At 39.1% G+C, this 57,671-nt stretch carries 48 protein-coding genes, 10 tRNA genes, 3 rRNA genes and 3 pseudogenes (1 of these 64 cut by a window edge); 56 read left to right on the forward strand and 8 right to left on the reverse strand.

The window, feature by feature from the left end:
* From BkAM31D_RS00915 to BkAM31D_RS00975, 13 genes are all read left to right on the forward strand, one after another.
* Window positions 1–782: ribosomal RNA gene (locus BkAM31D_RS00915) — 16S ribosomal RNA — on the forward strand; it begins 775 nt to the left of the window's first position.
* 377 nt (window positions 783–1,159) lie between these two features.
* Window positions 1,160–4,095, forward strand: a 23S ribosomal RNA gene (locus BkAM31D_RS00920).
* A gap of 61 nt (window positions 4,096–4,156) precedes the next feature.
* Window positions 4,157–4,272: ribosomal RNA gene (gene rrf / locus BkAM31D_RS00925) — 5S ribosomal RNA — on the forward strand.
* The 16S, 23S and 5S rRNA genes sit together here with 10 tRNA genes alongside, the layout of an rRNA operon.
* A gap of 6 nt (window positions 4,273–4,278) precedes the next feature.
* Window positions 4,279–4,353 (forward strand) — tRNA-Asn (locus tag BkAM31D_RS00930).
* A gap of 7 nt (window positions 4,354–4,360) precedes the next feature.
* Window positions 4,361–4,436 (forward strand) — tRNA-Thr (locus BkAM31D_RS00935).
* Window positions 4,437–4,590: 154 nt separating this feature from the next.
* Window positions 4,591–4,665: transfer RNA gene (locus BkAM31D_RS00940), tRNA-Glu, on the forward strand.
* Between the two features lie 17 nt (window positions 4,666–4,682).
* Window positions 4,683–4,758: transfer RNA gene (locus BkAM31D_RS00945), tRNA-Val, on the forward strand.
* A gap of 5 nt (window positions 4,759–4,763) precedes the next feature.
* Window positions 4,764–4,836 (forward strand) — tRNA-Thr (locus tag BkAM31D_RS00950).
* Between the two features lie 11 nt (window positions 4,837–4,847).
* Window positions 4,848–4,931, forward strand: a tRNA-Tyr gene (locus tag BkAM31D_RS00955).
* 4 nt (window positions 4,932–4,935) lie between these two features.
* Window positions 4,936–5,010 (forward strand) — tRNA-Gln (locus BkAM31D_RS00960).
* Between the two features lie 5 nt (window positions 5,011–5,015).
* Window positions 5,016–5,088 (forward strand) — tRNA-Lys (locus tag BkAM31D_RS00965).
* Window positions 5,089–5,108: 20 nt separating this feature from the next.
* A tRNA-Gly gene (locus BkAM31D_RS00970) sits at window positions 5,109–5,183 on the forward strand.
* A 6-nt stretch (window positions 5,184–5,189) separates the two neighbouring features.
* A tRNA-Ala gene (locus tag BkAM31D_RS00975) sits at window positions 5,190–5,265 on the forward strand.
* Between the two features lie 42 nt (window positions 5,266–5,307).
* On the opposite strand, the gene BkAM31D_RS00980 is transcribed toward BkAM31D_RS00975, so the two are convergent.
* A complete protein-coding gene (locus BkAM31D_RS00980) occupies window positions 5,308–5,496 on the reverse strand; it encodes an aspartyl-phosphate phosphatase Spo0E family protein (RefSeq protein WP_066159279.1) in 189 nt (62 codons plus the stop codon).
* 264 nt (window positions 5,497–5,760) lie between these two features.
* On the opposite strand from BkAM31D_RS00980, the gene sigW reads away from it, so the two are divergent.
* The 6 genes from sigW (at window position 5,761) to glmS (ending at window position 12,693) form a co-directional block, all read left to right on the forward strand.
* A complete protein-coding gene (sigW, locus tag BkAM31D_RS00985) occupies window positions 5,761–6,324 on the forward strand; it encodes an RNA polymerase sigma factor SigW (protein WP_066159283.1) in 564 nt (187 codons plus the stop codon).
* A 14-nt stretch (window positions 6,325–6,338) separates the two neighbouring features.
* Complete coding sequence (locus BkAM31D_RS00990) at window positions 6,339–6,977, forward strand: anti-sigma factor family protein (RefSeq protein WP_066159286.1); 639 nt, start codon at window positions 6,339–6,341, stop codon at window positions 6,975–6,977.
* Window positions 6,978–7,070: 93 nt separating this feature from the next.
* Entirely contained in the window at window positions 7,071–7,895 is an 825-nt protein-coding gene (cdaA, locus tag BkAM31D_RS00995) for a diadenylate cyclase CdaA (protein ID WP_066159289.1), read from the forward strand.
* The gene (locus tag BkAM31D_RS01000; RefSeq protein ID WP_066159293.1) at window positions 7,888–9,126 is read left to right on the forward strand and encodes a CdaR family protein; all 1,239 of its coding nucleotides are present in this window, start codon (window positions 7,888–7,890) and stop codon (window positions 9,124–9,126) included. The genes cdaA and BkAM31D_RS01000 overlap by 8 nt, the downstream gene beginning before the upstream one ends.
* A 27-nt stretch (window positions 9,127–9,153) precedes the next feature.
* The gene (gene glmM, locus BkAM31D_RS01005) at window positions 9,154–10,497 is read left to right on the forward strand and encodes a phosphoglucosamine mutase (protein WP_066159296.1); all 1,344 of its coding nucleotides are present in this window, start codon (window positions 9,154–9,156) and stop codon (window positions 10,495–10,497) included.
* 393 nt (window positions 10,498–10,890) lie between these two features.
* On the forward strand, window positions 10,891–12,693 hold the full coding sequence (glmS, locus tag BkAM31D_RS01010; RefSeq protein WP_066159300.1) for a glutamine--fructose-6-phosphate transaminase (isomerizing): 1,803 nt from the start codon (window positions 10,891–10,893) through the stop codon (window positions 12,691–12,693).
* A gap of 77 nt (window positions 12,694–12,770) precedes the next feature.
* On the opposite strand, the gene BkAM31D_RS01015 is transcribed toward glmS, so the two are convergent.
* Both BkAM31D_RS01015 and BkAM31D_RS01020 read right to left on the reverse strand, forming a co-directional pair.
* The gene (locus tag BkAM31D_RS01015; protein WP_066159303.1) at window positions 12,771–13,691 is read right to left on the reverse strand and encodes a cation diffusion facilitator family transporter; all 921 of its coding nucleotides are present in this window, start codon (window positions 13,689–13,691) and stop codon (window positions 12,771–12,773) included.
* 21 nt (window positions 13,692–13,712) lie between these two features.
* Window positions 13,713–14,306: a TetR/AcrR family transcriptional regulator gene (locus tag BkAM31D_RS01020; RefSeq protein ID WP_066159306.1), complete on the reverse strand. Its 594-nt coding sequence runs from the start codon at window positions 14,304–14,306 to the stop codon at window positions 13,713–13,715.
* Between the two features lie 290 nt (window positions 14,307–14,596).
* On the opposite strand from BkAM31D_RS01020, the gene wrbA reads away from it, so the two are divergent.
* From wrbA to nasC, 11 genes and pseudogenes are all read left to right on the forward strand, one after another.
* Window positions 14,597–15,256 (forward strand): NAD(P)H:quinone oxidoreductase, encoded by a 660-nt coding sequence (wrbA, locus tag BkAM31D_RS01025; RefSeq protein ID WP_066159309.1) that lies wholly within the window; start codon window positions 14,597–14,599, stop codon window positions 15,254–15,256.
* Between the two features lie 191 nt (window positions 15,257–15,447).
* Window positions 15,448–16,140 (forward strand): DUF1538 domain-containing protein, encoded by a 693-nt coding sequence (locus BkAM31D_RS01030; RefSeq protein WP_066159311.1) that lies wholly within the window; start codon window positions 15,448–15,450, stop codon window positions 16,138–16,140.
* Window positions 16,137–16,886 (forward strand): annotated as a pseudogene (locus BkAM31D_RS01035) (DUF1538 domain-containing protein). Before BkAM31D_RS01030 ends, BkAM31D_RS01035 begins: the two are co-directional and overlap by 4 nt.
* Complete coding sequence (locus tag BkAM31D_RS01040) at window positions 16,858–17,583, forward strand: P-II family nitrogen regulator (RefSeq protein WP_085449711.1); 726 nt, start codon at window positions 16,858–16,860, stop codon at window positions 17,581–17,583. Before BkAM31D_RS01035 ends, BkAM31D_RS01040 begins: the two are co-directional and overlap by 29 nt.
* Before the next feature lie 59 nt (window positions 17,584–17,642).
* Window positions 17,643–18,479, forward strand: a complete 837-nt coding sequence (locus tag BkAM31D_RS01045) for a YitT family protein (protein ID WP_066159319.1) — start codon at window positions 17,643–17,645, stop codon at window positions 18,477–18,479.
* A 320-nt stretch (window positions 18,480–18,799) separates the two neighbouring features.
* Window positions 18,800–19,987, forward strand: coding sequence for an MFS transporter (locus tag BkAM31D_RS01050; RefSeq protein ID WP_066159322.1), 1,188 nt, complete (start codon window positions 18,800–18,802; stop codon window positions 19,985–19,987).
* Window positions 19,988–20,247: 260 nt separating this feature from the next.
* On the forward strand, window positions 20,248–21,891 hold the full coding sequence (locus BkAM31D_RS01055; RefSeq protein WP_066159325.1) for a PTS transporter subunit IIBC: 1,644 nt from the start codon (window positions 20,248–20,250) through the stop codon (window positions 21,889–21,891).
* Window positions 21,892–21,894: 3 nt separating this feature from the next.
* Entirely contained in the window at window positions 21,895–22,686 is a 792-nt protein-coding gene (locus BkAM31D_RS01060) for an endonuclease/exonuclease/phosphatase family protein (RefSeq protein ID WP_066159330.1), read from the forward strand.
* A gap of 125 nt (window positions 22,687–22,811) precedes the next feature.
* Window positions 22,812–23,663: an alpha/beta fold hydrolase gene (locus BkAM31D_RS01065; protein WP_066159333.1), complete on the forward strand. Its 852-nt coding sequence runs from the start codon at window positions 22,812–22,814 to the stop codon at window positions 23,661–23,663.
* Between the two features lie 225 nt (window positions 23,664–23,888).
* Window positions 23,889–26,234 carry a nitrite reductase large subunit NirB gene (nirB, locus tag BkAM31D_RS01070; protein ID WP_066159336.1) on the forward strand — a complete coding sequence of 782 codons (2,346 nt, stop codon included), beginning with the start codon at window positions 23,889–23,891 and terminating at the stop codon, window positions 26,232–26,234.
* Window positions 26,235–26,261: 27 nt separating this feature from the next.
* A complete protein-coding gene (nasC, locus tag BkAM31D_RS01075) occupies window positions 26,262–28,400 on the forward strand; it encodes an assimilatory nitrate reductase catalytic subunit NasC (protein ID WP_066159339.1) in 2,139 nt (712 codons plus the stop codon).
* A gap of 258 nt (window positions 28,401–28,658) precedes the next feature.
* On the opposite strand, the gene BkAM31D_RS01080 is transcribed toward nasC, so the two are convergent.
* Window positions 28,659–29,723, reverse strand: a complete 1,065-nt coding sequence (locus BkAM31D_RS01080; protein WP_257391619.1) for an MFS transporter — start codon at window positions 29,721–29,723, stop codon at window positions 28,659–28,661.
* Complete coding sequence (locus BkAM31D_RS24105) at window positions 29,699–30,190, reverse strand: MFS transporter (RefSeq protein WP_257391620.1); 492 nt, start codon at window positions 30,188–30,190, stop codon at window positions 29,699–29,701. Before BkAM31D_RS24105 ends, BkAM31D_RS01080 begins: the two co-directional genes overlap by 25 nt.
* Before the next feature lie 437 nt (window positions 30,191–30,627).
* On the opposite strand from BkAM31D_RS24105, the gene cobA reads away from it, so the two are divergent.
* The 17 genes from cobA to BkAM31D_RS01155 all read left to right on the forward strand — a co-directional run bounded on the left by cobA (window position 30,628) and on the right by BkAM31D_RS01155 (window position 46,886).
* Entirely contained in the window at window positions 30,628–32,109 is a 1,482-nt protein-coding gene (cobA, locus tag BkAM31D_RS01085) for a uroporphyrinogen-III C-methyltransferase (RefSeq protein ID WP_066159344.1), read from the forward strand.
* Complete coding sequence (gene nirB / locus BkAM31D_RS01090) at window positions 32,084–34,555, forward strand: nitrite reductase large subunit NirB (protein ID WP_066159348.1); 2,472 nt, start codon at window positions 32,084–32,086, stop codon at window positions 34,553–34,555. The genes cobA and nirB (BkAM31D_RS01090) overlap by 26 nt, the downstream gene beginning before the upstream one ends.
* A 16-nt stretch (window positions 34,556–34,571) precedes the next feature.
* Complete coding sequence (gene nirD / locus BkAM31D_RS01095) at window positions 34,572–34,898, forward strand: nitrite reductase small subunit NirD (protein ID WP_066159350.1); 327 nt, start codon at window positions 34,572–34,574, stop codon at window positions 34,896–34,898.
* 276 nt (window positions 34,899–35,174) lie between these two features.
* Window positions 35,175–36,623 carry a PTS mannitol transporter subunit IIBC gene (locus BkAM31D_RS01100; protein ID WP_066159353.1) on the forward strand — a complete coding sequence of 483 codons (1,449 nt, stop codon included), beginning with the start codon at window positions 35,175–35,177 and terminating at the stop codon, window positions 36,621–36,623.
* Between the two features lie 202 nt (window positions 36,624–36,825).
* Window positions 36,826–38,619 (forward strand): BglG family transcription antiterminator, encoded by a 1,794-nt coding sequence (locus BkAM31D_RS01105; RefSeq protein WP_257391621.1) that lies wholly within the window; start codon window positions 36,826–36,828, stop codon window positions 38,617–38,619.
* 2 nt (window positions 38,620–38,621) lie between these two features.
* Window positions 38,622–38,951: a PTS sugar transporter subunit IIA gene (locus BkAM31D_RS24110; protein ID WP_257391661.1), complete on the forward strand. Its 330-nt coding sequence runs from the start codon at window positions 38,622–38,624 to the stop codon at window positions 38,949–38,951.
* Between the two features lie 2 nt (window positions 38,952–38,953).
* Window positions 38,954–39,391: a PTS mannitol transporter subunit IIA gene (locus BkAM31D_RS01110; protein ID WP_066159362.1), complete on the forward strand. Its 438-nt coding sequence runs from the start codon at window positions 38,954–38,956 to the stop codon at window positions 39,389–39,391.
* A gap of 1 nt (window position 39,392) precedes the next feature.
* Window positions 39,393–40,541 (forward strand): mannitol-1-phosphate 5-dehydrogenase, encoded by a 1,149-nt coding sequence (locus BkAM31D_RS01115; protein ID WP_066159365.1) that lies wholly within the window; start codon window positions 39,393–39,395, stop codon window positions 40,539–40,541.
* Window positions 40,542–40,663: 122 nt separating this feature from the next.
* Complete coding sequence (locus BkAM31D_RS01120; RefSeq protein ID WP_066159369.1) at window positions 40,664–41,470, forward strand: uroporphyrinogen-III synthase; 807 nt, start codon at window positions 40,664–40,666, stop codon at window positions 41,468–41,470.
* 112 nt (window positions 41,471–41,582) lie between these two features.
* Window positions 41,583–42,278, forward strand: coding sequence for a 5-oxoprolinase subunit PxpB (gene pxpB / locus BkAM31D_RS01125; RefSeq protein WP_066159372.1), 696 nt, complete (start codon window positions 41,583–41,585; stop codon window positions 42,276–42,278).
* Entirely contained in the window at window positions 42,275–43,279 is a 1,005-nt protein-coding gene (locus BkAM31D_RS01130; protein ID WP_066159376.1) for a 5-oxoprolinase subunit C family protein, read from the forward strand. The genes pxpB and BkAM31D_RS01130 overlap by 4 nt, the downstream gene beginning before the upstream one ends.
* A gap of 23 nt (window positions 43,280–43,302) precedes the next feature.
* Window positions 43,303–44,061 (forward strand): LamB/YcsF family protein, encoded by a 759-nt coding sequence (locus BkAM31D_RS01135; RefSeq protein ID WP_066159378.1) that lies wholly within the window; start codon window positions 43,303–43,305, stop codon window positions 44,059–44,061.
* A gap of 218 nt (window positions 44,062–44,279) precedes the next feature.
* Window positions 44,280–44,915, forward strand: a complete 636-nt coding sequence (locus tag BkAM31D_RS01140) for a hypothetical protein (RefSeq protein ID WP_066159381.1) — start codon at window positions 44,280–44,282, stop codon at window positions 44,913–44,915.
* A 14-nt stretch (window positions 44,916–44,929) separates the two neighbouring features.
* Entirely contained in the window at window positions 44,930–45,583 is a 654-nt protein-coding gene (locus BkAM31D_RS01145) for an OmpA family protein (RefSeq protein ID WP_066159385.1), read from the forward strand.
* Window positions 45,584–45,798: 215 nt separating this feature from the next.
* On the forward strand, window positions 45,799–45,942 hold the full coding sequence (locus BkAM31D_RS23370; RefSeq protein WP_157108270.1) for a hypothetical protein: 144 nt from the start codon (window positions 45,799–45,801) through the stop codon (window positions 45,940–45,942).
* 44 nt (window positions 45,943–45,986) lie between these two features.
* Window positions 45,987–46,328, forward strand: a complete 342-nt coding sequence (locus BkAM31D_RS01150) for a GNAT family N-acetyltransferase (RefSeq protein ID WP_180319890.1) — start codon at window positions 45,987–45,989, stop codon at window positions 46,326–46,328.
* Window positions 46,329–46,382: 54 nt separating this feature from the next.
* The gene (locus BkAM31D_RS01155) at window positions 46,383–46,886 is read left to right on the forward strand and encodes an RDD family protein (protein WP_066159397.1); all 504 of its coding nucleotides are present in this window, start codon (window positions 46,383–46,385) and stop codon (window positions 46,884–46,886) included.
* Window positions 46,887–46,960: 74 nt separating this feature from the next.
* Here BkAM31D_RS01155 and BkAM31D_RS01160 read toward each other — a convergent pair whose 3' ends face one another.
* Window positions 46,961–47,269: a winged helix-turn-helix transcriptional regulator gene (locus tag BkAM31D_RS01160; protein ID WP_066159400.1), complete on the reverse strand. Its 309-nt coding sequence runs from the start codon at window positions 47,267–47,269 to the stop codon at window positions 46,961–46,963.
* Window positions 47,270–47,430: 161 nt separating this feature from the next.
* On the opposite strand from BkAM31D_RS01160, the gene BkAM31D_RS01165 reads away from it, so the two are divergent.
* On the forward strand, window positions 47,431–47,847 hold the full coding sequence (locus BkAM31D_RS01165) for a universal stress protein (RefSeq protein WP_066159403.1): 417 nt from the start codon (window positions 47,431–47,433) through the stop codon (window positions 47,845–47,847).
* Between the two features lie 170 nt (window positions 47,848–48,017).
* Window positions 48,018–48,158 carry a BH0509 family protein gene (locus BkAM31D_RS01170; RefSeq protein ID WP_066159406.1) on the forward strand — a complete coding sequence of 47 codons (141 nt, stop codon included), beginning with the start codon at window positions 48,018–48,020 and terminating at the stop codon, window positions 48,156–48,158.
* A 327-nt stretch (window positions 48,159–48,485) separates the two neighbouring features.
* On the opposite strand, the gene mgtE is transcribed toward BkAM31D_RS01170, so the two are convergent.
* Window positions 48,486–49,850, reverse strand: a complete 1,365-nt coding sequence (gene mgtE / locus BkAM31D_RS01175; RefSeq protein WP_066159409.1) for a magnesium transporter — start codon at window positions 49,848–49,850, stop codon at window positions 48,486–48,488.
* Window positions 49,851–50,143: 293 nt separating this feature from the next.
* Here mgtE and BkAM31D_RS01180 point away from each other — a divergent pair.
* From BkAM31D_RS01180 to BkAM31D_RS01205, 6 genes and pseudogenes are all read left to right on the forward strand, one after another.
* Window positions 50,144–51,201, forward strand: a pseudogene (locus BkAM31D_RS01180) (ABC transporter ATP-binding protein).
* Between the two features lie 155 nt (window positions 51,202–51,356).
* Window positions 51,357–52,460, forward strand: a complete 1,104-nt coding sequence (locus BkAM31D_RS01185; protein ID WP_066159415.1) for an extracellular solute-binding protein — start codon at window positions 51,357–51,359, stop codon at window positions 52,458–52,460.
* Window positions 52,461–52,487: 27 nt separating this feature from the next.
* A pseudogene (locus tag BkAM31D_RS01190) lies at window positions 52,488–54,172 on the forward strand (ABC transporter permease).
* A 146-nt stretch (window positions 54,173–54,318) separates the two neighbouring features.
* Window positions 54,319–54,645 (forward strand): DUF2325 domain-containing protein, encoded by a 327-nt coding sequence (locus BkAM31D_RS01195; protein WP_066159422.1) that lies wholly within the window; start codon window positions 54,319–54,321, stop codon window positions 54,643–54,645.
* Window position 54,646: 1 nt separating this feature from the next.
* A complete protein-coding gene (locus tag BkAM31D_RS01200; RefSeq protein ID WP_066159428.1) occupies window positions 54,647–55,180 on the forward strand; it encodes a hypothetical protein in 534 nt (177 codons plus the stop codon).
* 240 nt (window positions 55,181–55,420) lie between these two features.
* A complete protein-coding gene (locus tag BkAM31D_RS01205; RefSeq protein ID WP_066159433.1) occupies window positions 55,421–56,326 on the forward strand; it encodes a metal ABC transporter substrate-binding protein in 906 nt (301 codons plus the stop codon).
* A gap of 69 nt (window positions 56,327–56,395) precedes the next feature.
* Here the strand turns inward: BkAM31D_RS01205 and BkAM31D_RS01210 are convergent, their stop codons facing one another.
* On the reverse strand, window positions 56,396–57,139 hold the full coding sequence (locus tag BkAM31D_RS01210) for a rhomboid family intramembrane serine protease (protein ID WP_066159437.1): 744 nt from the start codon (window positions 57,137–57,139) through the stop codon (window positions 56,396–56,398).
* Window positions 57,140–57,265: 126 nt separating this feature from the next.
* On the opposite strand from BkAM31D_RS01210, the gene acpS reads away from it, so the two are divergent.
* Window positions 57,266–57,628 (forward strand): holo-ACP synthase, encoded by a 363-nt coding sequence (gene acpS / locus BkAM31D_RS01215; protein ID WP_066159440.1) that lies wholly within the window; start codon window positions 57,266–57,268, stop codon window positions 57,626–57,628.
* The last annotated feature ends 43 nt before the right edge of the window (window positions 57,629–57,671 follow it).

Here is a 57,671-nt window from a genome sequence, read left to right on the forward strand (position 1 = left end):
GAAAGCGTGGGGAGCAAACAGGATTAGATACCCTGGTAGTCCACGCCGTAAACGATGAGTGCTAGGTGTTAGGGGTTTCGATGCCCTTAGTGCCGAAGTTAACACATTAAGCACTCCGCCTGGGGAGTACGACCGCAAGGTTGAAACTCAAAGGAATTGACGGGGGCCCGCACAAGCAGTGGAGCATGTGGTTTAATTCGAAGCAACGCGAAGAACCTTACCAGGTCTTGACATCCTTATGCCCTCCCTAGAGATAGGGATTTCCCTTCGGGGACATAAGTGACAGGTGGTGCATGGTTGTCGTCAGCTCGTGTCGTGAGATGTTGGGTTAAGTCCCGCAACGAGCGCAACCCTTGATCTTAGTTGCCAGCATTTAGTTGGGCACTCTAAGGTGACTGCCGGTGACAAACCGGAGGAAGGTGGGGATGACGTCAAATCATCATGCCCCTTATGACCTGGGCTACACACGTGCTACAATGGATGGTACAAAGAGCAGCAAAACCGCGAGGTCGAGCCAATCTCATAAAGCCATTCTCAGTTCGGATTGTAGGCTGCAACTCGCCTACATGAAGCCGGAATTGCTAGTAATCGCGGATCAGCATGCCGCGGTGAATACGTTCCCGGGCCTTGTACACACCGCCCGTCACACCACGAGAGTTTGTAACACCCGAAGTCGGTGGAGTAACCCTTTTGGGAGCTAGCCGCCTAAGGTGGGACAGATGATTGGGGTGAAGTCGTAACAAGGTAGCCGTATCGGAAGGTGCGGCTGGATCACCTCCTTTCTATGGAGTAATACTCTAGTCGATGTATGGTTTTAGAACCATATAACGCTTTGGTCTTTTGTTCAGTTTTGAAGGAACTCCCTTCAATTAATAGAAACTAACTTTGTAAGAAAAAAGTTAGTGACTTTGGTTCTTTGAAAACTAGATAATGCAATAGAAACAATGTTAGTTTTATCGGTATCTTATTTATAAGAGAAGATCAAACGAGCATGTCAAGAATTCAAAAACGACTTTTTCAAAATAGATCGTTTTTGGCAAAGAGCTTCGAGTAGTTCGAGGAAGCGAGTGGTCGAAAGAATGGAACGTACACCCGTACGTGACATGACTGAGATCCACGAAGCTGACGAAGAAATGCGAAGAAGATCTGCAGCCAAAATGGTTAAGTTAGAAAGGGCGCACGGTGGATGCCTTGGCACTAGGAGCCTAAGAAGGACGCGACGAACGGCGAAACGCCTCGGGGAGCTGTAAGTAAGCTTTGATCCGAGGATATCCGAATGGGGGAACCCACCATCCGTAATGGGATGGTACCCATACCTGAATACATAGGGTGTGAGGAGGCAGACCTGGGGAACTGAAACATCTAAGTACCCAGAGGAAGAGAAAGCAAATGCGATTTCCCAAGTAGCGGCGAGCGAAACGGAAACAGCCCAAACCAAGAGGCTTGCCTCTTGGGGTTGTAGGACGTCTCATACGGAGTTACAAAAGACGAGCATAGGTGAAGCGATCTGGAAAGATCCGCAGTATAAGGTAACAGCCCTGTAGCCGAAATGCCCGTCTCTCCGAGACGTATCCTGAGTACGGCGGGACACGTGAAACCCCGTCGGAATCCGGGAGGACCATCTCCCAAGGCTAAATACTCCCTAGTGACCGATAGTGAACCAGTACCGTGAGGGAAAGGTGAAAAGCACCCCGGAAGGGGAGTGAAAGAGATCCTGAAACCGTGTGCCTACAACTAGTTGGAGCCCATTTACGGGTGACAGCGTGCCTTTTGTAGAATGAACCGGCGAGTTACGATCCCGTGCAAGGTTAAGCTGAATAGGCGGAGCCGCAGCGAAAGCGAGTCTGAATAGGGCGCATTAGTACGTGGTCGTAGACCCGAAACCGTGTGATCTACCCATGTCCAGGGTGAAGTTCAGGTAACACTGAATGGAGGCCCGAACCCACGCACGTTGAAAAGTGCGGGGATGAGGTGTGGGTAGGGGTGAAATGCCAATCGAACTCGGAAATAGCTGGTTCTCCCCGAAATAGCTTTAGGGCTAGCCTCGAGGGAAGAGTATTGGAGGTAGAGCACTGATTGGACTAGGGGTCCCCACAGGATTACCGAATTCAGTCAAACTCCGAATGCCAAATACTTATCCTCGGGAGTCAGACTGCGAGTGCTAAGATCCGTAGTCAAGAGGGAAACAGCCCAGACCATCAGCTAAGGTCCCAAAGTATACGTTAAGTGGAAAAGGATGTGGAGTTGCCCAGACAACCAGGATGTTGGCTTAGAAGCAGCCACCATTTAAAGAGTGCGTAATAGCTCACTGGTCGAGTGACTCTGCGCCGAAAATGTACCGGGGCTAAACGTATCACCGAAGCTATGGATTGACACCTTCTGGTGTCAGTGGTAGGGGAGCGTTCTAAGTGCAGCGAAGTCAGACCGAGAGGACTGGTGGAGCGCTTAGAAGTGAGAATGCCGGTATGAGTAGCGAGTGAGGGGTGAGAATCCCCTCCGTCGAAAGCCCAAGGTTTCCTGAGGAAGGCTCGTCCGCTCAGGGTCAGTCGGGACCTAAGCCGAGGCCGAAAGGCGTAGGCGATGGACAACAGGTTGAAATTCCTGTACCACCTCCTCACCGTTTGAGCAATGGGGGACGCAGAAAGGTAGGGTAAGCGCGCTGATGGATATGCGCGTCCAAGCAGTTAGGCTGGAAAGTAGGCAAATCCGCTTTCCATAAAGGCTGAGCTGTGATGGCGAGGGAAATATTAGTACCGAAGTTCCTGATCCTACACTGCCTAGAAAAGCCTCTAGCGAGGTGAGAGGTGCCCGTACCGCAAACCGACACAGGTAGGCGAGAAGAGAATTCTAAGACGCTCGGGAGAACTCTCGTTAAGGAACTCGGCAAAATGACCCCGTAACTTCGGGAGAAGGGGTGCTCTATTAGGGTGCAAGCCCGAGAGAGCCGCAGTGAAAAGATCCAAGCGACTGTTTAGCAAAAACACAGGTCTCTGCGAAGCCGCAAGGCGAAGTATAGGGGCTGACACCTGCCCGGTGCTGGAAGGTTAAGAGGAGGGGTTATCCTTTGGGAGAAGCTCTGAATTGAAGCCCCAGTAAACGGCGGCCGTAACTATAACGGTCCTAAGGTAGCGAAATTCCTTGTCGGGTAAGTTCCGACCCGCACGAATGGTGTAACGATTTGGATACTGTCTCAACGAGAGACCCGGTGAAATTATAGTACCTGTGAAGATGCAGGTTACCCGCGACAGGACGGAAAGACCCCATGGAGCTTTACTGTAGCTTGATATTGGATGTTGGTACAGTTTGTACAGGATAGGTAGGAGCCTTGGAAGCGTGAGCGCCAGCTTACGTGGAGGCGTCGGTGGGATACTACCCTGACTGTGCTGACATTCTAACCTCGAGCCGTGATCCGGTTCAGGGACAGTGTCAGGTGGGCAGTTTGACTGGGGCGGTCGCCTCCTAAACAGTAACGGAGGCGCCCAAAGGTTCCCTCAGAATGGTTGGAAATCATTCGTAGAGTGCAAAGGCAAAAGGGAGCTTGACTGCGAGACCTACAAGTCGAGCAGGGACGAAAGTCGGGCTTAGTGATCCGGTGGTTCCGCATGGAAGGGCCATCGCTCAACGGATAAAAGCTACCCTGGGGATAACAGGCTTATCTCCCCCAAGAGTCCACATCGACGGGGAGGTTTGGCACCTCGATGTCGGCTCATCGCATCCTGGGGCTGAAGTAGGTCCCAAGGGTTGGGCTGTTCGCCCATTAAAGCGGTACGCGAGCTGGGTTCAGAACGTCGTGAGACAGTTCGGTCCCTATCCGTCGCGGGCGTAGGAAATTTGAGAGGAGCTGTCCTTAGTACGAGAGGACCGGGATGGACACACCGCTGGTGTACCAGTTGTTCCGCCAGGAGCATAGCTGGGTAGCTACGTGTGGACGGGATAAGTGCTGAAAGCATCTAAGCATGAAGCCCCCTCAAGATGAGATTTCCCATGGAGTTAATCCAGTAAGACCCCTTAGAGATGATGAGGTTGATAGGTCTGGTGTGGAAGCGTGGCGACACGTGGAGCTGACAGATACTAATCGGTCGAGGACTTATCCAATATATTCTTGAGTTTCTATTACGCATTATCTAGTTTTGAGAGAACCATTCTCTTACATAAGTCTGGTGGCGATAGCGAAGAGGTCACACCCGTTCCCATGCCGAACACGGTCGTTAAGCTCTTCTGCGCCGATGGTAGTTGGGGGCTTCCCCCTGTGAGAGTAGGACGTTGCCAGGCCATTATTCCACAGTAGCTCAGTGGTAGAGCAATCGGCTGTTAACCGATCGGTCGTAGGTTCGAGTCCTACCTGTGGAGCCATATTTATGCTTCCATAGCTCAGTCGGTAGAGCACTACCATGGTAAGGTAGGGGTCAGCGGTTCAAGTCCGCTTGGAAGCTCCAGAAGGACCGTCTATACGCCTTCAGTATAAACCTGTAAAGGCGTTTTTTTAATGCTGAAATAGGTTTAAAAACAAACAATTTCCCTTTAAAAAAAGCTTGTTTTTTTCTTTAACTTTAGATATAATATTTTTTGTCAGTTAGTGACATACAAAATGGCCCGTTGGTCAAGCGGTTAAGACACCGCCCTTTCACGGCGGTAACACGGGTTCGAATCCCGTACGGGTCACCATATAACTTTGATTTAATGGAGGATTAGCTCAGCTGGGAGAGCACCTGCCTTACAAGCAGGGGGTCGGCGGTTCGATCCCGTCATCCTCCACCATATATGCCGGCCTAGCTCAATTGGTAGAGCAACTGACTTGTAATCAGTAGGTTGGGGGTTCAAGTCCTCTGGCCGGCATCCTTTATCATGGAGGGGTAGCGAAGTGGCTAAACGCGGCGGACTGTAAATCCGCTCCCTCCGGGTTCGGCGGTTCGAATCCGTCCCCTCCACCATGATTGGGCTATCGCCAAGCGGTAAGGCAACGGATTTTGATTCCGTCATGCGTTGGTTCGAATCCAGCTAGCCCAGCCATTTTAGAGCCATTAGCTCAGTTGGTAGAGCATCTGACTTTTAATCAGAGGGTCGAAGGTTCGAGTCCTTCATGGCTCATTTTTGCTATTTAAAAAGACGCGGAAGTAGTTCAGTGGTAGAACACCACCTTGCCAAGGTGGGGGTCGCGGGTTCGAATCCCGTCTTCCGCTCCATAGTTTGGGGCCTTAGCTCAGCTGGGAGAGCGCCTGCCTTGCACGCAGGAGGTCAGCGGTTCGATCCCGCTAGGCTCCACCAATACATAATAATTCAAACCATAGATAAAACATCTATGGTTTTTTATATGTTTGTTTTTTCTTTATGCCATTTGTTTCTACTCACTAAGTAATCATATTCATTTAAAAGCTGATCTAATTTGTGACTGTATTCCAGCATCTCCTTTGAAATTAAAGAGGTTGTTTTTGATTTTTCATTTAAAAGGTTTCTGTATCGTTCTATATCTTGTATAAGCTGCCTTTTTTGATCCATATTATCCACATCCTTCTAAAGTAGTTACTGTCTAACAAATTTGAGTGAAATATATGCAGTTCAAAGAAGAGTGCTGATCCGTTTTGAATGATGTTATAACAAATTGGTATTAATTTTTTGTTTTTAATTAAGTATTATTTAAATACCCTAATATTTTAAAGTTGAAACAGAAATCATGTTATTATATGTAATAAATGGAAAATGAAACTTTATCGTTTAGTTTTACGTATAAAAGTCAGAACGAGTGTAGGCAGGGATTACTTTATGGATATAATTGTAAAGAGATTGATTAGGGAAGTGAGAAAAGGGAATCAACAAGCTTTCTCAGAAATTGTTGAACTATATAAAGACAAAGTTTTTCAAGTTGCTTATAGAATGGTGGGAAACATGCATGAAGCTCAAGATGTTGCCCAAGAAGCATTTCTTCGAGCGTATACAAACATTGATCGTTTTGATATCAATCGTAAGTTTTCAACTTGGTTATTTAGAATTGCAACGAATGTAGCGATTGATCGACTACGCAAAAAGAAACCAGATTTTTATTTACAGGAAGAAGTAAAAGGGTCCGAAGGTTTAACGTATGAGTCACAATTAGCCGCAAGTGATGATTTGCCAGATGATCAAGTTGTGGCTTTAGAGCGTCAACAGTGGGTTCAGGCTGAGATTAATCAACTCCCGCCTAAATATCGAACAGCTATTATATTAAAATATATTGAAGATCTCTCAATTAATGAGATAAGCGAAATTTTAGATATTCCACCTTCTACTGTTAAGACAAGAATTCACCGTGGAAGAGAAGCACTTAGAAAAAGAATGCGCCATGTATAAGGAGGGATATGAAGATGAAATGTAATGAGTATTATGAAGAGCTTATTCAGAAGGTTGTGGATGAAGAAGCGACTATAGAAGAAAAAAAGTTACTTGATCAACATCTAAAAGGATGCGAGTGTTGTAAACAACACATGCATGAACTAAAAAAAGTAATTGCATTTGTTCAAAGCTCATCTCATATAGAAGCTCCAATTGGTTTTACAGATTCAGTAATGGGAAGATTACCAGAAAGAAAGCAAGTGTCAAAGTGGAAACAATGGACAAGGAAGCATCCTATTTTGGTCTCGGCGGCGGTTTTCTTCATATTAATGGTCACAAGTATTTCATCACTCTGGAACAGTGGTGAAGAACAAGTTGTTGTATCTGGGTCTGGTCATGTACAAATTGACCAGGAAAGTGGTCGAGTTATTGTTCCTGAGGGAGAAGTTATTAAAGGAGATATTGTAGTTAGAAATGGACAGTTGCAAGTAGATGGAGAAATACAAGGCAATGTATTGTTAGTAAATAGTGAAGCGTATTATGCGTCTATTGGTCATGTCTCTGGAGAAATTCATGAGATTGATCAAGCATTAGAATGGACTTGGTATCATATTAAGCAATTTTTAAAGCAAGTCATTCCAGTTGCAGAACAAAGAGACTCTAATGAGTAGGACTTCAATATCTACTATGATATAATGGAGAGTAATGAGAATAGCATTATGAAAATGTCTCTTGACGTATGTTAGTGGTTTGGAGGAAGAGCCATGTTTTCTTTAGAAGAGTTTGGTTGGCTCAACTATGTTGGGCAAGTTGTTGATATATTGGTAGTTACATTTGTTGTTTATAAGGCAATAATGATCATACGAGGTACAAGAGCGGTACAGTTAGTAAAAGGAATAACCGTTATCTTAGCGATTTGGTTTCTGAGTCGTTTCTTAGGACTTCGAACCCTTGAATTCTTAATGAATCAAACAATTACGTATGGATTACTTGCCATCATTATTATCTTTCAACCGGAACTTAGAAGAGGGTTGGAGCAACTAGGGAGAGGAAGACTCTTTTCGAGTCGAACAGTTCCCCAAGATGACCATGTGAAAAATTCAATAGATGCTATTATAAAGGCATCCTCTTATATGGCAAAAAGAAGAATCGGAGCACTTATGTCACTTGAACGTGAAACTGGCATGAGTGATTATGTTGAAACCGGTATTCAGATGAATGCGAATTTAACCTCGGAATTGTTAATTAATACGTTTATACCAAATACTCCATTACATGATGGAGCCGTTATTTTAAAAAATAATACGATATTAGCTGCTGCTTGTTATCTTCCTTTATCAGAGAATCCTTTTATTTCTAAAGAATTAGGAACAAGACACCGCGCAGCTTTAGGAGTTAGTGAAGTAACAGATTCTCTTACCATTGTTGTCTCCGAAGAAACGGGCGGTATATCGCTAACGAAAAACGGAGAGCTTCACCGTGATCTTGATGAAGAAAGACTGCGGAGCTTATTAGAGCGTGAGTTGCTAGTAGAAAGCAAGAGCACAACAACGTCTCGCTGGCATTGGGGAGGAAAGAAGAATGGATAAGTTATTTAATAGCCATTGGTTTGTTAAGATTATTTCTTTCTTCATTGCTCTTATGCTGTTTACAATGGTAAATATGGACAATCTAGCGAGTCAACCAGGTGGTGTCCTTCCAACAATTAACCCAACGTATACGCTAGAAGATGTTGAGTTAACAGTGCTTTACGATGAAGAAAATTATGCGATTACAGATAAAACTGAACATGTCCAAGTTAATTTACGTGGTCCTCAAGCTCAGTTAACCTTATTTCAGCTAACCAGGCCTTCCTACGAAGTGTTTGTTGATGTAACTGATCGAGGAGAAGGGGTACATACTTTAAGTGTTCAACATAGGAATTTCCCAAGTGAATTATCTGTATCGATTGTTCCGCAATATGTTCGTGTTGAATTACAGGAAAAGCAGACAGTATCATTTCCTGTTCAAGTTGATATAATCAATTCAAATGAAGTAGAAGAAGGGTACACAGTTGGTACTCCAATTGTTAGTCCGATTAATGTGGATGTTACTGCAGCGAGAAATCTTGTAGGTGAGGTTAGTGTAGCCAAAGCATTTGTTGATGTTGCAGGTGCAGATCGAACAATTGAGGAAACAACGCCAGTAAAACTTTATGACAAAGATGGAAAAGAGTTATTTTTGACGGTTGAACCTCAGGTAGTTGATGTAAAGGTTCCTATTACAAGTCCTAACCGATTGGTTCCAGCAAAAGTAACACGAATTGGAGAATTACCTGAAGGGCTTAGCATTAATAATATTAAAATTGAACCAGAAGAAGTAACGATTTATGGTCCTAATGACATTATAGAACGTACAAATGTTGTTGATGTTGGTGAACTAGATCTGAATGAACTGACAGAATCAGAAACACTTGAAATGACAGTTCCAGTTCCTCCAGGGATTGAGAGAGTATCACCGGAAAAGGTAAATGTCGTTGTTACCATTGATGAAGAAGATTCAGTTGATTTTGAAGATGTGCCTGTGGAAACGATTGGAAGCCAGGATGATGAAGATGTCACATTTAATGGCACAAGTAATCCAACAATATCGATTAGAGCAAAAGGATCAGCTGAGTTATTGGAAAGACTTAGTTTAGCAGACATTCAAGTTTTCGTTGATGTGAGTGATCTAGCAGCGGGAGAGCATGAAGTTGAAGTTCAGGTGAATGGGCCTCCTAATATTCGATTTGAAGTAGAAGATCTAATGATTCCAGTTGAAATTATTGAGCGTACTGATTGACGATTAGTTTGAAGGAGAGAATGAATAATGGGAAAATATTTTGGTACAGATGGTGTGCGTGGGGTTGCAAATACCGAACTTACACCAGAGCTTGCCTTTAAGTTAGGTAGAATGGGTGGATATGTATTAACAAAGCATACTGAAAAGCCTCGAGTCATTATTGGTCGAGATACACGAATCTCTGGAGAAATGCTAGAGAGTGCTCTTGTTGCAGGCTTGCTCTCTATAGGAGCAGAAGTTATGAGACTTGGTGTGATTTCTACACCTGGTGTCGCTTTTTTAACGAAAGCTTTAAGCGCGGATGCCGGAGTTATGATCTCCGCTTCTCATAATCCAGTACCCGATAATGGAATTAAATTCTTTGGCCCGGACGGATTTAAATTATTAGATCAGCAAGAGGAAGAGATCGAGCGCCTTTTAGATGGGGAGGATGAATTACCAAGACCCGTTGGAGGCGAACTAGGTCAGTTAAACGATTATTTTGAAGGTAGCCAAAAGTATTTGCAATTTTTAAAGCAAACGGTGCAGGAAGATTTCTCTGGTCTTCATATTGCGCTAGATTGTGCTCATGGTGCAGCCTCCTCATTAGCTCCGCACTTATTTGCTGACTTAGAGGCTGATATTTCAACGATGGGAACATCACCAAACGGAGTTAATATTAATGAAAATTGTGGGTCGACTCATCCAGAAGCTTTGGCTGAGCTCGTACGTGAAAAGGGAGCTCAAATTGGACTAGCATTTGATGGGGATGCTGACCGTTTAATTGCCATTGATGAAAATGGTGAAATCGTTGATGGCGATAAAATTATGTTCATCTGTGCTAAGTTTATGAAAGAACAAGGATGGTTAAAGCACGGAACAGTTGTCTCTACAGTAATGAGCAATTTAGGCTTCTACAAAGGGTTGGAAGAAATCGGTGTTGAATTTAAACAAACAGCTGTTGGTGATCGTTACGTAATGGAAGAAATGAGAAAGGGTGGATTTAACCTTGGTGGAGAACAATCCGGCCATATCATTTTCCTTGATCATGTGACAACAGGTGACGGTTTACTATCTGCTTTACAGTTAGTTAATATTATGAAAATTACAGGAAAACCGTTATCGAAACTTGCAGCTGAAATGGAGACGTTCCCACAAAAGTTAGTGAACGTTCGTGTAACAGATAAGCATGCTGTAAGCGACAATGAGAAAGTAAGTGCAGTTATTGCAGAAGTTGAAAGTGAGATGGCGGGAGAAGGTCGTGTGCTCGTTAGACCATCTGGTACTGAGCCGTTAGTTCGAGTAATGGTTGAAGCCAAAACAGAAGAACTTTGCGATAACTATGTTGACGCAATTGTTACTGTTGTCCAAGAGGAAATGGGTTTAGAATAATCTTTTCATGCATAAGCAGCACATAAATCGCTGCTTATGCATATTTTTTTATATAGAGTTTAAACCCACTCTTTTTGTTAGTTTTTAGTAATGATTGACGACCAATAGTGAGCTGATGTATGATGGAAAAAGTCAGGAAAAGAAAGGTGGGTAGTATGTTCCATAATCGATTAAAGCGCCTGAACTACCATGAGTGTAGTTGACGAGGAGAGGGAGTATCGAGTGTTCGGCGGATGCCCTCCGGTTGTAGCATGACAACCGTTAGACTTTTGGAGAAAACAAAGAGGCAACTCTTTGCACAAAGCCAGAAGTAACCATGCCTCTAAAATAATGAGAGTGGGGGTAAGAGTGCCCCTTAGGTTTCTTACCCCATATATCGGGAGGTAACTAGTTATGTGTGGAATTGTTGGTTATATTGGAACGGAAGACGCTAAAGAAATCTTATTACGCGGACTAGAAAAACTAGAATATCGTGGTTATGACTCAGCTGGTATTGCTGTTGCGAACGAAAGCGGCGTTCATGTATTTAAGGAAAAAGGGCGCATTGCAGCATTACGTGAAGTGGTAGAGGAAGATGTTTCTGCAACTGTAGGGATTGGGCATACTCGTTGGGCAACACATGGTGTTCCGAGTCGTACGAATGCACACCCTCATCAAAGTGAAACAGCTAGATTTACACTTGTTCATAACGGTGTTATTGAGAACTATGAACAATTAAAATCAGAGTTTTTATCAGATATTCCTATGGTGAGCGATACCGATACAGAGGTTATTGTTCAATTAGTTGACCGCTTAGTTGCAGATGGTAAATCTGTTGAAGAAGCTTTTAGTCATACATTGTCTTTATTAAAAGGCTCTTATGCACTTGCGCTTCTCGATAAACAAAATACAGATCTTGTCTATGTTGGAAAAAGCAAAAGTCCACTTCTAATTGGTGTAGGTGAAGGCGTGAACGTGATTGCATCAGATGCAATGGCTATGCTTCAAGTAACTAACCAATTTGTTGAGATTATGGATCAAGAGATTGTGCTTGTTTCCCGTGATCAAGTAACAATTAAGAAATTAGATGGTACTGTTGTAACCCGTGAACCTTATACAGCTGAATTAGACGCGAGTGACATTGAAAAAGGAACATACCCTCATTTCATGTTAAAAGAGATTGATGAACAGCCATTTGTCATTCGTAACATCATTCAAAAGTATCAGAATGATGATGGTACGGTTCGTTTGGATGATGACATTCGTCAAGCAATGAAATCATCAGATCGTATTTACATTATTGCTGCTGGAACTAGTTACCATGCTGGTTTAGTTGGGAAACAACTTATTGAAAAAATTGCAAATCGCCCAGTAGAAGTCCATATTGCGAGTGAGTTTTTATACAATATGCCTCTACTGTCAGATAACCCACTCTTTATTTTTATTTCTCAAAGTGGAGAAACAGCTGACCTTCGTGGAGTTTTAGTTGAAGTGAAGGAAAAAGGCTATAAAACATTAACGATTACAAATGTTCCAGGTTCAACACTTTCTCGTGAAGCTGATTTTACTTTACACACGTATGCAGGACCAGAGATTGCTGTTGCATCTACAAAAGCTTATACAGCACAAATGGCAGTTTTGACGTTGCTGGCAGTAGATACAGCGAACGCAAAAGGAATTGAATTAGATTTCGATCCAATACAAGAGCTTGCAATCGTTGCAAGTGCAATGGAAACACTTTGTGATCAGAAGGAAAAGCTAGAACAAATCGCTCGAGATTTCCTAGCAACAACGCGTAATTGCTTCTTTATTGGTCGTGCAGCTGACTATTTTGTTTGTTTAGAAGGAGCTCTTAAACTGAAAGAAATCTCTTATATTCAAGCAGAAGGATTTGCAGGTGGAGAATTAAAACATGGTACAATCGCTCTTATCGAAGAAGGAACTCCAGTAGTAGCAGTTACAACACAAGAGCATGTTAATTTAAGCATCCGTGGAAATGTAAAAGAAGTAGCAGCTCGAGGAGCGAATCCTTGCATTATCAGCATGGAAGGATTAGAGCATGATGGAGATACATTTGTAATTCCACCTGTTCATGAATATCTAACTTCTCTTGTAACAGTTATTCCGCTTCAATTAATCTCTTACTATGCAGCATTGCATCGCGATTGTGATGTTGATAAGCCGCGTAACTTAGCAAAAAGCGTGACGGTAGAATAAGCTAGTTAATAGTTAAATTAGGATAAATTACACGTAAAAGTGGATTCTTAGATCGTTATCTAAGAATCCACTTTTTTTCAATGAGCCCATTTGCGATTCTTTGTAAAACAAACCGTTACCCATTTTTCATATTTTAGTTCCTTTGTTTGTTGATCAATCTGTTCGCGAATGAAATCTTGGTCGTCGATTGTGAGGATATCTGATTGGTTATTCAAGATAAAATCAATCTCTACGTATAATTTACTTCCGACCTTAGACATCCTTAAGTAGGATTGTTCTACTTTATATGTCTTTTCAATTGAGAAAACAACATCTTGGTACTTCTCCTCAATCGCTTGTGCTGGAGCCATTTCCAATACTTCTTTAATAGCTTTTGCCATTTCGGTTATCGGTACTTTAACAAAATAACTAGCAACCAAAATAACCATTAATGGATCGACATATGGGATTATATGTGAATAAGGTGTAAGGCTTAGTAAGCTCGCAAAAAGAAATCCTATTAGAACAGCTCCACTTAAGTACATATCCATACGCCATTGGTTTGCTTCGGCTTTTATTAAACCGTACTCCTCTTTTGAATGCTTCTGTAGGCAGGCATATATTGCCCAGCAAACAATTGTTGATACAAGAGCGTAGAGCAAGGCAAACTCAACAACTGTTTCTCTTCCTCCATTAAAAACAGTAATGAACGAGGACACAAGAGCAGAAAAGGTTAAAAGGAGAATGACGAGATATTTAATAATAATCACTATTGGTTCTAGCATTTCTTTGCCGAAAGGAAATCTTTTAATATCTTTCTTTCGAATATAATTTGCTGTATATAAGGATAAAAAGGACAAGATCACACTGATAAAAGAGTACAATCCATCAAATAAGACCATCTGCGAAGAAACGAGATAGCCTATCACTATTCCTATTATCGCAAGAAGGAGTGCTCCATAGACAGACAGTTTTAAAAGCTTATTTTGTAAAGTATAAGACGTATCAAGCGACGTCATAGTAACACCTCATTAAAATTTTCAAACTGAATGACAATCAGTCAGTGAACAGCCAATAAAGAGCAAGACCTGTCTTTTAGCTTCTTCTATTTCATTTTCGTTCCGATTAGAAAAATAATTTGTTTCTGCGGTTGTTTCCGCTAAATTAATGATCATTTTCGTTAAATAGCTCAGGTTAATCTTTGTTTGCATTGAACCATTATGAACGGCCATTGTTAGTTTTTCTTCAAGCCAATCGTAGTATGGTTGATAAATCTCTTCCCATCTCTCAAACGCATGGTAGTATGTCAGGCCTGAATAACATAATTCGATTAATTCTTTATATGTTTCTGTGATCTGGAAAGTTGTTTCAACAACCGCTTTAATTGTGTCATGAATCGATTTGCTACTTTGATCGTGACGTTTTAACTCCAATAATAAGAAGTGAAGGATTCGTTCTGCTATTGCTGGAACAAGTGCGCTTTTTGAATCAAAATATAAATAAAATGTCCCTTGAGCGACACCTGCTTCTTTGACAATCTGGGAAACAGATGCTTTTTCATAGCCTTTTTCACGAATCACTTTACATGCTGCATCAACTATTAATTTATATTTATCATCTTTTGCCTCGGGCATTATCATTCCTCCTAAAACCAATTTAAAACAAGAGTGACTGACTGTCATTCATTTATAAAATAATTATAGCAGACTATTTTCTGAATGTATATGGGTATACAGGGAAGAGATAATACTCTTTTATATCACTTACAAAAATAAAGTAAATATCATTGATTTTGTATTATACTTTATGATAGTATCTATTTGTAGAGGGGAAAAGCTATCTTTGGCTTTGTATCTCGAATTAATTATAAATTAAATTAAGATATTTTCAGTTCATTCATTGAGAATGATAGTAGGTGATTTTGATGGGGATTCTAGAAAAATTATTTGGAAGCAATAAGGAGATGACAAATATGTCAAACATTAATTTAGCGGTAATTTACTACAGTTCTACAGGAACAAACTATCAGTTAGCAAAATGGGCTGAAGAAGGTGGGAAAGCAGCAGGTGCAGAAGTTAAAGTGTTAAAAGCGCCAGAACTTGCACCGCAAACAGCAATCGATTCTAACCCAGCTTGGAAAGCTCATGCAGAAGCAACAAAAGACGTACCTGAAGTGACATTAGCTGACCTAGAGTGGGCAGATGCAATTATTTTTAGTACACCAACACGATTTGGGAACATGCCTGCACAAATGAAACAATTCATAGATACAACTGGGGGACTTTGGTTTAATGGAAAACTTGCCAATAAAGCAGTAAGTGCGATGTCATCAGCAAGTAACGCACATGGTGGTCAAGAGGCAACCATCCTTTCACTATATACGACAATGCACCACTGGGGTGCAATCATTGCTTCTCCAGGATATACTGATCCTGTACAATTTGCTTCAGGAGGAAACCCTTACGGAGTGAGTGTAACAGTAGGTCAAGATGGCAAAATGCAAGAAGACGTTGAAGAGGCAGCTAAATATCAAGCGAAGCGTACGGTCCAAGTTGCAGAATGGATCAAAAAAGGAAATCAATAATTAATAGGGAATTGGAAGCCAATCACGTGAGATTGGCTTTTTATTATGTTCACTTTTCATGTAACTGCAACATTTTTCGAAATGATATAATGAGAGAAAAAATAGGAATCATTAACACAAAATGGGGGTATAGCACGACTGTTATACATATTCATTTAATAGACAAGTAATTGTAGGAAGAGGAGGATGGGATGCAAAATATTAAGGATACGGTGAAAGAAGTTGTTTATGCCATTATGCCCCTTTCATTCGTTGTTGTGATCCTGCAATTCACGGTGATTGGAATGCCAATGGAGATGTTTATTCAATTCCTTATTGGTGTTGTAATGGTTTCAATTGGCTTAATATTATTTTTATTAGGTGTACATATTGGGTTATTGCCAATTGGAGAGATGATTGGGGCTGCGCTGCCACGAATGGGAAAGGTGTGGTTGGTTGTCTTTTTTGGCTTATTGCTCGGGTTTGTTGCGACGGTTGCTGAGCCAGATGTGAGAGTGTTGGCGATCCAAGTAGACTTAGTTTCTAACGGGATTGTATCAAGCAATGTGTTAATTTATACGGTTGCATTAGGGGTTGCCATTTTTGTTGGATTGGCGATGCTACGAATCATGTTAAACATCCCAATCACTTATCTGTTAGTAGGTGGCTATGCAATTGTTTTTCTATTGGCTGCTTTTACCCCTTCTCACTTTGTTCCGATTTCCTTTGATGCAGGTGGGGTTACAACGGGGCCGATGACGGTACCATTTATTCTTGCTCTTGGAGTAGGAGTGGCATCTGTTCTAAGAGGTAAGTCGGCTTCATCGGATGGCTTTGGTTTAGTGGCATTAGCGTCGATTGGGCCTATTATCGCCGTATTAGTGTTAGGGGTGATTTACGGATGAACGTCAAAATATTTGAAGGCTTTGGCCACGTCCTTTATGAAGTCACCTTTGCTTTAATTCCGTTATTAATTTTCTTCTTGTTTTTTCAATTTTTTGTATTGAAGCTTCCTTTTAAAAAACTTCTAGATATATTTAAAGGTATGTTTCTTACATTTTGGGGATTAGCTTTTTTCCTGCAAGGAGTCCATGTTGGCTTTTTGCCAGCAGGTGAGATGGTGGGCACTATCCTTGGTTAGATGGACCGTTTATGGGTTTTGATTCCGATCGGTTTTGTACTAGGTTTTGTAGCAACCTTCGCTGAGCCTGCCGTTCGTATATTAAACCATGAGGTGGAAAAAGTATCAGGGGGATATATTCCTCAAAAGGTGATGCTTTATACTCTTTCAATTGGAGTAGCTCTCTCAATTGCTCTTTCCATGTTGCGAATGATTGTAGGGATTCCATTATGGTATTTTATCATTCCTGGTTATTTATTAGCGTTGGTTCTAATGAGATTTTCAACTAAGTCTTTTACGGCTATTGCTTTTGATTCTGGTGGAGTAGCTACGGGTCCAATGACTGTTACATTCATCGTGGCGATGACAGTAGGAATTGCCTCCGTATTAGAAGGGCGAGATCCTTTACTTGATGGGTTTGGTATGATTGCTCTCGTTGCTCTTTCACCAATTTTATCTGTGTTAACATTAGGTCTGCTTTATGGCCGGAAGGAGAAAGAAAATGAACGCACATTTGAATCTGACTCATAAACTATTGGTTACGATTGTCAAAAAAGGAGTGGCATCTAAAGTAGTAAAAGCATCAAAGCAAGCAGGTGCAGAAGGAGGAACAATCGTATATGGAAAAGGATCGGGCATTCATGAGACAAAGAAATTTCTAGGGATTAGTGTAGAGCCGGAAAAAGAAATGATTTTAACATTAATTCCAAAGGAAAAAGTTGACCATGTGCTTAAAGCAGTTGAGCAAGCTGGAAAGCTAGATAGACCTGGAAATGGTGTAGGGTTTGTTATTGATGTGAAAAGGATTGCAGGGATTGTGCATCTTCTTAATTTACAGAACTATATCAGTGAGCAACAAGGGGTTCCAATGGATAATAAAGTTTCATACGATTTGATTGTTACAATTATTAATAAAGGATATTCAGAAAGAGTTGTAGAAGCTTCCAAAAAGGCCGGGGCAGAAGGAGGAACGGTTTTGTATGGAAGAGGTACTGGCATTCATGAACAGGCAAAGCTTTTTAATATTGCAATTGAGCCTGAAAAGGAACTAGTGCTCACATTAATCGATCGTGATAAGACTGATGATGTATTAGAAATGATCATGGAGCATGCAGAATTGAACAAACCAGGAAAAGGGATTGCTTTTGTGTTAGAAGTAGAAAGGACGATAGGGATTAACCATTTATTAAATAGAATGGTGAATCAAAGTATTGGTGATAATAATTAAATAAATGTTTGATTACCTTTAATCAAACATTTATTTAATGAGAGTAGAAGGGTGATCTCTTGAATAAATTGTTAGACTACATATCTATCACAATAGGGTCAATTATTGTAGCAGTGGGGCTTGAGTTAATTTTGGCTCCCAATGGGTTAGTCGATGGTGGCGTTACGGCTATTGCCATAATGGTGAATGCATTAGTTCAAGTACCGATATTTGTTGTATTTGTTTTGCTTAACGTGCCAGCCTTACTCATTGCTGGGAAATATATGGGTAAAAAATTTATCATTCGAACAATATACGCAAATATCATTACGTCTATTTCATTAATCTATTTCGGTCCATTCCCTGCAATTACGTCATCAGAAGTGTTGATTGTCTTATATGGCGGTTTATTGTTGGGGGTAGGGATTGGGCTTGTTGTAAAGTCAGGTGGAGCAATAGATGGGTCAGAGATGATTGCGATTTGGATTAATAAAAAATATGATATTGCCATTAGTAAATTCTTATTATTAGTGAATGCCGTTATTTTATCAATGGCGGCTTATGTGTTTTCTCTAGAAAAAGCGATGTTCTCCATTGCTGTCTTTTTCATTGTATCTAAAACAATTGATTTCATTTTAGACGGCATTAACCAAGGGAAGTCTGTCATGATCATAGCGAGTGAGCCAGATAAAATTGGGCAACAGTTGATAGAGGAATTAGGGATGTCAATTACCTACCTACAGGGAACAGGTGGTTTTTCAGGAGAGGAATCAAAGATCATATATTGTATTACGGATCGATTTATGTATCCGAAACTAAAGGAATTGGTTCTCTCCATTGATCCTACAGCTATACTAGAAGCATCATTTGTTACAGAAACAACAGGGATAAAGAGGAAATCTATCTTAAACCAATAGAGAAAGGGTTGTCCCAAATGTTTATACAAAGACGATAATAGCTTTATTCTAGCACCTTGAGAGCAGGAAACATTTAATATGAGCAATTCGGTGTTTAATTGAATCGAGGGCGTATCAAAAGGTCAAAGATAGACCGTTTGATACGCCCTCTTTTTTAGGGTGAAAAATATGGAATGGAGCATTAATTTATTAAATTACCTTGTTAATAGATCTAACAAGGTAATAGAGAAACAAAATCGTCTTATTTAAAATGTAACATGTGTCAACTATTTAGAAAGTAAACAATTATAAGACAAATGTATGGTGTTTGGGGGAAGAGGATGAAAAAGAAAGAACAGATTTCCGTTTTGATTTTATCAACACTGGCAATGATTGTATCATTTACTGTTTGGTCTGTGTTTTCACCTATTGCAAATACTCTTCAAGAACATTACCAATTAAGTGAAGCTCAAAAAAGTTCTCTTATTGTAGCGCCGATTATTTTAGGCTCTCTCATGCGTATTCCAGTTGGTATTATCGCAGATAAATACGGAGCTAGAAAAGTTTATACAATAACGATGTTGTTTACCATTTTTCCAATGATTGCAGCTGGATTTGCAAACTCCTTTAGCTCTTTATTATTTTGGGGCTTCTTTATCGGGATGGCGGGTACCACGTTTACAATAGCTGTGACCTATGTGACAAAATGGTTTCCGCCAGAGAAGCAAGGTTTTGTACTAGGGATAATTGGAATTGGTAATTTAGGAACAGCGATTGCATCTCTCAGTCTACCGAGTATTGTTAATAACTTTGGGTTACAATGGGCTTTTTGGGGCTTGGCTGTCGTTCTTATGATTATGACAATGATTTTTTGGTTTGGTACAAGAGAGTTATCGAAGTCAAAGAAAGGAATTACATTAAAGGAATCGCTATCCGTGACACGGTACCGTTCAACATGGTTACTTTCGCTTTATTATTTTCTGACGTTTGGAGGATTTGTTGCTTTTGGCTTCTACTTGCCAACGTTATTACAGGAGTCATTTCATCTTAGTGCAGTTGATTCAGGTTTGAATGTAGCAGGCTTTGTGATGGTTGCAACGTTTATTCGTCCGTTAGGTGGGTATATCGCTGATAAGTACGGTGCCAATCAAGTACTCGTCTTTTTGTTTAGCGGTATAACCTTGTTTGCCACATTAATGGCTGTTTTTATAAGTCATTTTCAACTATTTAGCATCTGCTTAGTAATTATGGCAATCCTTTTAGGATTAGGAAATGGAGCTGTTTTCAAACTAGTTCCAGCGGTTTCACCAACAAATACAGGTGCAGTTACGGGAATTATTAGTGCTGTTGGTGGAATTGGTGGCTTTTTTCCACCACTTGTTATGGGAGTTGTCAACGGAGTAACGGGAAGCTATAGTCTAGGGTTTGTTTTCTTAGCTTTGTTTGCTTTAAGTTGTCTACTTATTAATTTCTCATCAATGTTTGTCTTAAGTCAAAGGAATAGAAAGTTTTTAAGGAAGAGTAATTAAATGTAATGTTCAGAGAGAGTGGTTAACCAATTCTATTTAACCATTCTCTTTTTCTATGTAGCTTTTATAAGAAGTAGCAACAGCGAAATACGCATCTCTGAAGAAGTCCCAATAGTAGCCAGATGAGAATCATCGTGCGATAAAAAAGTTTATGCAATCGGTTGCGCAAGGTGAATAAATATGTTAATTTAATCTTAGTTGATTATTCCATGGAATTAAAAGTTTACTAAAACTAAAAATAATAATAGGAGATTAAGAGTATGAAGATCACATCCTTTGATTTTTGGCAAAAGTTCGGAAAGGCTTTGCTAGTTGTAGTTGCAGTGATGCCTGCGGCAGGTTTGATGATATCAATCGGTAAATTAATCGGTATGGTAGATGTCGATTTGGCATTTGTGCAAACGGTTGCTGTGGTTGTTGAGGAAATTGGTTGGGCGCTTATTGGAAACCTTCATGTGTTGTTTGCAGTTGCAATAGGAGGCTCGTGGGCAAAGGAGCGTGCGGGTGGAGCCTTTGCAGCTTTAATTGCATTTATATTAATTAATCGTATTACAGGGGCCTTGTTTGGTGTCAATAATGCAATGTTAGGTGACGCTGATGCAACGGTTACATCATTTTTTGGAAGCGAATTAATTGTTCAAGATTACTTTACGGGAATTCTAGGGGCACCTGCGTTAAATATGGGAGTGTTTATCGGAATCATTTCCGGTTTCCTAGGAGCAGCTATCTTTAATAAGTACTATAATTATAGTAAATTACCTCAATCTCTTTCGTTCTTTAATGGAAAACGATTTGTTCCATTTGTCGTGATTGTTTGGTCGATTGTAGTAGCCATTGTTTTATCTTTTGTATGGCCACTTATTCAAGGGTATTTAAATGATTTCGGACGTTGGATTGCGACTTCAAGAGATACAGCACCAGTTATAGCTCCGTTTATATTTGGAACATTAGAACGTTTGTTATTACCTTTTGGATTGCATCATATGTTAACGGTACCAATGAATTATACAGAACTTGGCGGGACATATACAATTTTAACAGGTGGAAATGTTGGGCAAATTGTAGCTGGTCAAGATCCTCTATGGCTAGCTTGGATTGCAGACTTAAATAACCTTCGTGCGGCCGGAGATATGGCTGCTTATAGTGCATTATTAGCTGAAGTGACACCTGCTCGTTTTAAAGTAGGACAAATGATTCTTTCTTGCGCAGCTTTAATTGGAATCGCTTTAGCAATGTATCGCAATGTAGATCCAGAAAAACGTACAAAATATAAGTCTATGTTTTTCTCTGCAGGATTAGCCGTTTTCTTAACCGGAGTGACAGAGCCGATTGAATTTATGTTCATGTTCGTGGCACCTGTGCTTTATGTAACTTATGCAATTATGACAGGACTTGCATTTGCTGTTGTCGACCTTATAGATATTCGAGTTCATGCTTTTGGTGTGCTGGAATTATTAACACGGACGCCGATGATTATTAGAGCGGGATTATGGTTAGACTTAGTCAACTTTATTGTAGCTTGTGTGGTATTCTTTGGTTTAAATTTCTTCGTAGCAAACTTTATGATTAAAAAATTCAAGTTTGCAACACCTGGACGTTTAGGAAATTATATTGAAGAAGAAGAAAATGCACAAACAGAAAAGAGTACGGGAACCAATAAGGAAGAAACATTAGCTAGCACGGTTATCGAATTACTTGGTGGGCAGGATAATATTGAGGATGTTGATGCTTGTATGACTCGTCTTCGTGTAACGGTAAAAGATATCAAAAACGTTGCTGATGAAAAAGAGTGGAAGAAAAATGGAGCTTTAGGATTAATTCTAAAGGATAAAGGCGTACAAGCAATATATGGTCCAAAGGCAGACGTGTTAAAGTCTGACATTCAAGATCGTTTAGGAGCATAATGTATGAAGTTATTAACGTTGAACTGCCATTCATGGCAAGAGGATAATCAAATAGAGAAAATAAAATGGATAGCGGAAGCCATTAAAGAAAACTCTTATGATGTGATTGCCTTGCAAGAAGTAAGTCAGTTGATTACTGGAGAAGTGGTAAACGGTTCACTAAAAAAGGATAATTATGTTTTCGTTCTCTTAGACGAGCTCAGGAAGCTAGGGGTAACCAATTACAACTTTTTCTGGGACTTTGCTCATATTGGATTTGAAGTGTATGAGGAAGGTCTTGCCATTTTAACAAAGCATAAAATCGAGAAGAAGCATTCCTTTTTTGTCAGCCAGTCAAATGACAATAATAATTGGAAAACGAGAAAAATTGTAGGTGCTACCATTCAGTATAAAGGCCGTTCTGTCTCTCTTTATTCTTGTCATTTAGGTTGGTGGCATGATGAAGAAGAGCCTTTTAAGAAACAAATGGATTCTTTATCGACTAATTTAAATCAAGATGAGATCGTTTTTCTTATGGGGGATTTCAATAATGCTGCACATCTTAAAGATGAAGGTTATGAGTATGTATTGAAAAATGGCTTTTACGATACGTTTGCATTAGCACAACAGAAAGATGAAGGAATTACGGTTGAAGGAAAGATTGCGGGTTGGGAGAAAAATAAACAAAACTTGCGCATCGATTATATCTTTAGCAACAAACAACTAGCAGTTCACACATCAAAAGTGATCTTCAATGGGAAGAACAAGCCTATAGTTTCAGATCATTTTGGACTTGAAGTAAAAGTGAGTTTATAAGAATAAGGCAAAAAGTACATCAAAATGTTTTGATGTGCTTTTTTATTGTTATTAAAGATAGGTGACGAAACATGTTTAGAATACATCCCCTTCTCCTAAGGAAAAGATAGTACTAGGAGGTAACGATGACTAAAGTAGAATTTATAAAAATTGAGACTAATGGTGTCAGAATACATATGGCTGTCAGTGGTCCTACAAAAGGTCCTCTTATCATTTTATTACATGGTTTTCCTGAGTTTTGGTATGGTTTTAGGAAGCAAATTGAGCCTTTAGTAAAAGCTGGGTACCGAGTTGTCGTACCAGATCAACGAGGCTACAATTTCAGTGAGAAGCCAGAAAAAATAGAGAACTACACATTAGATCAATTAGCGAGAGATGTTATTGGTATTATTCAATTTTTCAAGCGAGAAAAGGCGTGCATTATCGGGCATGATTGGGGTGGACTAGTTGCTTGGCATCTGGCTTCTTATCATGGGCAGTATGTAGATAAATTAATAGTTATTAATTCGCCTCACCCACTCGTTATGATGAAATGTTATGTTCCAATTCAATGGGTAAGAAGTTTGTACATACTCTTTTTTCAAATGCCCAATGTTCCTGAACAATTACTCAAAGCAAGGAAGTATGCTTTATTAGCAAATGTCTTAAAACGTACAAGTAAAGAAGGAACGTTCAGTCATGATGAGTTGGAGAATTACAAGGAATCCTGGTCAAACTCTAGGGCGATATCCTCCATGATTAATTGGTATAGGGCATTAAGAAAGGACCTTCGTCTTATTTCGGAGAGCCCTAAGGTACAAGTACCTGTACAAATACTTTGGGGACAAAAGGACGTGTTTTTAGCAAAAGGGCTAGCAAAGAGAAGTCTTCAATATTGTACAGATGGAAGTCTTGTTTTGATTTCAGCTACTCATTGGGTACAGCATGAACAACCATTAATAGTCAATCAGTTGATCTTGGAATTTTTGAAATCTTAAAAGGGTGTAGTGGTTAACTGGAGCTTATTTCGGTTAGCCTTTTTATTTAACTTAATGGAACCTTCAGATTTCTATGTAAGCACATCTGACATAGTTAAAGATTTTTCTTCTAAGTGTTAGATAAAATGAAATTGATGTATCTGTTGATAACAAGTAAGTTATATACACCTTTATATAAAGAGTTGGTAATGTCAGAAGAATATCAAAATCTGGAGGGTTCCTACAATGAAGAAACAAAAGGTAGTTTTAATTGGAAACGGTATGGCAGGAATCAATTGCATTGAACAACTAGTAAGTAGGCAGCCAAATACGTTCGAAATAACAGTGTTTGGGCGTGAGCCACATTACAATTATAACCGAATCCTATTATCAACTGTATTACAGGGAGCTACAAGGATAGAAGATATTACGATAAACGGGAAGTCCTGGTATGAAGAACATAATATTAAGTTGTACACAGGAGAAACGGTAATCAATATTGACCAACAAGAAAAGATCGTCGTAACGGATCAAAATAGGGAAGTTTCGTTTGATAAATTAATTATTGCAACAGGTTCCAACCCGTTTGTATTGCCAATACGAGGTTCTGATAAAAAAGGCGTGCTTAACTTTCGGACGATAGAAGATTGCAAAAAGATGATTGAAATTTCAAAAAAGAAGAAAAAAGCTGTTGTTATTGGTGGTGGATTATTAGGTTTGGAAGCTGCAAGGGGGCTATTAAATCTTGGGATGGAAGTGGATGTTGTTCATATTGCTAAACATATAATGGAGAGGCAATTGGATCCAATCGCTTCTAAAATGCTCCAAGCAGAATTAGAAAAGCAGGGTATGAATTTTTTACTAGAAAAGGCAACGGAAGAAATTATCGGTGGAGTTTCTGTTGAAGGAATTCGCTTTAAAGATGGATCGAAAGTAGAGGCAGATGCCATCGTCATGGCAGTAGGAGTTAGACCTAACATACAACTAGCAAAGGAAAGTGGGATTGAAACAAACAGAGGGATTATGGTGAATGACTTCTTACAAACAAATAAACCCGATATATACGCAGTTGGGGAATGTGTCGAGCATCGAGGAATTGTTTATGGACTCGTTAAGCCGTTGTATGAGCAAGGGAAAGTATTAGCAGCTCATCTTTGTGAGGAAGCAACAGATGGCTATCATGGCTCAACTCTCTCAACCCAATTAAAAATATCTGGTGTTGATGTTTTTTCAGTCGGCAACTTTATCGGCGATGAAACAACAAAAATTGTAACGCACTATGACCAATTAGCGGGTATCTATAAGAAAATTGTTTTAAAAGATGAGAAAGTAGTAGGTTCTATTTTATTTGGTGATACAAAATCAGGAAATAAGTTGTTAGATATGACTATTAAACAAAAGGTGATTACAGATGAAGAGAAAGCGGTGCTTTTACAACCGTCAGACATAAATGGTTCTCCGGTTGCTGTAATGGAGCAAACAGATCTGATTTGTAATTGCAACGGTGTGACAAAAGGAACCATTATAGAAGCCTGTCAGCTTAAAGGGTTAACAACCATTGATGAGGTGAAAAAATGTACAAAGGCTTCTAGCGCATGTGGAGGGTGTAAGCCGTTAGTTACTGATTTATTATCTTACATTCAGAGTGATGACTTTGATGAAGTGGTTGAGAAGGAAACTTTGTGTTCTTGTACAGATTTAACAGATGAGGAAATTGTCTCACAAATGCAGTTGCAGAATTTGAGATCAATAAATGAAGTAATGAAAGAACTGAATTGGTTAAGCGAAAGTGGCTGTCCAACTTGTTTACCTGCCTTGCAATATTACTTACAAATGATTGATCCTGAGGAAAGCAAAGAAACCGTAAGGAATGAAAAGGGGTACGCTACCATTAACGATGATGGAACTTACTCACTAACTCCACAATTATATGGAGGGCTAACAAGTGCAGATGAACTTCGGAAGATTGCTGATGTGGTTGAACGTTTTCAGGTTCCGAGAGTTGAGTTAACTAGGGGACAAAGACTGATGCTCACGGGCATCCAGGAACGGGATCTTCATTCTATCTATCTAGCATTGGAGCTTCCATTTACAAGTAACAATCTTTATAAAGTTCAAAGTGTTCATACGTGCAACTTAGCTCTTTGTTCATGTGATAAGCGACAAGCGCTTGATTTAGCAATTGAGATTGAAAAAAGTACCGATTATCTACTGACGCCATACTGGGTACAAATAGGAATTTCAGCGTGTTTGCATAACGGTGCTGATTCAACAACAAAAGACGTTGGTGTAATAAAGGTTAATCGTGGATGGGAGATTTATGTAGGAGGAAGTAGCGAACGTAATGTTCGTGAAGGTCAATTGCTTTGTATCGCAGAAACAGACCGTGAAGTCTATGAAGTTGTTATTGGTTTTATACAATACTATCGCGAAACGGCAAAGTTTAAAGAAAGATCTTGGGAATGGGTTGATCGCGTCAATCTTCTTCATATACGAGAAGTATTATTTGATCGAGATCTAAGGTGGCAACTATTAAGTCGAATAGAAGAAGATGCTTTTCAACATAAGAAGGTTTTGACTAATAATTTCTAAACTATTGCTAATAAAAGGATGATGATAATGACCGAGATGCTATTAAGATATTTTCGAACGAAACAAAAAGAAGCACAAACGGAGAAGATTTATGATACTCAATGCCCCTTCTGCAGTATGCAATGTAAGATGCAACTGATTGAGCAATCGACTGTTACTCGAAAAAAATACGTAACTGTTGGGAAGGACAATCCTACCTCTGAAGGGCGATTATGTGTTAAAGGATTAAATGCCCACCAGCACGCTGTTCATACTGAACGAATTAAGTATCCCATGCTAAAAGTAGATGGGGAATTCAAACGAATTTCGTGGGAAAAAGCAATAAAAATAATAAAAGAAAAGTTCACAACTATTCAAGATAATTACGGGAAGGATGCCCTTTCTGTGTATGGTAGTGCGACGATTACAAATGAAGAAGCCTATTTACTTGGTAAGTTTGCTCGAGTGGCATTAGGCACGAAATACATTGACTACAATGGTCGACTTTGTATGTCAGCAGCTGCCTCAGCAGCTGCTCAAACATTCGGAATGGATCGTGGCTTTACAAATAGTATTCAAGAAATTCCACACTCGAGGTGCATCATTTTAGCTGGTACAAACCTTGCAGAGTGTCAACCAACGATCATTCCCTATTTTGAAAAGGCGAAGGAGAATGGGGCATTTATTATTGTGATTGACCCTCGTGAAACGGCAACAACCAAGTTAGCCGATTTACATTTGAAAGTAAAACCTGGTATGGATGCTGCATTAGCAAATGGTCTCCTAAAGGTGATTATTGAAAAAAACTTATTAGATGAGGAGTTTATAACAAAAAGGGTGAATGGATTTGATGACGTCAAACATTACGTTTCTACGTTAGTGTTAGATGAGATTGCCGAGATTTCAGGAGTTCCTACAGAGCAAATCATTAAAGCCGCTACCGTATTTGGAAAAGAAGAGACAGGAATGATCTTTACGGCAAGAGGAGTAGAACAGCAGACAGACGGTTCAATCGCTGTCCGGAATTTCTTAAACATTCTTTTAGCGACAGGAAAAATAGGGAAAAAGAATTCTGGATTTGGTGCTGTTACTGGACAAGGGAATGGTCAGGGAGCAAGGGAACATGGCCAAAAGGCTGACCAATTGCCAGGTTACCGCTCAATAGAGAATGATGAACACCGCAAATATATTGCTAATGTTTGGGGTATTGATGAAGAAGAATTACCGAGAAAAGGTGTTTCTGCATTTGAAATGATTCAAAAGATGGATGAGGGTGAGATAAAGGGGTTATTCTTAATGTGCTCAAATCCGGTTGTTTCAAATCCAAGCGCTGAGTTTGTGAAGCAAGCAATTGAAAAGTTGGACTTTCTAGTAGCAGTTGATATGTTTGTATCTGAGACTGCTAGATTAGCTGATTTAATTTTACCGACGACATCTTATTTAGAAACACCTGGCACTATGACGAATGTAGAAGGTCGTGTAACGCTTAGAGAAGCTAGCTTTTCTATTCGTGGTGAAGCGAAGCATGATTGGCAAATCATATGTGAAATTGCACAAGCTTTAGGAAAAGGACAATACTTTTCGTTTTCCTCTCCGGAAGAAGTATTTAATGAGTTGAAAGAGGCAAGTCGTGGTGGAATTGCTGATTACTCGGGGATAACCTATGATCGATTAAGAGAACAAAAAGGCATTCTATGGCCTTGTCCTGATGACGATCATCCTGGCACGGAGCGTCTGTTTGAGAATCAGTTCGCTCATGCTGATGGAAAAGCGATTATGGTACCGGTTCCGATTGCTCCTGAGATCCCAAAGGAGAAACCAAATCAAGAGTTTCCGTTATATTTAACAACAGGTCGGGTGATGTCTCATTATTTAACCGGTGTTCAGACGCGAAAGAGTTCAACTCTCGCAGCTAGAGAATTCGAATCGTACATGGAGATCCACCCATCCACTGCTGAAAAATATCAGATCAAAGACAATGTGCTTGTTAAAATTGAATCGAAAAGAGGATCTATTATCGTAAGGAGTAAATGGTCAAAAGCGATTCGTAAGGATACGGTTTTTGTACCGTTTCATTGGGCTGATTCTCAAAATGTTAATCGACTTGTCTCAAAGAAATTAGACCCTACTTGTAGAATGCCAGGGTTTAAAGTAAGTGCTGTGAAAATAACTCCAGTTGCGAATTAAATACGCTGTTATCACATACTTTGTGAACTTGAGTGTGCCGTGTTCGTTCCATTGGTCTCCAGCCACTCGCTTTTTGCGGGGAGGTGCTAAGCCTCCTCGGCTACGCCTATGGGGTGTCGCCCCTACCGCTATATCCAGCAGAAACCATTTTACTAAGAGGATAAAGCATAGTCTAAAGCAATAACGTTTACGAAAACTTTTTCACAAACTAAAAGCTAGCTTGAGTAACTCAAGCTAGCTTTTAGTCGCTCCTTACTTTTATTGTGCCTTTTTCGCTAAAGCTTTTTTCTCTAGTGTTTGATTGGCAAGTGTTGCATCGACATCTGCCTGCTGCTGGCGCTCGGCATCTGTTAAGTAGTATTCATCAGCAAAAGAGTTCTTCGGCTCTTCTAATGTGAAGTAACAAATAAGAAAACTAACAAACGCGCCACTAGCTAGAATGAAAAAGAATTGTTGAGGAGTAACAAAAGTGTAAAGTGTAAGGTAGATTGTTGCCCCTACGTTTCCATAAGCTCCAGACATTCCCGCAATTTGCCCTGTTAAGCGCTTTTTAATCATCGGAATAACAGCAAATGTTGCTCCTTCTGCCCCTTGAATAAACATAGATGTAAGAACGGTTATCGCAATTGCCAGAACAAGTGGCCAACTAGAATTCATCAAGCCCATTAATACTAGTCCAATGGAAATACCAAACATATAGACTAACATGACATTTCTACGACTTCCCATGCGATCTGAGAGGACACCGCCTAATGGTCTGGCAATTAAGTTAACAAAAGCAAAAGATGCTGCAATTAAGCCAGCTTGAGCAGCTGTGAGAGAAAATGTTAATTGAAAGAACATAGGTAGCATCGAGATAATCGCAAGTTCGGCACCGAAATTGGCAAAGTAGGTGCTATTTAACGCTCCAACATTTTTAAACTTATATTTGTCTTCCTCTGGTACACCTTGTTTCAGTCTAGGGATATTAACGATTAAGATATTGTAGATTTGATAGATTACGACAAGCAGAATGACTGCATAAATGATATACAAGGCTTCATTTGAAATAAAACCGAGACCTTCTAAGCGCCACGCGCTGACGGCTAGTGCACCACCAAGAGGAATCGTCCAGAAGATTAACTGCACTAAGTCGCCCCAACTGCTAACTTCAAGTGCGGATGTTTTCTTCGGCTTGACTAATGCTTTTCCCTCAGGAGTATCTCTCACACATAGATAATAGATAATTCCATATACGAAACAGATCACTCCCGTTAAGGCTAACGCATACCTCCAGCCATTGTCTCCACCTAATAGAGTTAGTGCGAACCAAGGTAATAACATTGCAGCTGCAGCAGAACCGAAGTTCCCCAGCCCCCATAAATGCCTTCTGCAAACCCGACATGCTTCGGAGGAAACCATTCAGCTACCATACGGATTCCAATGACAAAACTAGCTCCGATTGATCCAAGGATTAACCTGGAGATCATTAATTGCGCCCAAGTATCACCAAATGCAAAGACGAGGGCTGGAATAGACATGGTAATTAATAGCGCTGAATAAACAATTCTAGGGCCATATTTGTCTAATAATGACCCAATCAACACACGAGCAGGAATCGTCAAGACAACATTACAAATACCAAGTGCAGCGATATGCTGTGGAGTTAACCAACCCATATCATCCATCATCGTTGTAGCCAAAGGCGCCATACTATACCAAGCGAAAAAAGAAACAAAGAAAGCGAACCAGGTGAAATGTAAAACTTTAATTCGTTCACTTTTGAATTTGAAGATATCTGAAACTGTCATTACTTACCACTCCTTTTAAGGACAATTTTTTTTAATAGAAAAATGGCATCGGTTCGTTTTCAATGTTTGATATTTAAGCTCTAGTAAAAGTTAAAATCAAGCAGCTGCCTCCCTCGTGTAACAAGTATCTGAAATATAGTTTTATTGTTACATGTACTTTTCCGTATTGTCTGACTCTTTGATATAAAATATAACGCAGTTTTTTTAGAAGAAGTTGAAAATACCCTTCATAGGAGCAGTTCTTGAGTAGCATCAATTCCGATTGGATTGACATTAAGTGATGTCTAATTACCAGTGAGATCTGAATATTTGAAATAGATACAAAAAAGAGTGTTAGAAAATTTGACAGGTTATAACATGCATCCTAGATATTGGTTTAGGATAAAACATATAAATCAAAGCGTTATTTGCAAATCAATAACAAAGGGGAGTGATGAATGAATAAAGGAATGGTTTACTTTGTAGGAGCTGGGCCGGGGGATGCGGATCTCATTACCGTAAAAGGAAAGCGTGCACTGCAACTGGCCGATGTTGTTATATTTGACCGTTTAATCAACCCTTTTTTGTTAACGAATGTAAAAAAGGACGCAAAGTTGATCTATTGCGGAAAGCAACCGTGTAAACACACTTTACGACAAGAAGATATTCAAAAAGAGATTTTAATCCATGCTAGAAAAGGCAAGACCGTTGTCAGGTTAAAGGGTGGTGATCCTTCTGTTTTTGGAAGAGTTGGTGAAGAAGCCGAGCTGCTTGCAGACCATCATATTAACTATGAAGTTATTCCTGGAATAACAGCAGGAATTGCAGCAACAATGTATGCAGGTGTCCCTATCACTCATCGTAAACATTCAAATTCTTTTGCGGTCGTAACAGGTCATGGTAGTAAGAAGGATGGAACGCCAAACATTGACTGGGCGAACCTCGCAAACGGAGTTGAGACAATTGTCTTTTATATGGGAGTAAAGCATATAAGGACGATAACCTCTCAATTAATAGAACACGGAAGAGATGAGGGTACAGCCGGTTTAGTTATACAGTGGGGGACTTATAGCAGACAAAGAACGATTGAAGGAACACTTGCCACGCTAGCTAATCAGGTAGAACAGGCAAAAGTGACGAACCCAGCTATTATTGTGATTGGAAATGTTGTAAAACTCCGAGCAAACTTAGCTTGGTTTGACCAAAGGCCTTTAACAGGAAGGGGCATTATTGTCCCATCAAAGTCAAAGGCGAATAGAGAATGGGTGCAAAATTTGAAGGATAGTGGAGCCGATGTATTTGAACATGAATTTCTAACTGAAGATCCCATTGTAAACAATGAGGCTCTTGAATCGTTAAAACATCTCTCGCAAGAACATGAACTTGTACTACTTTCTTCAAAAAGTGTCCACCAATTTCTCCGAGCTATAGGGAAACATGGAATCGATCTTCGGGAGATTGGTGCATCGTTTGCAGCAATTAATGAAGAAGTAAAAGAAACATTAAAGATGGTAGGAATTCAATCTCGAATCCTTAGAAAGAAAAAGACAGAGTCAATGATTTTAATAGGTGGAGAATTAGAGATAGAGAGTGTGAGAGATCAATATAGATATTCTTCATTTATGAAGGCATTCATGTTAAGTAAACAGAAAGCAGCAGACAAAGATCGAGAAGCTTTTAACCGATTAGTAGATGAGCATCATGTTAATATCCTTCTTCTGACTAATCATTCTGAAGTGGTTCATTTCTTAAAGTTTGTAGAGCTAAGTGGAATCTCAAAAGAACAGATTATGAGCAATCTAAAAGTCATTTGTGTTGGAAGAGTATTAGCGTCAATTGTAGAAGCGAAAAAAGTATTTGTTGATAAATGTATTGAAACACAAGATGTCTCAGGCATCATTGCTGCACTAGAAGATGGGGTACTTGCAAAAGAAAGTTAAAGAGATAAAGGAGAGATGGACTGTGACTGAGAAACTCGTGCTAATTGGAAATGGTATGGCGGGAATACGGACAGTTGAAGAGATTTTAAAAAAGGATGCAAGTCGTTTTCAGATAACCGTATTTGGAGAAGAACCTCATCCGAACTATAACCGAATTATGTTGTCTTCCGTTTTGCAAGGAGATTCAACCGTTGATGATATTGTGTTAAATGATTATAACTGGTATGAGGAGAATCATATTGAGCTTTTAACAGGAGACCCAATTGTAAAAGTTGATGCAGAAAAGCAAGTCGTTTATAGCCAAAATGGGTTGGAACGTTCCTATGATAAATTGATTTTTGCAACAGGGTCAAATGCCTTTATGCTTCCATTGCCAGGTGCTGATAAAGAAGGGGTTATTGCTTTCCGGAATATTAAAGACTGTGAAACGATGATTGAAACATCGAAAAAGCATAAAAAAGCAGTTGTCATTGGAGGAGGATTGCTAGGATTAGAGGCAGCAAGAGGATTGCTAAATTTAAACATGGAGGTTGATGTCATTCACATTGCTGATTTCCTAATGGAAAGACAATTGGATGAACAGGCCGGAAAAATGTTGAAAACAGAACTGGAAGCGCAAGGGATGAGATTTCATCTAAAGAAAAACACGAAGCAAATTCTCGGAAAAGATCGTGTTCAAGGAATTGAATTTACTGATGGAACAAGTCTAGAGACGGACTTAGTTGTTATGGCGGTTGGAATTAAACCGAATATTGCTCTTGCCCAAGAGGCGGGTCTAACAACGGAACGAGCCATTGTCGTAGATGATTTTATGCAGACTAATGTGAATCAAATTTACGCGGTTGGGGAATGTGCGCAACATAGAGGAATTGCATACGGCCTCGTCGCTCCACTCTATGAACAAGGCAAAGTATTAGCAGCTCATATTTGCTCTGAAAACGAGTCTCTCGAGCATGGATATCAAGGCTCTCTTGTTTATACCCAATTAAAGGTTTCTGGAGTCAACGTATTCTCAGCGGGACATTTCCAAGATAGCAAAGAAACAAAAGCGATTCGTGTCCATGACGAATTTGAAGGCATTTATAAAAAGGTTGTTGTTCAGGATAACAAAGTTGTTGGAGCTGTCTTATTTGGCGATACGTCTGACTCTACTCGTTTGTTAAGCATGATGAGAAATGGTGATGATATTTCTGCGATGAGTAAAGTAGCCCTCTTACCATCTGAGAGTGGAGAGGCACAAGTAAGTCCAGTTGTGGCGATGGCAGATGGAGATAATGTATGTGACTGTAACGGAATCTCAAAAGGTGCAATTTGTTCAGCTATTACTGAAAATGGGCTTACAACAGTTGAAGAAGTGAAACAATGTACAACAGCAGGGCGCTCGTGCGGAGGCTGTAAACCACTTATTGCAGACCTTCTAACATTGACAACTGGAGAAGAAGTGGGCAATATGCCAGAACCGTTATGTGGCTGTACCGAATACACACATGAAGAAGTTGTTGCTGAGATTCGTGAGCTTGGACTCAGTCACCCTCGAGAAGTAATGAATGTGCTAGGGTGGGAGTCTGATGAAGGCTGCTCAAAATGTCGACCGGCCATTAACTACTATTTAAAGATGGTTGATCCAATCAAAAACGCTGATGACCCAACATCTAGATTTATTAATGAACGTGCCCATGCCAACATTAATCATAATGGAACTTTCACGGTTGTACCTAGGATGTACGGTGGTGTAACCGACTCAGGTCAATTAAGAAAGATTGCTGATGTAGCAGATAAATATAATGTACCTCTTTTAAAAATAACGGGAGGACAGCGAATTGACTTATTTGGGGTTGAAAAGGAAGATCTACCGAATGTTTGGAGCGATTTAGGTATGCGTTCTGGTTCTGCTTATGCGAAGGCACTTCGAACAGTTAAAACATGTGTTGGGGAACAGTTTTGCAGATTTGGTACACAAGATTCCATTGGATTAGGCGTTGAACTTGAGAAGAAGTTTGAGTATATTAATACGCCTCATAAAGTGAAAATGGCTGTCTCGGCTTGTCCGCGTAACTGTGCTGAGTCTGGTATAAAGGATTTCGGGGTTGTCGGAGTAGATGGTGGTTGGGAATTATATGTCGGCGGTAACGGCGGAGTAGACCTTCGCGGTGGGGACTTGTTCTGTAAAGTAAAAACGAAAGAAGAAATAATAGATACGATCAGTGCCTTTATGCAATATTACAGAGAAAATGCTAGATATTTAGAACGTACGTCTCACTTTGTTGAACGAGTTGGCTTAGATCAGATGAAGCAAGTGATTCTTGAAGATGAGGAAGGACGTAAATCACTAATTAATAGAATGGAGATCGCCCTTTCTACAGGTAAAGACCCTTGGAAAGAAATTGTTGAAAATGAGGAGTTACAAAAGGAATTTAAGAAAAAGCAAGTAGAAGTATTGTCTTAATGGGGGGAGCTAGAGTATGAGCAAAGTAGACCAATTGAAACGAGTAGAAGTAGCAGCGTTGCAAGACTTATCTGTTGGCATTGGTAAGCGGGTAAATGTTTCAGGAGAAGAAATTGCTTTATTTAAACAAAAAGGTGGAACGGTTAGTGCCATTCAAAATAGCTGCCCTCATAAAGGTGGGCCTCTCTCAGAAGGAATCGTAAGTGGTGAACATGTATTCTGTCCACTACATGATTGGAAGATTAATATGAAAGATGGTCAAGTGCAAGCACCGGATGTTGGTTGTGTGAAAAAGTATGAAGTAGAAATCGTTGGAGAGAAAGTATATATATTTGTAGATTAGTAAATGTAGAGGACCTGCTTTTTAGTGGGTCCTTTTGCTTGTATGAAAAGTTTGAAAGGTTGTTTTGTTATTGTGTTTGTGTTTCGGTCGGCAGTTTGAGCTGACTTCTGTTATTGTAAACAAGCAATATTACATGTATGACTTTAATAATGGCAACAATGACAGTGACAAAAGAAGCTTTTCTATAGATGGATTCCGCACTGAAACCGTTTTATTATAAAGATAGAAAGAGGAACAACTAATGAAGAACTTCATGTAGAAGGGAGATAGATCAAAATGGCAACAACTAATTCAAATTCAAATGTCAAAGTGAAGATCCAACGCTTTGGTAGTTTTTTAAGCGGCATGATTATGCCGAATATTGGAGCATTTATTGCTTGGGGTCTTATTACTGCGTTATTTATTCCAACGGGGTGGTATCCAAATGAAAACTTAGCTGAACTCGTTGGACCAATGATAACGTTTCTGTTACCGCTTTTAATTGGTTATACAGGTGGTAAGATGGTGTACGATGTACGAGGTGGTGTTGTTGGGGCGACTGCAACAATGGGGGTTATTGTTGGTGCGGATATCCCGATGTTCTTAGGAGCTATGATTATGGGACCGCTCGGTGGTTGGCTCATTAAGAAGTTTGATAAAGTAATGGAGAACAAAGTGAAGTCTGGATTTGAGATGTTAGTTAATAACTTCTCAGCTGGAATTATTGGAGGGGCATTAACTCTTATTGCTTATATTGGTGTAGGGCCTGTTGTCTATAGTTTAAACCAAACACTTGCGACAGGCGTTAATTTTCTTGTTTCAAACAATTTATTACCATTTGCAAGTATTTTAATTGAACCAGCCAAAGTATTATTTTTAAACAATGCGATCAACCATGGTATTTTAGGGCCAATTGGAATTGAACAAGCAGCAAGAGAAGGTATGTCAATTTTATTCTTGCTTGAATCAAACCCTGGACCAGGGCTAGGTATTTTGCTTGCCTTCATGTTCTTTGGAAAGGGAATGGCTAAGCAAACGGCACCAGGAGCAACAATTATCCACTTCTTTGGTGGAATTCATGAAATTTACTTCCCTTATATTTTAATGAAACCAGCTCTTATTATAGCTGCGATTGCAGGGGGAGCTTCAGGGGTTTTCACTATTTTATTATTCAATGGTGGACTTGTAGCGGCACCATCACCAGGAAGTATTATTGCCATTTTAGCTATGACTCCAAGAGGTGGTTATTTAGCAGTAATCGCTGGTGTACTAGTAGCAACAACTGTATCGTTCTTAATTGCTTCTATTATTTTAAAAGGATCAAAGTTAACGGGTGATGAGGATCTTACAAAGGCTGCAGCTCAAACGTCTGCACTTAAAGGGAAAGAAAGTAAAGCATCTGCTTTAGTTAAAGATGACCAAGTTCAAGTTGAAGCAACAGAGAAAGTAGAACAAAAAGAGTTGGAAAAAGAGAGTGTTAATAAAATTATCTTTGCATGTGATGCCGGTATGGGTTCAAGTGCGATGGGTGCATCAATTTTAAGAAACAAAGTGAAAAAAGCAGGATTAACGATTGATGTTACAAACACGTCCATTACGAATATTCCAGCTGATGCCGATGTTGTCATTTCTCACAAGGATTTAACAGACCGTGCGAAGGAAAAGCTACCAACAGCTGTTCATATTTCGGTTGAGAATTTCTTGAACAGTCCTAAATATGATGAGCTAATTGCAAAGTTGAAGTAATTAATTAATGGAGGGTGACAACGTGCTGTCGCCCTCCATTTCTTTTGAAGTGAATCGTCTTGCTATTTAAAAATGGCAACAATGAAATAGACGAAAGTGGATTTTCCTTTGATTGAAGAGATAAAATAGCTCGATTATGATAAGAATATGATTATATTATTTTAATTTTGTCATCATCCATTTGAGGGAGCGGGGTGAGAATATGTATATTACAGCAAGGGAAAGACAGATATTGGAAAAGTTACTTTCAACAGAAGGTGAAATAACAGTAAAGGATCTTGCTAGTGAAATAGATGTTAGTGTTCGAACGATTCACCGTGATCTTAAAGGTGTGGAAGACATTTTAAAAGAGTATGATCTTAGGCTAATCAAGAAGTCTGGTGTGGGTATTCATATTCTGGGAGATGACGAACACATTGACCAATTAAAAATGTTTCTCTTTAATTTAATTCATAATGAATATTCTCCGGAAGAACGTCAAACAATTATTGCCTGTTCCTTGCTTGAAGCTTCTGAGCCTGTAAAACTAGTTGCTCTTGCCAATGACTTAAACGTCACCATTGCGACCGTAAGCAATGACCTAAATAAAGTAGAAGAACAATTGATGAATTATAACAATCTTTCACTTGTTAGGAAAAGGGGCTATGGTGTCGAAATAACGGGCGATGAAGTCGCCAAACGCAAAGCGATGAGTTCAATTATTTCTGAACATGTTGATGAATTTGACTTACTATCGCTCATTAGAGAGAACATACAAAAGAAGTCAACTTTGCAAAAGGATTCTGTTTCAGAGCGTTTATTAGGTTTAGTTGATAAACGGAATTTACTCATCGTTGAAAAAGTGGTTGAAGAAATGAATAAAGAGCTTCCTTACTCGATTGCTGATAGTGCCTATATGGGTTTAGTTGTTCACTTGGCATTGGCGATGGAGCGAATTGTAAGAGGTGAGAATATCTCAATTGACCACGAATATTTAGCAAGGCTTGAAAACACGGCAGAATTTAAGATCGCTGAGAAAATCATTGAAAAATTACAACAGGCATTCCAAACTCAGATTCCTAAAGCGGAAGTCGGTTATATTACGATGCACTTGCGTGGAGCGAAGTTAAGGCATGACAGTGAGTATTTAATAGAAGATACGAGCCTTCAGATTGCCTTGAAAGCAAAAAGCCTTATCGATTTTGTTGAAAGAAGAACGGGACGAGCATTAACAGACAATCATTCCTTATTACAGGGACTAGTCGCACATTTAAGTCCAGCGATTTTTCGGATTAAACAAAATATGGGAATTACCAATCCGTTGCTTGCGAAAATTAAGAGTGATTATAAAGAGTTGTATTCGATTGTTAGAGACGGTGTACAAACGATCTTCTCTGATTTGCAAGTACCAGAGGAGGAAGTGGGCTACTTAGTTCTTCATTTTGGAGCGGTCTTACTGAGTAATAATGAAAAGGGATCGATAAAAGCGCTTGTTGTTTGTTCGAGTGGCATTGGTACATCTAAAATGCTGGCAACGAGGCTGAAAAAAGAAGTGCCTTCAATTAAAGAAGTACGAAATGTATCATTATTTGAGCTTCACCAAATGAATAGAAGTGAATATGATCTAATTCTATCGACTGTACGAATTCCCAATATTGATCAAAAGTATATTTTGGTCGATCCATTTCTGCCAGAAGATGAAGTAAAGAAGATAAAAGCATACATTGCTGGATATAGACAAAGCCTACTTGCAAACAAGGAAAAGTCACAAGATGACATGGTGATTGAAACGTTATCGACTAAAGAGAAAACCATTTCAAGAGTAAGTCAAATCAAGGAATATAGTGAGACCATTTTAACGATCTTAAATGGCTTTGAATTGATAACTGTAGAAGAAAAGAGAAATCTTGAAGCGATATTGCAAAATTTATGTGAATCTCTATATCAACATAACGTCTTAACAAACAGTGAAGATGTTGTGAAAGCCTTGTTGAAAAGAGAAGAGCTTGGGGATTAGGAATACCTAGTACTCGATTCGCTTTGTATCATACACGTAGTGAAGCGGTTTTGAAACCTTCTTTTACGATTGTAGCACTTGATCATTCACTGAAAATGAGTGCGATGGACCAGTCTCATATCGAGGTCGATTCGGTCTTGGTCATGCTTTCTCCAACGACTGTTTCAAATGAGGCATTGGAAGTGTTAAGCCAAATTAGTGCAGTTATTATTGAAAATGAATTTAGTATCCTTAGATTTGAGTCTAAAGATGAGACCAAAATTGCTTCTCATTTAGCCTCTAAACTAGATACGTTCTTATATGAAAAAATAAATGAAATTAGGAGTGAATAAGAATGACATTACCAATCTTATCAAAGGAAAATATTGAACTAAACAAAAAAGTAGACACAAAGGAAAATGCAATCAAAATGACAGGGGAATTACTGGTTGCTAGAGGTTATGTTGAGCCTTCTTATATCGATAGAATGCTTGAGCGTGAACAATTAACTTCAACTTATATGGGCAACTTTGTTGCAATCCCACACGGTACGGAAGAAGGGAAGCAATCTGTAAAGGAATCTGGAATTGCGATTATACAAGTACCAGAAGGTGTTGAATTTGGAGAAGGTAATGAAGTGAAGCTATTAATCGGTATCGCGGGAAAAGGAGACGAACATTTAGATATTCTCTCACAAATTGCTATTGTTTTATCAGAAGAAGAAAATGTTGAAAAAATTGTAGCAGCAACATCGGAAGAGGAGATTCTTGCCTTTTTTGAAGGGGTGAACTAATATGCGAGCTGTCCATTTTGGTGCTGGAAACATTGGAAGAGGTTTTATTGGTTTATTATTAAATGAATCTGGCTTCCATACAACATTTGTTGATGTAAATAGTGAGATTGTCGAATTGCTTAATGAAAGACAGGAATATAAAGTTGTGCTCGCTGCGAATTCAAAAGACGAAGTACTAGTTAATGATGTGTCGGCAATTAACAGTATAACCGAGAAAGAGTTAGTAATTGAAGCAATAGCGAAAGCCGATCTTGTGACAACAGCTGTAGGGCCTAATATATTAGCTGTAATTGCTCCTTTGCTTGCTAAAGGGTTGAGTGAAAGAGTAAAAGAGAACCGCACGCCTCTTAATGTTATCGCTTGTGAAAACTTAATAGGAGGAAGCACATTATTAAAAGAACATGTGTATAGCCATTTAAGTGAAGCTGATCAAGCGCTTATTAAGCAACTAGTTGCTTTTCCTGATGCGGCTGTTGATCGCATTGTACCAAATCAATCCAATGAAGATAAGTTACTTGTTATGGTTGAACCGTACTATGAATGGGTGGTAGACGAGTCGATGTTAATTGGGGAGAAGCCTGCGGTGAAAGGGATTACGTATGTAGAAGAGCTAAACCCATACATTGAGCGTAAATTGTTTACTGTCAATACAGGTCATGCTGTTACAGCCTATTTAGGTTATCATTACCAGATATCATCGATTGATCAAGCTGTAAACAATGACGAGGTTAGAGTATTATTAGAACAAACATTAAATGAAACAGGCGAGTTACTCGTGAAGAAACATGGTTTTAATAAGGAAGAACACCAAACGTATATAGGGAAGATCATTGAGCGCTTTAAAAATGTGTATCTAGCTGATGACGTTACGCGAGTAGGGAGAGGTCCACTTCGAAAATTAGGTCCTAATGATCGTTTAGTAGGACCGGCGAAGCAATACATTGAAGTCGTTCAGAAACAGCCTGTTTATTTAGCGAAGTCGATTGCTGCAGCCTTACACTATGATGTGAAAACAGATGAAGAAGCTGTGAAAGTCCAGCAGCTATTGGCTGAGAAGGGACTTCAACATGCCATTTCTGAAATTACAGAATTAATTCCTTCGGATCCACTTTTTGAATTAATTGTCGAGCAATATCAATTATTAAACTAATTTATTAGCTACCTTGGATTTATCTAGGGTAGCTTTTTTCCTTTATCAATGGCATGTCCCTGTCTGATGAAAATTTACGTTATAATAGAAGTAGAAAATACAAACGGAAGGGACGTACTAAAATGAGTTTAGAAAACAAACGTGTCGTACTAGCTGCCTCAAGAAAAACAGAGGAAATGAGTTTATTAATCGAAAAGCAAAAAGGAACTCCGCTCGTCCGTTCTCTTCAAGGTACGGTTTTCTTGAATGACGAACAAGTAAGAGAAGATTTAAAGCAGATGGTCCAACAAAAATTTGACTGGATGATTTTCACAACAGGTATTGGAACGAATAAGCTTCTAGAATTAGCAGAAGAAATGAACGTAAAAGGTCAATTGTTAGACGTGATCCGCCAATCTAAGGTTGGAGCAAGAGGGTATAAAACGTTTGCTGCTCTTAAGCAAATAGATGTAAAACCTGCAGCAAAAGATGAAGATGGAACGATTCGTGGATTAATTGAATCGTTGCAATCAGTTGATTTTAAAGGTAAAAAAGTGCTAGTTCAGCTTCATGGAGAAAACGCACCAACATTGATTGACTTTTTAGAAGAGGCTGGGGCTGAAGTGATGCAAGTGTTACCTTATAAACATGTGGATCCTGACCCGCAAACGGTGGAGTTATTTTGTCAGGAGTTAATAAACAATGAGATTGATGCAGTCTGTTTTACAGCAGCTATTCAAGTCCGTTCCTTCTTCAAATATGTTCGAGAGAAAGAGTACTTACCAAAGGTTATAGAAGCTCTAAATAAAGATGTAATGGCGGTTGCTGTTGGGAAAGTAACAGCAGAAGCTTTATCTGATGAAGGAGTAGAACGTATTGTGTCACCTGAACTAGAAAGAATGGGTGCCATGATTATTGAGCTGAGTAAGTATTACGAAGAGCATAAATAACATAACGTAATACGCTGTTTTCGTACAAACGATAGTAACGGAAACAGCGTTCCTTTGATTCATTTTGTAAGCGTGTTAATGAGAATAAACATGAAACAGGAAGTGTTAGCAATTGAGTGAAATAGATTTTTCGATTGAACGATTAAGTGAGTCTGCAATTGTCATTTCTTTCGGTAAACAAATCCATCCACGTATTTTACAAAAAGTCAGGTCACTATCAAACTATATAGAAGAACACCGATTTCAAGGGTTCATTGAACTTGTTCCAAGCTTTGCCAGTGTAACAATTTTCTTCGATCCTATGAAAATAAAGATGACGGCTGTTCGTGTTCTTTTAGAAGAAACAGTTAAAGGGTTGAAGCTAGAACATCAAGTGGAAAGGAGAGAGATTGTTATACCGGTTTGTTATGGAGGAGAACTGGGGCCAGATTTAACATTAGTTGCCAAGCATAATCACCTAACAGCAGAAGAGGTCATTGAAATTCATTCGAATTCTAGCTATTTAGTCTATATGATTGGTTTCGCGCCTGGATTCCCTTATTTAGGGGGGCTATCTGAGCGGATTCATACTCCGAGAAAAGAAGTTCCACGCTTAGGAATGCCCGCTGGTTCTGTAGGAATTGGAGGTAGTCAAACTGGAATCTATCCGATTTCGACTCCAGGTGGTTGGCAAATAATTGGGAAAACCCCGTTTGAATTGTTCCGTCCACATCATCAGTTTCCTAGTTTACTCCAGGCGGGAGATACTGTTCGGTTTCAGCCGATCTCAAGAGAGAGATATGAAGAGTATAAGGAGGAGCGAGGATGACATTAACGATTTTAAAGCCCGGACTCCTTACAACGATTCAAGATTTAGGCAGAGCAGGTTATTTGCAACAGGGGATCATTATGAGTGGGGCAATGGATACGATTTCCCTCCGTCTTGCCAATTTATTAGTTGGAAATGCTGAAGGAGAAGGTGCTTTAGAGATCACTTTAGCTGGTCCAGAGATCTTTTTTGAAGAGAATACATTGATAGCGATAACAGGGGCAGATTTGTCACCGACAATTAATCGGCAAAGCATTCCTTTATCAAAGCCAATTTATGTCCAGAAAGGGTCCATTCTCTCCTTTGGCCCTGCTAAACAGGGGTGCAGAAGTTACCTCGCTGTCGGAGGGGGATTTAAGATTCCTAAAGTGTTAAATAGTGTAAGTACTTATTTACGAGCAAAAATCGGTGGTTATAATGGACGAGCGCTTCAAGCGGGAGATGTGCTTTCTGTAAGTGCACAGTCTAAAAGACCGGTGTATATTAAAAAAAATTTGACTATCGAAAAAGGAACTCATTTTAAAACGACAAGTTGGATAGTCAGTCCCGATATTACTGCCAACCTACAAGAGAAAGTGGTTCGATTGTTACCTGGGCCGCATCTGAAACTTTTTAAGGAAGAAAGCATAGCGGTATTACAACAGCAATCATTTCAAATTACGGCACAATCAGATAGAATGGGGTATCGTTTGAAAGGGCCACCTTTACAATTAAGAACACCAGTGGACCTATTATCAGAGGCTGTGACATTTGGGACAATTCAAGTTCCTGCCGATGGGCAACCGATCATCTTATTAGCAGATCGGCAAACAATTGGCGGCTATCCACGTATTGGCCAAGTTGTGTCAGTAGATCTACCAATTGTAGCTCAGGCTAAACCGGGAGAAACCCTTTCTTTTAAAATGATTTCGTTTGAAGAAGCTGAAAGGCTCTTTGTAGAACGGGAGAAACAATTAGCTCAACTGAAAGCAGCGATAAGGCTAAAGAGTTTATATCAATAGTGCCGATAAATAGGGGGATTATGATGAGATCTATAGATTTAAATTGTGATCTTGGCGAGAGTTTTGGTGCATTTAAAATCGGACAAGATGAGTTTGTATTAGAATACATTACTTCTGCTAATATCGCGTGTGGTTACCATGCTGGAGACCATAACACGATGGCAAAAACAGTAAAGATGGCAGCAGAGAAAGGGATTAAGGTAGGTGCACACCCCGGCTATCCTGATTTAATCGGATTTGGTAGAAGGTTTATTGAAACCGACCCAATAGACATCTATCATCTAATGGTCTATCAAATAAGTGCACTAAAAGGGTTTTGCGATATAAATCAAGTATCCCTCGAACATGTAAAACCACATGGGGCATTGTATAACAGAGCAGCGGTAGATCCATATACAGCCGAGGCGATTGCTAAGGCTGTATATGATGTTGACAGGAACCTCGTTTTATATGGATTAGCAGGCAGTGAACTAGTTAAGGCGGGTACATCAATTGGTTTAAAAGTCGCAAATGAAGTCTTTGCCGATCGGACGTATCAGGCAGGTGGAACCTTAACGCCTCGTAATGAAGATTTAGCGCTCATTCATAACTCAAACGAAGCCTGTAAACAAGTCATCCAGATGGTTCAAAGTGGAACTGTTAAGGCGGTTGATGGTTCGACGATACCGATAAAAGCCGATTCAGTGTGTATCCATGGGGATGGTCCTGAGGCACTGAAATTTGCTAAGGATCTCAGAGAACAGTTGGAACAAAACGGGATTAAAATAGCGCCTTTTCAATAGTTGAAGGCAGAATGAAGTAGTCAACACGACCTTTTCATTCTGCCCTTTTTTATTAGAGGAACGGGAATTTATAATTATTAAGTCATAGTGATAAAAGCTTATCTTTGGTTTTTTTACCAGAAAGATGTTCTCAGCTAAATCCCTAGAGCTTATAATAATTCTTGATAATTTGATAAAAAATGGAAAGTGCTAATAGATAGCATAAGGAGTGGCGAAAGATGAAGAAGAGGGTTACGAGGAAAACGAGTAAGGCATTAGTAACGTTTATGGGAGCTATTGCTTTTATGACGGCATGTAGCAGTGCAACAGACAGTGGGCAGACAAATGAAAATGAGCCGGAGGTTGTAGAAGCAACGAGTGAAAACCTTACTATAGAAGATGAACAAGAAGCTGAGCAAGATGAAGGAAAGGAAGAAATCCAAGCTGAACCCGATCAAGGAAAAGAAGCGAACAAAACGGAATTACCAGAGAAACTTCAAGTAGACCAACAGTTAATTCACGATAATGGAACGGTAGCAACAATTGAAAGCATTGAATTTGGAGAAGAGGTTATAACCGTGAATGTCAATGTTAAGAATGGGCGACTTGGTGATATTTTCTTCGCCCATACTGGTAGAAAAGGTCTTGTCCTTGAAGATGATACAGGTGTTCAATATCCGTTTCTTCCGCCTAATGATAACGAAGGATTAATGATTGGAACAGGTGAACAGTTATCTGGTGCACTCGTCTTTCTTGGTAGGGTAAATGGAGAAGCTAAGGAATTGAGTTTAACGGTTAATCCACATCGTAAAGACGATAACGAAAGAACATCTACTCCTTACTTTTTCTTTGAGTCAATTGAGATTCAACGATAAGTGAGGATCTAATCATGAGAAACTGTATTGGAAAGACTCTTAGTTTGGTTTTAATAAGTGTCGTTTTTTATGCTTGCGTCAGTGCTTTATTGAGTGAAGCTGTAACAGCGATGCCAAATGACCAACAATTAGATGTAGAGGCGATCAGTGTTGTAAAGGTAACAGAAATAAGTAGTCAATCACAGGTGTATATAACAAAAATGTCAACAAGTAGATTTTTTATAAAGGATATTGATGTATCTCAAGTTGAAAAAGATATTTTAGAAACATTGGGCGAATTTCATGCTGTAATAGAGGAAGAAACGACGACGTTAACGCTGCCTGACAATATTCTCTTCGAATTTGACTCTTATGAACTGTTGCAAGAGGCAGATAAGGTCATTGAACAACTTGTCCAAGTGATTGAAGCAGCAGAAGGCAAGGTTGCAATTGAGGGACACACCGACCAGATCGGTGATGCGGCATACAATCAACAGCTATCCGAAAAGAGGGCTCAGTCTGTGCTAGAAGCCTTGATCAAAGAGGGGATAGATGAAAAACGTTTAGAAGCAATCGGGTACGGTTCACAAAAGCCAATTGCTAATCATATACGTCCTGATGGATCTGACGATAAAGAGGGCAGACAGAAAAACAGGCGTGTTGAGGTAAAGGTAAAAGGTGTCTTTTAGAAAAGCGTATCAAAAGGTTACCAGTGAAAGAAATTTGAATTGTCATTAGAGGTTGTCTCAAAGGGTCAGAAAGTGATGTGACCTTCTTGAGACAACCTCTTGTTGTCTGTGATGGTTTTTTTATAAATCTATTATAAAAAAATTTCAAGAGATAAAGGGTAAAGTAACAAACGGTTGAATATCTTTAAGTGATTGGCGAAAGGGGGTATGGTGATATGGAGGTAGAGTTGAAGTCTTTAAAGGAAGAATACGCTGAGCAATTATTTGCATTTGAGCTTGAGAACAGAAGATTTTTTGAACAATTAGTGTCTAGTCGGGGGAGGATTATTACAGTTATAACAATTTTAAGGAAGGTCTGAATGTATTAATAGAAGAACAGCAAAAAGGTGAAGCCTTATACTTCTTGATTACTAATAAAAAGGCTGAAATAGTTGGGCGAATCAATTTGTTTAGTATTCATAGAAACCCTTGTTTGACTGGCGAATTAGGATACCGTATTGGGGAGCCTTATATACGTAAAGGAATTGCAACGAAAAGCGTGGCTGCTTTACTAGAGAAAGTGAAAAAAGAGAACAAGTTGACTAGAATCAATGCTAAAACGACAAGCCATAATATCGGCTCCCAGCGTACACTACAAAAAAATGGATTTTTTCTGCACTCTGTTGAGAAAGATGCTGCACAGCTAAATGGCCAAAAGTATGAATTATATTATTATTGTTGGAGTAATGATTCTACAATCATTTAGGAGGTTGTCTAATTTGCTTGGGTGACAGAGAGAGTAAGGTAGGTGGGAGAGTGGATGGCTGAACAAATCAAAAATCAACACCATTCTGAGGAGATCTGGGTGACGCGACTCTTAAATGAACAACAGCGAGCTGGAGGATGGATTCGATTAGTAGCAGGGTTTTTTGACTTTATTTTTTTAGCACTCGTTATGATCGTGACAAGTACCATTACAACATTTTGGATGGTTGTACAATCAGAGGCACCCTCAGATAATATAGAATTTATAAGAAGGTATATGTGGGAGCGCGAATTTCATCTATATGTGATAAATTGGTTAGTTTTATTGTTTGTATTTCTCCTTATTCATTTTATTTATGCTCTAAGAGGGAAAAGGACAGTTGGGATGCGGATTGTAGATGTTTATGTCTATAATGAAAAAGCAGAGAAACCGACTGTAATTCAGTTCTTTAAGAGAGAAATGCTGAAATACTTATTACTTCCTTCATTTTTCATGTCCTTTGCTGCACAAAGAAGGCCGTTATATGATAAATGGTCAAAAACATATTTAGTAAAATAAGGTTAATGGTTATCGGGATCCTGGTTTGAGAATATATAAAAAGACACGTAGGTTAAAATAACCGACGTGTCTTTTTATACCCAATTCTCTCCCCATGACTGAATAGATTCAATAACGGGTTTTAACGCAAGGCCCTTTTCTGTTAATTCGTATTCAATCCGTACAGGCTTTTCAGGATAGACATTTCGTACGATAATCTTTTGAAGTTCTAATTCCTTCATTCGTTCTGTTAAAATGCGGTCACTCATCTCAGGGATTTGAGCTTTGATTTCTTTAAAGCGCTTTGGGCCGTCTAATAGCACTCTAATAATTAAGCCGGTCCATTTTTTTCCTAAAAGATCTATTGCTACCTCGTATTTAGGGCACATTTGACTGTAATCCATCTTATCACCTCAACTCATTTTAGTTTACCACAGGAAATCATGAACGATAACTATTCATAGTAAACTTCTTCTTAGTTTCATGTAAGGATGACCTTTTTTTGACATTACGCATATAAAATAATACAGGAGCACTGGGATACTTACTATATGGAGGGGTGCCAATGTTTCAGAAAATGGTTGTAGCAGTTGATGGGTCAAATCAATCACTTAGGGCGGCAGAGCAAGCCATTTTTCTAGCGGAGAAATGTTCTGCTCATGTATATGTTGTTTATGTTGCTGAAAGAATTGGATTAAAAGCGGAAGTGATAGATTCATGGGATTTATATGGTATTACAGAGCAAAGAAAAAGAAGAGTCAGGCTCATTGAGAAGCAGGCTCGAAATAAGGGTATTTCTTATGAGGTGAAAATTTTAAGAGGGGAGCCGGCATCGACTATAATTAGGTTTGCAGAAGAGGAGTATGCCGACCTGATCGTAATTGGAAGCAGAGGGCTTAATCAATTTCAACAGCTGATAATAGGAAGTGTTAGTCATAAAGTGATGAAAAAGGCGAAATGCTCTATTATGCTTATTAAATAGCAAGGAACGTGTGTGACTGGTTGTTTCAAAGATCAATTGGATCTAAAGGAACAGCCCTTTTTTAATTTAATTGGATTTTTTTGAAAATTCCGTTGACGTTTTTCTTTACTCTGTTATATAATAACATTAACAAAAACAAATTGTATTAACACAGAAAAGGGGCGATGAAAATGAGCAGACGGGAAAGAGAAAATATGATTCAATTTTTAACTAAGGTACAAGGATTAACAGAAGAGAAATTAATGTTAATGACGGATGAGGATGTAGAACACCTTTATACACGTGCTTACAGCATGCATGAAAAAGGCTAAAAGAAAGAGGATTAACAACCGTGTTAAAACGGAAGTTAATCCTCTTTTTTTCCTGTTTGGAGCAAATATAGTATAATTGCGATAGGAATCTGATTAAAGGTGGTCGCATATGAGAATGTCAAACAAGAAGTTATTTATTATTATTTCTATTATTGTTGCTCTTTATGGTATTGGTTATTGGGTAATAGGAGACATATTAACACGTTAGAGTTCGGGCTTTTAAAGTGGATTGCTTAAGGGCGTGTGAAAAGGTCAAAGCAACCTTTTTACACGCCCTTTTTTATATGTCTATTTCCAAGGAAATTTGTAAACTGGTGTCTAATTTCCCTATAGTGTTTGCAACTGAGTAAGGAAGGCAGAAGCAATTCCAAAATAAATAATCAGTGAAAAGATATCGTTTAAAGTTGTGATGAGAGGCCCTGATGCAACAGCTGGGTCTACACCAAACCGATTTAAAGTTAATGGAATAATGGTTCCTGCTAGTGTTCCGACAATTAAGGTGATTAATAGCGAAACGCCGACGACAAAGCCAAGAACGAAGCTACCTAGCCAGACATAAGCAATTAAGAAGATTAGTATTCCGCAAGTAATTCCAATGATAATACCGACTCGTAGCTCACGGAAAATTAGCTTAACAACGGTCTTTCGATCAGTATTGCTCGTGATAATCCCTCTAACTACTACAGCTAAAGATTGCGTACCTGTATTTCCTGTCATTCCTGCAATCATTGGCATGAAAAAGATCAAGGCAACTACTTGTTCTAAAGTTTCCTCAAATCCACTAATGATACTTCCAGATACAAGTCCAATAAATAATAAAAGAACAAGCCATGGTAATCGCCGCATTGAAGCGGTAATGGCTTTCGTATTAAAGTCAATCGCCTTCCCTGTAGCGGCTAATTTCTCAATATCTTCATTAGCTTCCTGGATGACAACGTCAATGGCATCATCTACAGTAATAATTCCTTTTAAGATGTTTTGGTCATCTACAACTGGTACGGCAATAAAATCATAACGTTCAATTAATTGCGCAACTGCCTCTTGGTCATCATCGACATGAACGGATACAACGCGTGTAAACATTAAATCTTCAATGACTTCATCAATATCTGCAATAAGCAAATCGCGATAAGATACAACACCGACGAGCTTCTTTTCTTTGTTAATAACATATAGGTAATAGATGTTTTCAGAGAAACTAGCATATTCTTTTAATTTATCTACAGCTTGTCTAACAGTTTGATTTGCATGAATCCAAACGAACTGGTTTGTCATAAGCCCACCTGCAGTATCAGCCGGGTAACTCATTAGAGATTGAATATCATGCGAATCTTCTTTCTTCATGCCTTCTAGAAATTCTTGAATCTTATCGACAGAAAGCTCGTTCAATAAATCTGCAAGGTCATCATTATCCATTAAATTCATAACTTTAGAGGAACGCTCAATTCCTAGCTTATGTAATATTTCAATCTGCATTTCATACTCTAACTCTTGAATTAAATCGGCAATTTGTGAAGGTGTTAAAAATGTAAGAAACTTGTGGTGGTGCTTTTCGGGTAACCCTTTGTAGAGTTGTGCAAAATCATACGGGTGTAGCTCATCAAGTAACTCCTGCAAAGCTCCACGTTTGGCTTCCTTCATATATTTAATAACCAATACGAGTAATTGGTCTTCTGTCATGTTAGCAACCATCATATCCCCCCAGTCTTCATGTTCATACTTTACAAAAAAAATCACTCTAAGTAAAACGTGTTTTTTAAATAAATGCTTGTTTAATTTTTAAAAGGTTATTATTACTGACTATTCCCTAATGCGCTCTTTCCCAATCTCATTTTTTTCTAAATGTGAAAATTGTGTTTCAGATTTATTTGTATCTTTCAAGAATGGTCAATTAGATATAGCGTTGACGCTTTCAAAAGCCCTATGGTACACTCGTTTATATTGAATATCATTCTCATCAATTAGAGCGGAGTAGGGAGGTATTTATGAGCTTTATTCAATTAAGTCAACTGACAAAAGCATTCAAAAATGCTGAAACACCAGCTGTAAATCAAATAGATTTAAAAATTGAAAAAGGGGAAATTATCACCTTACTTGGACCGAGTGGTTGTGGGAAAACGACAACTTTAAGAATGTTAGCTGGATTTGAACAGCCAACGTCTGGTTCAATTTATATTGGTGATCGAGTGGTGTACGATGATCGTACATATATTCCTCCTGAAAAACGCGGAATTGGGATGGTTTTTCAAGATTATGCACTTTTTCCTCATTTAACAATTGAGAAAAATATTATGTTTGGTTTGAATAAATGGAGTACTAGAGCTAAAAAAGAAAGAGCGAAAGAAGTTCTGGAATTAGTAGGATTAGACGGATATGGAAAACGTTATCCAAATGAATTGTCAGGTGGACAACAACAGCGTGTAGCTTTGGCACGTGCCTTAGCTCCTCGTCCTCATGTTGTTTTAATGGATGAACCTTTTAGTAACTTAGACGCAGGGTTGCGAGAGAGAATGCGTTATGATGTAACAACTATTTTAAGAAAGGCAGATAAGACAGCCATTATCGTTACACACGATCAAAAAGATGCGTTTGCTGTCTCTGATCGAGTTGTTGTTATGAATGAAGGCATTATTCAGCAAATTGCATCACCTCGTGAAATGTATCGTTGTCCAAAGAACTGCTTTGTTGCGCAGTTTGTAGGGAAGACCAATTTACTAACGGGAACTTTATGTTCAGATATGAAGCATGTCGATACTTATATAGGAAGAGTTTCTTTGCCGGAACAAAGTCAATTTCCGGTAGAGGATGTTCGTATTTCTATTAGACCAGAGGGATGTAGACTTGCTGAAAATGGAATGTACTCTGGCCGCGTCGAGCGTGTAACCTATGGGGAGAATACCAAGAAGTAGAGGTACGTTTGGGTGACCAAAATGTTTCATCGCAGCCGATGGTCGTCTATGCTCCTATTGAACAGGAGATTGAAGTCGGGTCGGTCATTTCATTTGATATTACACCGGAACTTGTAGCGTTAGTGGAAGCTTAAAGAAGGCAACTCGGATCGAGTTGCCTTTTGTTTTGTTTGAAAAATACGTGGTTGACAATAGTTATCACTTGCATTATACTTCAACTTGTGAGCAATAAATGATAATGAATCTCATTATCGGATTCGGAAAATCTATAACTAGTGGGGGAAGTCAGATGAACAAAGTAGTAAGAATGTTTCTATTTGGATTATTGGTAATGTCACTTTTTATCGTTGCTGCGTGTGGTTCTTCGGATAATAATGCTGAAGAAACAGCTGAACAGCCAACAGATACAGAAGGTGATACAGAAGAAGTGGTAGAATTAGAAGGTCAACTTGTTGTATACTCTTCACGTAATGAAAATTTTGTACAACCATTACTTGAAAAATTTTCAGAAGAAACTGGCATTGAAGTGTTACCACTTCATGGAGCAGATCCACTTCAAATTGAAGAAGAAGCTGGAAATGTACAAGCTGATATTTTTATTTCAAATGATTTAGGTGCTTTAGAATATTTAAACAGCAAAGATTTCTTACAAGGGTTTGACCCAGAAGGCGTAGAAACAATTGATGAACAATTCCGTGCAGATGATAATGCGTGGATTGCTCTTTCTGCTAGAGCGCGTGGATTTATTTATAACAAAGATTTAATTACAGAAGAAGAAATGCCTAAGAGTTTGGAAGACCTTTTTGATGCTAAATGGGCTGAAGTAGAAAAGGGTTATGCCATTACACGTGGTGGTAACGGCGGAATGATTGGGAATGTTTCTGCGCTTCGTCATGAGTGGGGCGACGAAAAAACAGCTGAATGGATTGAGGCAATTAAAGAAAACGCAGCTGGAATTTTCGAAGGTCACGGGGACATTCGTCGTGCAGTAGGTGCTGGTGAATATTCTTTTGGACTCGTTAACAACTATTATTACCACCAACAATTAGAAGAGCCGACGGATAACAATGTTGGATTTATTTATACGGACCAAGGTGAAGGGGAAATGGGCGTTATTGCTAACGCAGCTGGTTTAGGTCTTATTAAAGGTGCGCCAAACGAGGCAAACGCAAAAGCATTTATTGAATGGATTCTTGAAACGGAAAACCAATTAGCTTTTGTAGGGGAATCTTTGGAGTTACCGATTAATGAAGAGTTAGATCCGCCATATGAAGCGGCTACAAAGTTTAGTGAATTAAAAGTTCAAGATATGCCGTTAAAAGAGCTTGGCAATTATTTTGAAGATACAAAAGCTTTAATTGAAGATGCAGGTCTTGACCTTGAATTAAAATAGACTAATCACCGTATGGGAGAAGGCATAATGAGCAATCAAGAGAAATCGAACAAACAAGTAAATAGTGATCAGCATGCTAAGGTTGGGGATCGTAGATCCCCAACCATTCTCCGTTTCCTCAGAAGTAAGTGGTTCGACATTTGGAATGGCAACCCACCTGGAGCCATTTTATTATTATTTGGTTTGTTCGTCGCACTTATTATGTCAATCCCAATTGTTTATGTCATTTGGAGATCGATGTTTGCAGGTGCAGATCGTTGGAAGCGTCTTCTAGATGGGAGAATTCCAGAATTACTTTGGAATACATTTTCGCTTACAGCAGCTGTCACATTTTTTGCCGTAGTTATTGGTGTTTCGTTGGCGTGGCTTGTTGTGAGAACAGATATCCCAGGCAGGAAAATGTGGCAGTGGGTTCTGGCTCTGCCCTTGTTATTCCTCCTTATGTGGGTGCTGTTACCTATATTATTGTCTTTGGTCCAAGTGGGTGGTTACGTGACTTTTGGCGTGATACACCTTGGCTTAGCCATATAGTAGGAGATTATCCAATCAATATCTATTCTTTTTGGGGAATCTTCTTTGTCTTAACGATGTTTACCTATCCGTATGTATTTCTTATCGCGTCAGCCTCTTTGCGAAAGATGAATCGCAATTTTGAAGAGGTAGCTCGCTCACAAGGTATGTCAACGTCAACAATATTTTGGAAGGTTAATTTACCGTTATTGCGGCCGGCTATAGGTGCAGGGGCTATATTGATATCGCTCTATGTATTATCTGATTTTGGGGCTATTGCGATGTTGCGTTATGTGACTTTTACAGCTGCTATTTATTTTCAGAGGGCTAGCTTTGATACAGCATCGGCATCTGTTTTGAGTTTGGTTCTGATCTTGTTAACAGTATTGATTCTCTGGATAGAAGCTAGGACTAGAAAGAATAACAAATACTATCAAACGACCAATACGTATAGAAAACCAGATATTTTGTCACTTGGAAAGTGGAAACCATTAGCAACTTTCTATGTCCTACTCGTTTTCGTTCTATCAATTGTACTTCCAATCGTCGTTCTTATTTATTGGTCCATTATTGGGATAGGGATGGGTGCACTAGATGAGCGATTCTTTGGATTTGCATGGAACAGTATTAAGGTTTCAGGATTTGCTGCGATCTTATGTATGGTACTTGCCTTACCTATTATTTATTTGAAATCAAGATATCCTTCAATGATATCTAGTACAATTGATCGTCTGAGTTATGCGGGTTATGCATTGCCTGGAGTCATTGTGGCGTTAGGGATGGTATTTATTTTTAATAATCATCTCCCAGCTTTATATAATACGTTTTATATGGTAGCGTTGGCGTTTGTTGTCCGATTCTTGCCACAAGCAATGCAAGCTGGGGAAGCGTCATTAAGTCTTGTTTCACCGAGAATTGATGAAGCGGCCAGGAGTCTAGGGTATCCACCATGGAAAGTTATGTTTAAAGTGATTATTCCTTCTATTTTGCCAGGAGTTTTAGCGGGAGGCGCTCTCGTTTTTGTTAGTTCTATTAAAGAATTACCAGCAACGTTAATGCTACGTCCTCCTGGGTTTGATACGTTAGCGGTCCGTATTTATTTTGAGGCGAAAGAAGCGATTTACCATTTAGCTGCACCTGCAGCATTACTCATTATCCTAGTATCGATCATCCCACTTAGATATTTACTAAAAAAATATTAGAACGTTTTTCTCTAAAGAGGCTTATTCAAGTAGAAATATTGAATAAGCCTCTTTTTTTCTGAAAAAGATTAACAGATTACATTGACATTGATAATCAATTTCATTTAGAATGATGATAACGATTATCGATGGTGAGGGGTGTAGAAATGTCTGCGTTATTAATTGTTGGAGCTGATCATTTAGGAGCAATTCCTAAAAAGTTAGAGAGTTTAGGGTTCAGTGAAATTATTCATGTTAGTGGTCGGAAAGTACAAATGGTCAAGAAAGAAATACCTACTCATATTGATTTGATTTTAGTATTAACGGATTTCATTAATCACAATTTGACAGGAGTATTAAAAAGAAAAGCATCTGAACAAAAAATACCGATTTGTTACGCGAAGCGTTCATGGTGTTCAATCTATCAGGCAATTGGAAAATGTGATTACGCCTGTGAAAATTTAAAAAATTGTCAGCTGAAAAGGAAATGTTAAGATGACTGAAAATCAAGCAATCTCATTTTTGGCATGTCCATATCAATTTTATGAGACATCCACTGAATGTTGGAAGGAAGAAGTGCAAACGATTATTAATAAGATCGTCGATAGTTATGATCAATTATCAAAGTCTGAAAAAACCTATTATCAAGCACTGAAAATTATTAGTGTTCACTGGAGCCAGCTAGATAGAAAATTATTTGAATCGAAAAGTGAATATTTACTTGTTTCTGCTAAAGTAATTGATCAACTACTCTCTTTGTTAGTATCAGAAATGGGTGAGTTGCCATTTTTCAATAACGAAACGAAGTGCTTAGAAAGCATTGAATCGAAAGTTGATGAAGGTGTTGTGTTAAAGAAAATATTACTCGAAGTCGATGAACCACTATTAATTACATATTGGAATATAGCTGAGAAATATTGCTATAGGACTAATGGGAATAGTCCTAATCAATTTGAAGTTATCGATGTGCTTAACGCTAAAAGATATGTGCGCTTTCCAACGAGAGTAGATAAACAATTGATGAGTTAGAAAACACAAGTATCAGGAAGATGCTTGTGTTTTTATTTTAATAGGCACTAGACAAAATAGTTGGAATATGCAAAAATAAGTTGCATAAGGTAAAAATAATTAGTTAAAACTAAAAAGGTTGTCTAATTTCAATAATAATTTTTTTGCACAAAGATTTGCCTTTATGCAACTTTCGGGAGTCACAGAAAGTTGCGTGTGCGCATATCTTTGGTAGAGTAGAAACAAAAGGGAGGAAATGTAATGGGAAAGAAAAAACGATCACTGTTTTTAATGGCGCTTTTTACAGCATTTGTGTTAGCCGCTTGCGGAGGAGAACAAGCGAGTGTTTCTGACGATGAAGGAATAAAAGTAGTAACAAGCTTCTCGATTTTGGGTGACTTAGCTGAAAATGTTGTAGGCGAACGTGGGCAAGTCGAGTACTTAGTGCCAATTGGCGAAGAGCCTCATGAATATGAAACGATCCCGAGTGATTTTCAAAAAGTGAGTGATGCAGATGTCTTCTATGTAAATGGGTTTGGTCTAGAAGAATGGTTAGAGCGTCTTGTGCAAAACGTAGGTGATGTGCCAATCATTACTGTTTCTGATGGAATTACTCCTTTGCCTATTAGTGATCAAGATGGTGAAGATCCGCATGCATGGTTAGACGTTGCAAATGTTATTACGTATGTGGAAAACATCCGTGACGATTTAACAGAACGCGATCCAGATGGAGCTGAGGAGTATGCGGCAAATGCGGACTCATTTATAGCGGAATTAGAAGAACTTCATACGTGGATTCATACAGAAGTTGAATCAATTGATGAATCAAAACGTGCAATCGTCATTAGTGAAAATGCATTTAAATATTTTGGTGAACAATATGGCTTTGACACAGTTGGAATTTGGGAGTTAAATTCGCACGAAGAAGGAACACATAGCCAAATTGCAGCGGTGGTTGATACGATTAAAGAAAGAGAGATACCGGCTGTATTTGTTGAGACGACAGTTGATAAACGCTACATGGAAACGGTAGCTAATGACGCGGGTGTTGCGATCGCTGGTGAAGTGTATACGGATGCTGTTGGTTTAGAAGGCAGCGGAGCGGAAACGTATATAAAAATGATGGAGCATAATGTAAGAACGTTTGTAGATGGATTAAATCAATAAAGGCAACTTGAGATTACGCCACGATGAATAACGAACAGGAGCACCACGAAATGTGGTGCTCTTGTTCTGTTACAAAAACCTTGCGAGTATACCGATAATGACCAATACAGCAAATGAAATCCATAATGCTTTTTTTAGTCGCTGGCTTGTACGCCGTTTCTTTTGCCAACGATTTGGGTCAAAGGCAGGCTCACCATCATCGATGAAAACGGGCCTAGTATGAAACGGTTTAACTCCAGTTAGAATAATTGGAGCTAAAGCAGCACCCGCAATTAAACCAAATAAGTGAGCGAGAACATTTATGTTTGAGTTTACGAATGTCATGACTAAACCGATAATGAGAATGGTCATGACGAGTTGTGAATTGGCAGAATCAATTAGATCCTTTCGATAGATTACAATATACAAGTAAAGTCCAAATAATCCAAAGATGGCTCCCGAAGCTCCGAGATGTTGCATATAAGGGCTGCCTAAATAAAAAGTTGCAATGTTTGCAATGACCCCTGTTATGAGGTAGACGATAAGGAATTTCGCTTTTCCAAGCATCTTTTCAAGTGCTGGACCGAAAATGACAAGGGAAAAAGAATTAAAGATGACATGTCCTATGCTAATATGCATGAAAATCGGTGTAACGATTCGCCAATACTCGCCATAGGCTACAGCTAGATTGTTTCCGATGCCCATTGTGAGAATGTAACGTCCCCCAGGGAGAAAATTCATCCAAATAAATAAAATAAGATGAATGGCTACTAATATCGTAACAATAGGATATGAACGTCTAAACGAATAGAAGCTCTCGTTTCGTATAAACATGGTACAGCCTCCTTTTCTATCTGCTATTATAACAGATAATAAACAGCAGCTCTTGTATAAGGGTATGAAAGATATATATAGGTAATGAATAACAAAGTAAACTAGAATGAGAAAGAAGGAATGAAAATGATTATTGGAATTGGTATTGATATTGTCGAGCTTAACCGAATAGAAGATGTGCTAAATCGCCAACCGAAATTTGTTGATCGAATTTTAACTGATTCTGAGAAAAATACATACCTCACTTTAAGTAATAGAAGAAAAATTGAGTTTCTTGCGGGGAGATTTGCGGCTAAAGAAGCTTTTGTTAAAGCAGTTGGCACAGGAATTTCAGCAAGTTATAGCTGGAGGGACATTGAAGTGAAAAAGGAGGCTAATGGTAAGCCTTATGTCATTGCATCAGGTCTTACTGATCAAGTTCATCTTTCGATTTCTCACAGTAAAATGTATGCAGTTGCACAAGTTTTAATTGAAAGCTTGTCAAGCTAGTCTGCATAATGCGCAAGGTTGTCTCATATAGTTGTAGAGCGAA

Source organism: Halalkalibacter krulwichiae (assembly GCF_002109385.1).
GTDB lineage: Bacteria > Bacillota > Bacilli > Bacillales > Bacillaceae_D > Halalkalibacter > Halalkalibacter krulwichiae.

What these genes read in the sequence shown, in the direction of transcription:
- BkAM31D_RS01015 (WP_066159303.1), bottom strand. Translation starts at nt 13,691, where the DNA reads ATGACGTCGCTTGATACGTCTTATACTTTACAAAATAAGCTTTTAAAA.
- nirB (WP_066159336.1), top strand. Translation starts at nt 23,889, where the DNA reads ATGAAGAAACAAAAGGTAGTTTTAATTGGAAACGGTATGGCAGGAATC.
- BkAM31D_RS01130 (WP_066159376.1), top strand. Translation starts at nt 42,275, where the DNA reads ATGACATTAACGATTTTAAAGCCCGGACTCCTTACAACGATTCAAGAT.
- BkAM31D_RS01185 (WP_066159415.1), top strand. Translation starts at nt 51,357, where the DNA reads ATGAACAAAGTAGTAAGAATGTTTCTATTTGGATTATTGGTAATGTCA.
- BkAM31D_RS01105 (WP_257391621.1), top strand. Translation starts at nt 36,826, where the DNA reads ATGTATATTACAGCAAGGGAAAGACAGATATTGGAAAAGTTACTTTCA.
- nirD (WP_066159350.1), top strand. Translation starts at nt 34,572, where the DNA reads ATGAGCAAAGTAGACCAATTGAAACGAGTAGAAGTAGCAGCGTTGCAA.
- BkAM31D_RS23370 (WP_157108270.1), top strand. Translation starts at nt 45,799, where the DNA reads ATGGAGGTAGAGTTGAAGTCTTTAAAGGAAGAATACGCTGAGCAATTA.
- BkAM31D_RS01000 (WP_066159293.1), top strand. Translation starts at nt 7,888, where the DNA reads ATGGATAAGTTATTTAATAGCCATTGGTTTGTTAAGATTATTTCTTTC.
- BkAM31D_RS01205 (WP_066159433.1), top strand. Translation starts at nt 55,421, where the DNA reads ATGGGAAAGAAAAAACGATCACTGTTTTTAATGGCGCTTTTTACAGCA.
- BkAM31D_RS01020 (WP_066159306.1), bottom strand. Translation starts at nt 14,306, where the DNA reads ATGCCCGAGGCAAAAGATGATAAATATAAATTAATAGTTGATGCAGCA.
- BkAM31D_RS01145 (WP_066159385.1), top strand. Translation starts at nt 44,930, where the DNA reads ATGAGAAACTGTATTGGAAAGACTCTTAGTTTGGTTTTAATAAGTGTC.
- BkAM31D_RS01160 (WP_066159400.1), bottom strand. Translation starts at nt 47,269, where the DNA reads ATGGATTACAGTCAAATGTGCCCTAAATACGAGGTAGCAATAGATCTT.
- cobA (WP_066159344.1), top strand. Translation starts at nt 30,628, where the DNA reads ATGAATAAAGGAATGGTTTACTTTGTAGGAGCTGGGCCGGGGGATGCG.
- nasC (WP_066159339.1), top strand. Translation starts at nt 26,262, where the DNA reads ATGACCGAGATGCTATTAAGATATTTTCGAACGAAACAAAAAGAAGCA.
- cdaA (WP_066159289.1), top strand. Translation starts at nt 7,071, where the DNA reads ATGTTTTCTTTAGAAGAGTTTGGTTGGCTCAACTATGTTGGGCAAGTT.
- BkAM31D_RS01165 (WP_066159403.1), top strand. Translation starts at nt 47,431, where the DNA reads ATGTTTCAGAAAATGGTTGTAGCAGTTGATGGGTCAAATCAATCACTT.
- BkAM31D_RS01200 (WP_066159428.1), top strand. Translation starts at nt 54,647, where the DNA reads ATGACTGAAAATCAAGCAATCTCATTTTTGGCATGTCCATATCAATTT.
- BkAM31D_RS00990 (WP_066159286.1), top strand. Translation starts at nt 6,339, where the DNA reads ATGAAATGTAATGAGTATTATGAAGAGCTTATTCAGAAGGTTGTGGAT.
- BkAM31D_RS01040 (WP_085449711.1), top strand. Translation starts at nt 16,858, where the DNA reads ATGAACGCACATTTGAATCTGACTCATAAACTATTGGTTACGATTGTC.
- BkAM31D_RS01055 (WP_066159325.1), top strand. Translation starts at nt 20,248, where the DNA reads ATGAAGATCACATCCTTTGATTTTTGGCAAAAGTTCGGAAAGGCTTTG.
- BkAM31D_RS01155 (WP_066159397.1), top strand. Translation starts at nt 46,383, where the DNA reads ATGGCTGAACAAATCAAAAATCAACACCATTCTGAGGAGATCTGGGTG.
- glmM (WP_066159296.1), top strand. Translation starts at nt 9,154, where the DNA reads ATGGGAAAATATTTTGGTACAGATGGTGTGCGTGGGGTTGCAAATACC.
- BkAM31D_RS01170 (WP_066159406.1), top strand. Translation starts at nt 48,018, where the DNA reads ATGAGCAGACGGGAAAGAGAAAATATGATTCAATTTTTAACTAAGGTA.
- BkAM31D_RS01110 (WP_066159362.1), top strand. Translation starts at nt 38,954, where the DNA reads ATGACATTACCAATCTTATCAAAGGAAAATATTGAACTAAACAAAAAA.
- BkAM31D_RS01080 (WP_257391619.1), bottom strand. Translation starts at nt 29,723, where the DNA reads ATGTTATTACCTTGGTTCGCACTAACTCTATTAGGTGGAGACAATGGC.
- BkAM31D_RS01065 (WP_066159333.1), top strand. Translation starts at nt 22,812, where the DNA reads ATGACTAAAGTAGAATTTATAAAAATTGAGACTAATGGTGTCAGAATA.
- glmS (WP_066159300.1), top strand. Translation starts at nt 10,891, where the DNA reads ATGTGTGGAATTGTTGGTTATATTGGAACGGAAGACGCTAAAGAAATC.
- BkAM31D_RS01030 (WP_066159311.1), top strand. Translation starts at nt 15,448, where the DNA reads ATGCAAAATATTAAGGATACGGTGAAAGAAGTTGTTTATGCCATTATG.
- BkAM31D_RS01120 (WP_066159369.1), top strand. Translation starts at nt 40,664, where the DNA reads ATGAGTTTAGAAAACAAACGTGTCGTACTAGCTGCCTCAAGAAAAACA.
- BkAM31D_RS01060 (WP_066159330.1), top strand. Translation starts at nt 21,895, where the DNA reads ATGAAGTTATTAACGTTGAACTGCCATTCATGGCAAGAGGATAATCAA.
- acpS (WP_066159440.1), top strand. Translation starts at nt 57,266, where the DNA reads ATGATTATTGGAATTGGTATTGATATTGTCGAGCTTAACCGAATAGAA.
- nirB (WP_066159348.1), top strand. Translation starts at nt 32,084, where the DNA reads ATGGGGTACTTGCAAAAGAAAGTTAAAGAGATAAAGGAGAGATGGACT.
- BkAM31D_RS01135 (WP_066159378.1), top strand. Translation starts at nt 43,303, where the DNA reads ATGAGATCTATAGATTTAAATTGTGATCTTGGCGAGAGTTTTGGTGCA.
- BkAM31D_RS01115 (WP_066159365.1), top strand. Translation starts at nt 39,393, where the DNA reads ATGCGAGCTGTCCATTTTGGTGCTGGAAACATTGGAAGAGGTTTTATT.
- sigW (WP_066159283.1), top strand. Translation starts at nt 5,761, where the DNA reads ATGGATATAATTGTAAAGAGATTGATTAGGGAAGTGAGAAAAGGGAAT.
- wrbA (WP_066159309.1), top strand. Translation starts at nt 14,597, where the DNA reads ATGGGGATTCTAGAAAAATTATTTGGAAGCAATAAGGAGATGACAAAT.
- BkAM31D_RS01210 (WP_066159437.1), bottom strand. Translation starts at nt 57,139, where the DNA reads ATGTTTATACGAAACGAGAGCTTCTATTCGTTTAGACGTTCATATCCT.
- mgtE (WP_066159409.1), bottom strand. Translation starts at nt 49,850, where the DNA reads ATGGTTGCTAACATGACAGAAGACCAATTACTCGTATTGGTTATTAAA.
- BkAM31D_RS01195 (WP_066159422.1), top strand. Translation starts at nt 54,319, where the DNA reads ATGTCTGCGTTATTAATTGTTGGAGCTGATCATTTAGGAGCAATTCCT.
- BkAM31D_RS00980 (WP_066159279.1), bottom strand. Translation starts at nt 5,496, where the DNA reads ATGGATCAAAAAAGGCAGCTTATACAAGATATAGAACGATACAGAAAC.
- BkAM31D_RS01100 (WP_066159353.1), top strand. Translation starts at nt 35,175, where the DNA reads ATGGCAACAACTAATTCAAATTCAAATGTCAAAGTGAAGATCCAACGC.
- BkAM31D_RS01050 (WP_066159322.1), top strand. Translation starts at nt 18,800, where the DNA reads ATGAAAAAGAAAGAACAGATTTCCGTTTTGATTTTATCAACACTGGCA.
- BkAM31D_RS01140 (WP_066159381.1), top strand. Translation starts at nt 44,280, where the DNA reads ATGAAGAAGAGGGTTACGAGGAAAACGAGTAAGGCATTAGTAACGTTT.
- BkAM31D_RS24105 (WP_257391620.1), bottom strand. Translation starts at nt 30,190, where the DNA reads ATGACAGTTTCAGATATCTTCAAATTCAAAAGTGAACGAATTAAAGTT.